This is a genomic window from uncultured Corynebacterium sp., from assembly GCF_902489365.1.
Taxonomy (GTDB): Bacteria; Actinomycetota; Actinomycetes; order Mycobacteriales; family Mycobacteriaceae; genus Corynebacterium.
Map to the genome: position 1 here is coordinate 1 of NZ_CABTZR010000014.1, position 43,325 is coordinate 43,325.

Sequence of the window (43,325 nt, forward strand, 5' to 3'; positions counted from 1 at the left end):
CCCGGAGACTGCTCCTGCGGTGGCTGGCTCCGAGCCGGAATTGGTGCGCAATTCCACAAGCACAATACGGCATACGAACATAGATTTGCTTCGGGCGGTCTCCGATGTCGAGGACCTTTACTATCATCTGACGCACTAGACATTGCCACCTTTTAGGGGTGGGGCTCACACGTCCCGCCCCGGACCACGTTGTAGGGAGTTTGCATGGCCGCGGTCACGTTCATTCACACCTCCGATTTCCAGCTGGGCATGACCCGCTGGTTTTTAGGTCCCGCGGCGCAGTCGCGTTTTGATGATGACCGCGAGGCAGCGGTGCTGCGGCTGGGGGAGTTGGCCACCGAGACAGGTGCCGAGTTCATCGTCGTGGCCGGTGACGTGTTTGAACACAACTCCTTGAGCAGGTCCACGCTGCTGCGCGCAAAGGACATGTTCAAGCGCCTGCCGGTTCCGGTCTACTTGTTGCCCGGCAACCATGATCCGTTGGTGGCGGATTCCATCTTCTTCAACTCCTTTGCGGATAACGTGCACGTGATCGCTGATTCGGAGCCGATTAAGGTGCGCCCAGGCGTGGAAATCGTTGGTGCCCCTTACCTGTCCAAGCGGGCTAATTATGACCTCGTGCGCCGTGCGCTGGAGCCTTTAGAGCCTGCCGAGGAGGGCGCGGTTCGCATCGCGGTGGGCCACGGTCAGGTGGAATCCCGCGCGGGCGAGGGCGAGGATTCGGATGCGGATATGATCGACCTTGCCTTCGTGGAAGAGTGCCTGGATAAGGGCGTTATCGATTACTTGGCGCTGGGGGATACGCACTCCACCGAATCTTTGGGCCGCTCCGGCAAGGTGTGGTTCTCGGGCAGCCCGGAGACCACGGCCTTCGACGATAGGGAGCGCGATTCGGGCAATGCTTTGGTGGTGACCGTTGAGGGGGAGCGGGTGGACGTCGTCAAGCATCGCGTTGGCCGCTGGGACTTCCGGGCGATTGATGCTGACGTTAACTCACTGGAGGAGGTCGAAGCGTTTCTGGCGGAGCTCGAAGCCGTTCCGGAGAAGATTCGTACCGCGGTCAAGTACAGCTTGTGCGGCACCGTGGGCTTGAGCGCGCAGGCCCGTCTGGAGCAGGGCCTGGAGGAGATGGAGGAGGTCTTTGCCTCCCTCAAGCCGCGCGAGAGGACCATGGACCTGCATCTGGCGCCCTCAGAAGAAGAGCTCAGCAAACTGAGCTTGAGTGGCTATGCCGCCGATGCGCTAGCGGAGCTGCTCGAGGATCTAGATAATCCCACCGCCCGCGACGCCGCCAACCTGCTATTCCGCCTCAGCGCGAAGGGAGCCTAAACCATGATGCAGCTGCATTCTGTTGAACTGAACAACGTCCGGGGCGTGGATCACCTCGAGGTCAAGGACCTTCCAGAAACGGGTGTGGTGGTTATCGGCGGGCCGAACGAGGCTGGCAAATCCACATTGGTGGAGTCTATTGATTTTGTGCTGACGCAAAAACACACGGCCAACTCTAAGGCGGTGAGGGCGCTGCAGCCTGCCGGCCGCGATGTGGGGCCCGAGGTCACGCTGGAGGCCACCGTGGGGCCCCACCGCTTCCGCATTCGCAAGCGGTGGGTGAAGAAGCGCACCTCGGAGCTGCATGTGTTCTCCCCGCGCGCCGGCCAGTGGACTGGTGCGGAAGCGGATGGGGAGCTGGAGCGCATCCTCAGTGAGCATATGGACCGCGCGCTTGTCGACGCCCTCTTTATCCGCCAAGACGATAGCCACGAGGGCATTGCCGCAGTGGGCATTCCTTCCCTTACTGCGGCACTAGAGGAGCAGACCGGGGCGAACGCCGTGGCGGAAGAGTCTGAACTGCTCACACGCATCGAGGCGGAGTACAAGGAGTATTTCACCGCGAAGACAGATAAGCCGGCAGGAGACTATAAGTTCGCCATCGCCGCGCTAGCGGATGCTGAGGAGAAGCACGCTGCCGCCGAGGCCTCGCTGCGGGAGCTCGACGGCGTGGTGGAGCGCTATGAAGCCGCCGAGCTGAAGAAGAAGGAGGCTGAAGCCGCTCTGCCGGCGGCCGCGGAAGAATGCGAGCGCCGTGATGGTGAGCTGCTCGCTGCTCGGGCCGCCCAGGAGAAGGTCACCGCGCAGGAGGCGGCGGTGACTCGGGCAGCGGAGGCCGTGACGCGCGCGGAGGAGGAAGCGCAGCGCCGTAAAGCTGTGGTTGCTGAGCATGCCGCAGCTGTTGACGCCGCTCAACGTGCCGCCGCTGCGGTTATTCAAGCCCGCGAGCGCGCCGAGGAAGAAGCCGCCGCCCGCACGAAACTAGAGGAAGAGCGTGCCGAGGTCCACAAGCGCTATGAGGCCGTGCGCGAGGAGCGCCAGCGCGCCCGCCGCGCGCAGCAGCGCGCTGAACGTGAGGCCCTGGGCACCCGACTCGACACACTGAACAAGCTGGAAGAGACTCTGGCGGCCCGCCGCCGTGAGCTGGCGGCGACTCCCGACGTACCGAACCTTCAGGCCTTAGAGGACGCGGTCCGCGAGGTCACCATCCAAGAGCGCCTACGGGCGGCCGCGGCGGCCAAGCTTTATTTTTCCGGCGAGGGTTCTTTTAGCGTCGATGGCGAACAGCGTGCGCTGGAGAGCGGTCAAGAACTGGTAGTTGAACTGCACGAGGGCACCGCGCTGAAGATCGGTGACATCACCGCCCGCTATGCAGCCGGCGCGGGCGATAGTGGTGAGGAAGGCGTGGAGAAGGCTCGCGCTGAGCTCGCACGTCTGCTGGAGGACGCCGGGTGCGAGGACCTTGAGTCCGCCCGTGCCACCCACGAAAAACACGTAGAGCTAGCATCCGCTGTCGATACCGCGGCCCGCGAACTCGCCGCGGCCCTGGGCGGGGAGGACCTCGGTGATTTGCGTGCTCGCTTTGAGGCGGGCGCGGCCGATGCTGAGGACGCCGAGGGGGCCGGCGGGACTACTGAGGACGACGCGACGCCGCGGGAGCTCGACGTCGTGGAGCAGGAAGAAGAGGAGCTGCGCAGGAAGCTGGATGAGCTTGATCGCGCCTTGGGTCCTTACCGCGAAAACAAGGCGGGCGCCGCACTGGAGGTGGCGGTGGTCCGTGCGGAGGACGCCACCGCGCAGCGCTATGCCAAGGCCACGGCAGTGGAGTCGGCGCGTGCCCAGCTCAGTGATGCCGAGGTGACCGCCGCGATTGAGACAGCAGGGACTGAGCTGGCGAAAGAGAAGAAAGCGCTGGAGGAGATGTCTGCCGTCGATGTCGACACCGCGGAGCAGTTGGCGCGGGGAGCCCACACGCACGTTGATTCCCTGAAGGCAGCGGTCAATGAGGCGGTGGGGGATATGCGTGAGTTCCGCGGGCTTATCGATATGTACTCGGGCGCAGCCGAAAACGAGGAGAAGGCCGCTGCCGAACTGGACGTTGCTCGTGAGCGCCACGCTGCCATCCAGCGCCGCGCGGAGGCCGCGCGCTACCTGCGCACGCTCATGCTGCGCCACCGCGATGCCGCCCGTCAGCGTTATGCCGCACCGTTCGTCACCGCGCTCAACGGCCTAGCCCGCACCGTGTTCGGCGGTGACGTGGACTTTGAGCTCTCCGAGGAGCTCAAGGTGCAGGCTCGCAGCCGCAATGGCGAAACCGTGGCCTTCGATGCGCTTTCCGGCGGCGCCAAGGAGCAGCTGAGCATCCTGACGCGCTTCGCCATCGCTCAGCTGGTGTCGAGTGAACCGGTTCCTGTCGTTATCGATGACGCGCTGGGCTCCACCGACTCGCAGCGCCTCCAGCTCATGGCTGCGCTGTTTACAAAGGCAGGGAAGACAACACAGGTCATCGTGCTCACCTGTATGCCGCAGCGCTATTCCTGGGTACCCGGGCGCATAGACCTGGACATGGAGAGACTTAGGAGCGCTTAACAGCCAGAGTGTAGGGTAAGTTCCATGACAGCGGATATTCGATGGCTCACCGGCAGCGAGCAGGAGCTGTGGCGCCAGCTTTTGGCGAGCATTCGCAAGATTAATCGCGGCATGGAGGAAACCCTCTTATCCTGCAGCGATATCTCGGCGGCCGAGTTTTCGGTGCTCGTTTCGCTTTCGGAGGCGCCCGAGCACACCCTGCGCCTGCGCGAGTTGTGCTCGGAATTGGAGTGGGATCGCTCCCGCGCTTCCCACCAGATCACTCGCATGGAAAAGCGTGGACTCGTACGCAAAGAAAAGTGCGCAGGCGATGCCCGCGGCGTGGAGGTCGTCATGACTAGGGCCGGCCGGGAACGCCTGGAGGCGGCAGTTCCTGAGCACGTCGAGTCCGTGCGCCGCATGGTCTTTGACCATCTGGATCCCGCCGATGTTCCGGCGCTTCTGCGCTTTTGTGAAGGCGTGCTCTCGGAGAAAAACCTTCCGGGCTATGACGGCTTCGTGCCGGACGAGCGCCTAGGCACTCGTGACCACTAGCTGCGCCCACCGGGGTACAGTGGGTCCCGTCCGTTTATGCACTAGGAGGTGACCTGTCCACATCATGATGGGACAAGAACTGTTCGAGCACCCAAAGCGCCAGTACACCACATACGGCATCACTCCGCTGAAGGAACTCAGCGCTCACGTAGGCCCCGTCGAGGACTTGGAAGAGCTCAGCGAGGAGCAAGCCGCCGCGCTTGAGACAGTCCTCGAGCAGCACCCGGAGGGGGCTCTGACCTTCGATGATGCCTCCCAGTTGTGGATTATCGGCGCGGAGAAGGACATCGAGCGCATGCTCCAGGACCGTGAGGACTTTGTCGAAGCGCTCAACAACAATGAAGACCCTGGGGTCTAGCCCACAGTCGGCGTCAAACTAAAGGCGGATGCGCTCTGAAATATCTGCGTTTAACTACGGTCAGCTCTGCATAAACTGCTAAGATACTCTGTGTTAATGGGCGAGCATCCCCCGTGCAGTGAAGAGAAGGCATTCAATGAGAATGCAGTCTGGCTAGGGGAGCTAAGTGAAAGGACTAAACATGATCGTCGAGCGCGATTTGGCTCAGGAGCAGCGCGAAGCAGCTGCCCGTGACAAGGCTGATGGCTGGGTTTCCGTCTTCGTTGAGTGGATTCCCTCCATGCTTCTCTCCGTGGTGATGCTTGGTGCTTTGATGTTCGGCATGTACTACGTCGAGCACGGCACTCTGGATATCACGCAGCCCATCGTCAACCAGCACATCACCCAGTAGCCTGGTTCGCCCCACGCTGCCGGCCAGCGGGGAGTAGCTTGACTTTGAGCCCCAGCAGAATTGCCTGCTGGGGCTTTGCCTTTCTCACCCGTCCAGGTTTTTACTGCCGCCCTTCGCGCTCACTCATTCCTCGCCTTCGCTCTTCGCGCTCACCGTGGGCCTTAACCGGCTGCCGCGCGCTCTCCCGGTGAGCGCGAAGGGAGTATTCGTCCGATAGTGTGAACGGCATGGACTCTCGCATCTACGTTCGCTATCTCAATGGCCCGCTCCTGTGGTCCGGAATCATCGTTGGCCTTGCCGTCGTGGCAGCGGTAGTGCCCACAATGATCGATTCCACGTGGGCGGCCATCCTGTTTGGCGCCCTAGTTATCGTTGCAACCGTGGCTTGCATCATGATGCGGGTGAAAATCGGCGTGAGTGACGATGCCGTTGTGGTTTCCGTCCTGGGTATCTTCAGGAAGAGAATTCCACTCAGCGATATCACCGGTGCCAGCGTCGGGCCTGAGACTGGGCTCAAGGAAGGCGCGGGCCCGCGTGTTGTCGACGGCGCACCGGCCTACATCGTTTCTGGGCCGACCGTGCGTATCGAGCTGGGCAGAAGTTCTTTTATCGCTTCGGCGAAAGATCCGGAAGAAGTGGTTGCGGATATTAAGGCGCGCTTGCGCTAGTTCCATATCCCCAGACCTCGATCCCGAAACCTCCAAGTGAGTGGCTGGGTGCCGCAGAGCGCTTGACGACGCCCACCTGCAGGTTGCGGGTTTCAGGTCTGGGGGAATGCAGAGAGCGAAAGGCTTTCCCGCACTCGTGGCATCGTTGAAAATGAGGGCCGGGGTGCGGCCGGATGGGAGAGAGTTGTGGGCATGAAAAAGTGCCCCTGACAAAGTGCCCCTGACAGTGCCCCTGACAGGGATCGAACCTGCGACCTTCGGTACCGGAAACCGATGCTCTAATCCGCTGAGCTACAAGGGCATTGCTGGCGAAATGCCAACGATGCGATTCTAGCCTATAAAGACTGAAGCGCAGTAATTGGCCTCACGCCGATGGGGGTGTGATGGGAGGAGGCAGCGGCTAGGGGAGCCGCTGCCTCGTTGTTTCCCGGAGCCTGTGTTACTGGGCAGGCTGCTCCTGTGCCTGGGGCTGGTCAAAGAAGCCCGGCGCATCCGCGGTGTGGACCTCACCGGTGCGCAGGTAATCAACCACGATCTGGTCGACGGCCTTGTTGCCCATCGCGAAGTGGCCGTGGCCCGGGCCGTGGACGGTCACCACGCGGGATTGCATTGGATCCGAGAGGCCGCGGTAGAAGGCATACGGGGTCTGCGGATCACCAGTGGACTGAAGCTGCAGCGGCTTGGTCTGCAGGTTCTGGCCGGAGACGGCAATTGGAGTATTGACCGGTGCGCGGCCACCGCACCCTGCACCGGAGGCGTACATCGAGTTGAACAGCGTGAAGGGGTCAATCGTGACGTAGTTCGACCAGAGGAACGCCGGAATGAGGGTAGGATCCGTCGGCGCGGTGTTCTCATTGCACATGATGATGTTTTGCATGCTCACCGCATTGAGAACGTCCTGCTGAGCCTGCTGCGGATCCTGCTGGGCCTGCTGCTGTGCAGCTTGCTCCTCAAAGTTGATTGGCTCGATGCCGCCGATGTGCTTAGCCAGCGTGTCCCAGGACTCTGGGCGGGGGAGAAGCTCACGGGTCGCGGACAGCGTCGGCGAGGCAACTTGGACAGCCTGTGGGTTGCGTACCTTGCCGGCGAGGTGCTCCGCCTGCACACGCAGCTCACCGGTAGCAGTCATAATGTTGGCGCCTGGCTGGCCGGCGAACTCCAGTCCTGGGGGCAGGTCACCAATCTGGGCGTTCGGTGGAAGCACGGTGGGGCGCACGCCTGCCTCGGCGGCAACAATCTGGGACCAGCGCTCGTAGGCCTTCAGCGGGGTCTTTCCGGCGTGGTAGGTGTCGTCATTCTTAGCCACGTACGCAAAGAAGTCATGCAGCGCATTCTCGTAGCCTGCCTGCTGGGAGGCGAAGATCTGGTTCCACGCCATCTTCGGATTCATACCGGAATCCAGCACGACCTTGTCGGTGTGCTGTGGGTAGAGCGTGGCGTAGGTGGAGCCCAGGAAGGTGCCGTAGGAGAGACCGGCGATGTTGATTTTCTCCTCGCCGAGTGCCTGGCGGACAACCTCCCAGTCCTTTGCGGTGTTTTCCGTCGTCAGGGAGTCGGTGTAGCCAGGGGTGTTCTTCTCGCAGTCATTGCGGGTAATCGCGCCGATCTGCGTGATCTCCGCAAGGGGATTGGCGCCCAGCTGACTGGCCGTGCAGTTTACCTCTCCCGACTCGCGCAGGCCACGAGGCTGCACACCGATGATGTCGTAGCTCTGTTTGACTTCCTCCGGCCACGCGGCGAAGCTCACCCAGCTATACGCGTCACCGCCCGGGCCACCCGGGTTGGTAAACAGGGTGCCCTGTCGGTTTCCGGTGGCTTTGAGGCGGATGAGGCCGACGTCGACGGTGCCTTTCTCCGGGGCATCGTGATAGGTCGGAACGGTCACGTGCCCGCACTCAGCGCGCTCTTCGGTGACCCCTTCCGGGCACGCGCCCCAGTTGATGGTGGGTTGATCGGCGTGAGCAACAGCGGGCGCGGCAACCAGGCCGGCAGCAACAGCTACGGGCCCCAGCACCGAGCCTAAAACGCGAGAAAGACGCATAGAATAAGGCTCCTAAAATCGTTAATAAGTACGTGCCTTATCCTATGCGCCGGGGGTGATGTGAGCAGAGTGCTCACAAGGGGCGGGTGCCCCCGAACGTCACATTACTTAACAATCACCACAATGAGATCGCGTGGGCCGTGGACACCCTCCACACGGGAGAGCTCAATATCCGAGGTTGCGGAAGGGCCAGAGATCCACGTTGCCGGGCGCTCAGGGTTGATGCGGGAGACCATTTCTGGGACGCCGTAGACAATCTGGTCCTTGCGCACGATGCACACGTGACGGTCCGGCACCAAGGTCAGTGCGCGGCGGCCGCAGGTTTCATTGGACTCGAGCACGATGGTGCCGGTCTGGGCGGAGGTGACGTGGGATTCGGTCACCACGGCGTCGACGGCGTCGAGCTCGCGCGGATCCTTGGCATTGTCATCCGGGGTAATGGTGCCCTCGAACCCGTCGAGCAGCCCTGCGTCCATGCCGGGTGCGTAGACGACGTTCGAGCAGCCGCGCTCCTTGAGGATGTCCACGAGCGTGGAGTTCAGCCCGGACTCATCAGTGATGTGCACGTCAGCCTTGTAGTCCTCAAGGCGGCCTACCAGCATCTCACGCAGCTCATCTTCGTTGAGCGTGCCTTCTTTCTGGTACTCGCGCGGAATGTCTACGTGGTCCGGCAAACCGGCCTGCTTTTGGGCGGCGGCAATGCGGTTGAGGATTTCCTCTTTGGCGGTGGTCACTTGATGCCCTCCTTCTTGGCTTGGGCGAGGAGTTCTTGAGCTTCGTCAGAGTTGAACCATTGGCGGAAGGACTTCTTCGGCGGAACGGCGGTATCGCGTACTTCGGACCAACCGGACATAAACAGTGGCAGCTTGTCGATGACCCCGTTGAAACCACCGAGGACGCGGCCGAGCGCCACCATGTGGGTGATCTGGTTCCAGATCTTCGGGTTCTTCCACACCAACTCAACTACCTGGAAGAGCTTTTCCTCCACCGGCGGGGTGGCGTTGGTGACCTTCTGGTAGCGGTTCTCCAGAATGACTTGGGAGAGCGGGATGCGCACCGGGCACACCTCGTCGCAACGGCCACACAGGGAGCAGGCATAGGGCAAGCTTGCCGACGGATCGTTGTGGTCCTTCATACCAGTCAACTGCGGCGTCAGGGAGATGCCAATCGGGCCGGGGTAGACCGAGCCATAGGCGTGTCCGCCGGCGCGCTCGTAAACCGGGCAGACGTTCAGGCAAGCAGAACAGCGAATGCACTTGAGTGCTTCGTGGCCCTTGGGGGAGGACAGGGCTGCGGTGCGGCCATTGTCCAAAAGCACGATGTGGAAGTTCTGCGGGCCGTCGCCCTCGGTCACACCAGACCACATGGAGGTGTACGGGTTCATGCGCTCGGCGGTGGAGGAGCGCGGCAGCAGCTGCAGGAAGACTTCGAGGTCCTGGAAGGTCGGGACCAGCTTCTCAATGCCCATCACGGTAATGAGTGTCTCCGGCAGGGTCAGGCACATGCGGCCGTTGCCCTCGGATTCCACGATGTTGATGGTGCCGGTTTCAGCCACACCAAAGTTAGCGCCAGAGATAGCGACCTTAGCCTTCATGAACTGCTCGCGCAGGAAGCTGCGGGAGGCCTCAGCCAACTCCGCCGGCTCGGCCTTGAGGGAGTCATCGGTGTTCGGCATCTTGTTGACAAAGATGTCCCGAATCTCCGCGCGGTTGCGGTGGATGGCCGGGACCAGGATATGGGAAGGCTTATCCTCGCCCAACTGGACGATGAGCTCCGCCAGGTCGGTTTCCTGGGCGTGGATGCCGACTTCTTCCAGGTGCTCGTTGAGCGCGATCTCCTGGGTGGCCATGGACTTGATCTTGACCACGTCGGTCTCACCGGTTTCGCGGATAAGGCCCTCGATGATCTTGTTGGCCTCTTTGGCATCGCGTGCCCAGTGGACAATGCCGCCGCGCTTGGTTACCTGCTCTTCGAACTGGACTAGCAGTTCGCCCATGCGAACAGCAACGTCATCCTTGAGAGCGGAACCGGCGTCACGCAGCTGCTCCCAGTCCGGGGTTTCCTCCACGGCGTGCTGGCGCTTGTTGCGAATGGTGGTGGTGGCGTGGTGCAGGTTGCGGCGCTGGGTGGCGTTGTTAAGGCCAACGTGTGCCAGCGGCACGAACGCCTTAGAACCGCGCAGGTTGCCGTAGCCTTCGGGGGCGCGGGGAGGGGTGGTGTCGAGGAAGGAAGTCATTAGAGCATCTTCTCCTTGGAGTAGGCCGCGGAGGTGGGAGTCCACGGGTGTTCCTTGGTGGAGGCGAGAATTTCCGCCAAGTGGATAGCGCGAACGCCGGAGCGCTGGCGAGCCAGAGCGCCACCAATGTTCATGAGACAGGAAGAGTCACCGCCGGTGACGTATTCGGCATCGGTTTCACGCACGTGGCGGGTCTTGTCACCGACCATCGCTGCAGAAACCTCAGCGTTCTTGAGGGCGAAGGTACCGCCGAAACCACAGCATTCCTCAGCATTAGGCAGTTGGACGAGGTCGATTCCTTCGACCTCCTTAAGAAGCTGGTACGGGCGGTCACCCAACTTGAGGAAGCGCAGGCCGTGGCAGGAGGGGTGGTAGGTCACGCGGTGGGGGAAGAAGGCTCCGACGTTGGTGACACCGGCGACGTCGACAAGAAACTCCGGCAAGTCCAAAGTTTTGCCGGCAGCCTTCTTGGCGCCGTCCACATCGGCGGAGGTGCCGAAGCGGTCGGCGATCATCTCGTGCTGCTCACGCACGGCGCCCACACAGGAGCCGGAGGCGGAGACGACGTAATCAATGGACGGATCTGCAAAGGCATCCGCGTAAGTGCGGATCATGCCCAAGGTCTGCTCCTGGTAGCCGGTGTTGATGTGCATCTGGCCGCAGCAGGTCTGCTGCTCCGGGAAGACCACCTCATGTCCTAAGCGGGAGAGAATGAGGGCCGTGGCCTTGTGCGCATCGGGGAAGAGGGAATCACCGATGCAGGTGGAAAACAATGCTATTCGCATTAGCGTGTGCTCCTTTTCTGCCCTGCGCGCCCGACTGTATCCCTCGAAGCCGAGGGGCGGACACGGTAGACATGTGCCTTATAGGTTTGTCTTCAAGTTTAGCGTGCAAAATCAAGAATATCGAGGCAGAATAGCCGCCCTACCTGGGCCTTTAACGCAACACTAATGTTGTGAAATTCTCACGTGCAGTGATGTAAAACAACAGCCGCCGTGCTGCGATTAATGCACACACGGCGGCTAGGGTCTAGAGGCAGGGACCGTTTGGACTGAGCAAACGGGAAGGGGAATTAAGGAACGAGGAATCCCAGCACGTTGCTCATAAGGAAGACGATGATGCACACGACAGCAAGGAAGGCCACGGAGTAGCCGACGACTGCCTTGAAGATGCGTGATTCCTCGCCCTCCATCTGAACCGCGGTGGCGGCGATGGCCAGCGACTGCGGGGAAATCATCTTGCCCACAACGCCACCAGAGGTATTGGCAGCCAACATGAGGTCCGGGTTGACGCCGATACGCTCGGCGGCGGTGACTTGCAGGTTGGCAAAGAGCGCGTTGGCGGAGGTATCGGATCCGGTGACGGCGGTGCCAATCCAGCCCAAGACAGGGGAGAAGAGCGCGAAGATGCCGCCGACGGACGCCACGAACTGGCCGATAGAGATGGTTTGTCCGGAGTAGTTCATGGTGTAGGCCAGTGCTAGGACCAAGATGATGGTCAGCGCGGAGAACTTCATGCGTGAGATAACCTCGCCGAACTTGGCCAGCGGCGCGGAGGCAGCCAGCTCGTAGCGGCCGTTCTCGTTGAAGGACATGTAGATAAGGGCCACGATGATGCCGGAAATCAGCAGCAGGGATCCTGGGTTGCCCAATACGTTGAACTTGAACGCGGTGTCCATGGCTTGGCCTTCGGCGTCGAAGACGGTGCCGTCGAGAAGCGGCCAAGCAGCGTCGATCTTGAGGAATCCGAAGATGGCCGGCCATGCGGTGGCGATGGCGAAGACCGCGGTGACCACGGCATAGGGGAGAAGTGCCATCCAGATGCGGCTGCCGTTGAGATCCGTGACCTCATCCTGGGCGGGCAGCTCCATGCGCTCGCGCAGGCTGTCGACACCCTTGGGCTTCCACATGCGCAGGAAGATAAAGCCCGCGCCGAGGGACACGATGCAGGCCACGACGTTGGTGAGCTGGTAAGCAAAGAAGTTAGCCGCGGCCCACTGCGCAATGGCGAAAGAGACGCCGATAACGGCCGCGGCGGGGCCAGCCTCCTTGACGCCGCGCATGCCGTCCAGGATGAAGAGGATGAAGAAGGGCACGACGGCCGCGATGAGCAGCACCTGGAGGGAAATCAGCCCGGCGATGTCAGCGGTCTGCTCGGCGGTGCGCCCGCCCACGGAGCCGGCGGTGGTCACCGGAATGCCCACTGCGCCGAAGGCGACGGGTGCGGTGTTGGCAATGAGCACGGTGGTGGCCGCCTTGAGGGGCTTGACACCCAGCGCCAGGATCATGGTGGCCGTAATCGCGACCGGAGCGCCGAAGCCGGCCAGGGCTTCTAGTAGGCCGCCGAAGCAGAAGGCGATGAGGATGGCCTGGATGCGGATATCGCCATCACCCAAGAGGTCGAAGGTCTTGCGCAGGTCATTAAAGCGGCCAGAGGCCACGGTGACTTCGTAGAACCAGATGGCGGTGATGATCACCCAGACGATGGGGAAGAGGCCAAAGAGCCCGCCGCGCACCGCGGAGGACAGCGCCATTCCCGTCGGCATGCCCATGCCAAAGACGGCGATGAGAAGCGCGACCACGAGCGCGACCGCGCCCGAGGTGTGCGCCCGGGCCTTGAGGCCCAAGAGCATGATGAAGAACGCGATGAGCGGCAGTGTGGACACCAGTGCGGTGAGCCCGACGTTGCCGGCGATGGCGTCGGTAGTGATTGTGAATGTAGACATAACGCTCACTTTTCAGGTCGACTCTCGTCGACGCCCAAAGGCACGGCACCTGTAATGCGGCACCACCTGTTTCGGCCGCGCGAGAGTGGCGAAAGGTAAATCGATTTAGATATCGAGTTTTAGGGTAGAACCTCATGCTCATATGTGCCGCATCGTTTACCTGATGGGGGTGGGTGACCTTGCTAACGTCTGCGACCTGATAGTGCCTCCCAGCGGCGGGGACGATAGACTTTGGCCCTATGAATCCTGAAGATCTTTCCGTCCTGATCAAGAACACCGCTGCCGCCGTGCTCACCGAGCACGAGCTGGACGCCTCAGTCCTGCCGGAGACCGTGACCGTGGAGCGCCCGCGCAACCCGGAGCACGGTGATTACGCCACCAACCTTGCCCTCCAGGTGGCTAAGAAGGCTGGTGCCAAGCCGCGCGAGCTGGCGCAGTGGTTGGCGGATGCGCTTGCTGGCAATGACGCCATCGATGAAGCGTCCATCGCGGGGCCGGGATTCCTCAACATTCGCCTCGCTGCCGCAGCGCAGGGCGCTATCGTCGCCCAGGTTCTTAACGCCGGTGCGGCATTCGGCAGCAACTCCACTTACCAAGGCAAGAAGATCAACCTGGAGTTCGTCTCCGCGAACCCGACGGGCCCGATCCACCTGGGCGGCACCCGGTGGGCCGCCGTGGGCGATTCGCTGGGCCGCGTGCTCGAGGCCTCCGGCGCGGACGTGACCCGCGAGTACTACTTCAACGATCACGGCGGACAGATCGACCGTTTTGCTCGCTCCCTCGTGGCCGCGGCCAAGGGCGAGCCCACCCCGGAGGATGGCTACGGCGGCGACTACATCAAGGACATTGCGCACGCGGTGGTGGAGAAGAACCCGCAGGCTCTCGAAGGCAGCGATGCCGAGGTCCAGGAGAACTTCCGCGCTGACGGCGTGGAGATGATGTTTGCTCAGATCAAGGAGTCTCTCCACGAGTTCGGCGTGGACTTCGACGTGTACTTCCACGAGAATTCCCTCTTCGAATCCGGTGCCGTGGAGAAGGCCATCCAGACCCTCAAGGACAACGGCAAGCTCTACGAAGCCGAGGGCGCGTGGTGGCTGAAGTCCACCGAATACGGGGACGATAAGGACCGCGTGGTCATCAAGTCCGATGGCAATGCTGCCTATATCGCCGGTGATATCGCTTATGTGGCCGATAAATTCGACCGCGGCCACGACCTGGCCATTTACATGCTGGGCGCGGACCACCACGGTTACATCGCCCGCCTGCGCGCCTCGGCCCAGGCTTTGGGCTATGACCCGGAGGCCGTTGAGGTGCTCATCGGTCAGATGGTCAACCTGGTCCGCGACGGTAAAGCGGTTAAGATGTCCAAGCGCGCAGGTACCGTCATTACCTTGGATGACCTCGTCGAGGCCATCGGTGTGGACGGCGCGCGCTACTCGCTGGTGCGCTCCTCCGTGGACTCCAGCCTGGACATCGACCTGGGCCTGTGGGCCTCCCAGTCGTCCGATAACCCGGTCTACTACGTGCAGTATGGCCACGCCCGCATCTGCTCCATCCTGCGCAAGGCCACGGACCTGGGCTTCGACACCGCGGCGCTTGCCGACGCCCCCCTCGACCTCCTCACCCACGACAAGGAAGGCGACCTCATCCGCACCCTGGGCGAGTTCCCCGAGGTCGTGGCCACCGCCGCGACGCTGCGCGAGCCGCACCGCATCGCGCGCTACGCCGAGGAGCTTGCCGCTGTGTTCCACCGCTTCTACGACCAGTGCCAGGTGCTGCCGAAGGCTGGCGAAGAAACCGAGCCGATCCACTCCGCGCGCCTCGCTCTGGCTGCAGCCACCCGTCAGGTCATGGCCAATGCCTTGACCATGGTGGGTGTGAGCGCGCCAGAGAAGATGTAGGAGCAGGCGCCGATGTCAGACTTCAATTCCCTCCCGGCCCACGTGTGGCCGCGCAACGCCGCTCGAGACTCGAATGGTGTGGTATCGATTGGCGGTGTCTCCCTGACCGAGCTGGCTGCAGAATACGGCACCCCGCTCTACGTCTTCGACGAGCAGGACTTCCGCTCGCGTTGCCGGGATATGGCCCAAGCCTTTGGCGGGCCTGAGCACGTGCACTATGCCTCTAAGGCCTTCATCACCAAGCGCATCGTGCGCTGGGTAGATGAGGAGGGCCTGTGCCTCGACGTGGCCTCTCTCAACGAGGCCAAGCTAGCGCTGGCCGCGGGCTTCCCGGCGGAGCGCATGACCGCCCACGGCAACAACAAGGAAGACGAGTACCTGCAGCTATGCGTGGACAACGGTATCGGGCACGTCGTCCTCGACAACGAGGAGGAGCTCTCGCGCCTCAACAGCATCGCGGCGTCCGCCGGCCGAGTCCAGCCGGTAATGATCCGCGTCAAGCCTGGCGTGGATGCCCACACGCACGAGTTCATCGCCACGGCCCACGAGGACCAGAAGTTCGGCATTTCCTTGTCCACCGGCGCCGCCTTCGAAGTCGCTCGCACCGTGTTGGAATCCGCGAACCTTAAGCTCGTGGGCCTGCACTGCCACGTGGGTTCTTCGGTGTTCAACGCTGATGGCTTCAAGCTGGCCGCCGAGCGCGTGCTCAGCCTGTACAAGCGCATCCACTCCGAGCTCGGCGTTGCCCTCGAGGAGCTAGACTTGGGCGGCGGCTTCGGCATTCCCTACATGGAATACGAGGAAGCGCTCGACGTCGCCACGCTGGCCAAGGATCTGCTCGACGCCGTGGAGCGCACCGCCACTGAGCTCGGCATCACGCCGCCCTTCGTGCTGGTGGAGCCTGGCCGCTCGCTGGTGGGTGCCTCCGCGGTCACCGTGTACCGTGTGGGCACGGTCAAGGACGTGGAGACCGGCAAGGCGGATCTGCCGATGCGCCGCTACCTCTCCGTGGACGGTGGCATGTCCGATAACATCCGGCCGGCGCTCTATGGCTCTGAGTATGACGTGCGCGTGGTCAATCGCCGCACCCAGGGCGAGCCGGTGGACTCGCGCATCGTCGGCTTCCACTGCGAATCCGGTGACATCCTGGTCAACGAGCGCCGTTTCCCCTCGGATATCACTACCGGTGATCTCCTCGCTTTCGCCACCACGGGTGCTTATCAGTACATGATGGCCTCGCGCTATAACGGCGCTTTGCGCCCGGCGGTCGTTTCCGTGCGCGATGGCAAGGCCCAGCTCATGCTGCGACGGGAGACGGTGGAGGACTTGCTGGCGTTGGACGTCGATTAGCGCGGCGTTGTCACAGCTCACCGTATTTTATTCACTATGACATGGCCGGTCGCGCCCAGTGCCGGCCATTTTGTATAGAAATAGACAGCTCGTTCTGTATAGTGATGGGCTAGCACGTAACAATCAAACGCAACATCAACAAAGGGACACTATGACGACGAACCGTAGCAAGAAGCCCGAAGGCGAACCAGTAGGTATTGCGCTGCTTGGGTTTGGCACCGTAGGCGCCGAGGTTTTCCGCCTCGTGCAGGAGAATGCGGATGCTTTTGCGCACCGCATCGGCGGCTCGGTGGAGATCCGCGGCGTAGCCGTACACAACAAGAACAAGCTTCGTCCGGGTGTGCCGAAGGAGCTGCTCACGGACGACGCCAAGGCGCTCGTCCTGCGCGATGATATCGATCTCGTCGTTGAGGTCATCGGCGGCATTGATTTCCCGCGCGAGCTCGTCCTCGCCGCCCTGAATGCCGGTAAATCCGTGGTCACCGCCAATAAGGCCCTCGTGGCCGCGCACGCGGATGAGCTGGCGGAGGCCGCTGAGCGCGCTGACGTCGACCTATATTTTGAGGCCGCCGTGGCCGCCGCCATCCCGGTCGTCGGCATGCTGCGCCGTTCCCTGGCCGGTGACAAGATCCAACGCATCTCCGGAATCGTTAACGGAACCACCAACTTCATCCTGGACGCTATGGAGACCACCGGCGCCTCCTATGAGGACGCGTTGGCTGAGGCCACCCGCCTGGGCTACGCCGAAGCCGATCCCACCGCGGACGTGGAGGGCCACGACGCCGCCTCCAAGGCCGCTATCCTGGCCTCCCTGGGTTTCTACACCCGCCTGACTTTCAACGATGTCTATTGCGAGGGCATTTCCAAGATCACCGCGGACGATATCGCTGCCGCCAACCAAGCCGGTTATTCCATCAAGCTGCTCGCTATTTGTGAGCGCTTGGTTGATGAGGAGACCGGCGCGGAATCCGTCAATGCCCGCGTGCACCCGACGCTGGTCCCGAAGGATCACCCGTTGGCGTCGGTTAGCCAGTCCTACAACGCTATCTTCGTGGAGGCGGAAGCGGCCGGTTCCCTGATGTTCTACGGCAACGGTGCCGGTGGTAACCCCACGGCTTCGGCTGTGCTGGGTGACGTCATCGGCGCCGCCCGCAATATCGTCCACGGCGGCCAAGCGCCGGGGGAGAACACCTACGCCAACCTACCTATTGCGGAGTTCGGAGAAGTGGAAACTCGTTATCACGTCGACATGGAAGTTGAAGATCGCACCGGCGTGCTCTCCGCCATCTCCGGTGTCTTTGCCCGCCACGGTGTCTCCCTGCGCACCGTGCGCCAGGAAGACGGCGATGCCACCGCTCGCCTCATCGTGGTGACCCACGCGGCCAAGGAAGCGGTGCTCGAAGATATCGTCGCAGCCCTCGGCGAGCTCGATGAGGTCAAGGCCGTCCACTCCGTCATTCGCCTGGGCGTATAGGGACTCAGATAGAACAATGAGTATCGATATCGAAGTAGGCACCAAGGTCACCGTCCATGTCCCGGCATCCTCTGCCAACCTGGGCCCGGGCTACGACACCCTGGGTATTGCGCTGAGCCTCTACGACACCGTGGAGGTAGAAATTACCCGCTCCGGCCTGGAGGTGGAGATCTTCGGCGAGGGCGCAGATGAGCTGCCGCGCGATGGCTCCCACCTGGTTGTCAAGGCCATCCGCTCAGCGCTCAAAGCTGCCGACGTAGAAGTCTCTGGCCTGCGCGTGGTGTGCACGAACAACATCCCGCAGTCCCGCGGCCTGGGCTCCTCCGCCTCTGCCGCGGTGGCTGGCGTGGCCGCAGGCAACGGCCTGGCCGGTTTCCCGCTCTCGGAACAGCAGGTTGTGCAGCTCTCCTCGGCTTTCGAAGGCCACCCGGATAACGCCGCGGCCTCCGTGTTGGGCAACGCCGTGGTCTCCTGGACCACCGTGCCTGTCGACGGCCGCTCGCTGCCGGAGTACCGCGCCGCCACCTTGGACGTGCACCCGAGCATTAAGGCCACGGCCTTGGTCCCGGACTTTCATGCGTCGACGCAAGCCGTGCGCCGTGTTCTGCCCTCGCACGTCACGCATGCCGACGCCGCCTTCAACGTCTCCCGCACCGCAGTAAACGTGGCGGCGTTGACCACCTACCCGGACCTGCTGTGGGAGGGCACCCGTGATCGCCTGCACCAGCCTTATCGCGCTGATGTCCTGCCGGTCACCGCAGAGTGGGTCAACCGCCTGCGCAACCGCGGCTACGCCGCCTATCTGTCGGGCGCTGGCCCCACCGTCATGGTCCTGCACACCGAGCCCATCGAGGAAGCAATCCTCGATGATGCCCGCGGCCAGAACCTGCGTGTGCTGGAACTGGAGGTCGCCGGGCCAGTCTCCGTTGAGCGCGGTTAGCCTAGCTAACTGCTCTCTTCCACGTCGATTCGGCACACGCCGTTTCCGGCCTTAGGGACGAGCTTCAGACTCAGCCGCCCGCCCGAAGCGGCGGCTGTTTGCTCTAAGTAGCCATCGTGGATGGCGCAGACGAAGGGGGAGGGCTCCACACCGGCGCTGACAAATGGGCAGGCGTGTAGCTCCACATCGGTGCGGCCTTCCTCGGTGAATTGCTCCACCGAGGTTACCGGGTCAAAGCCCATATCGCGCATCGTCCGGTAGAGCGGGGCCAGCGCCTCAGCACCGTGGTTGGTGGCCGTGGCCTTCGCCCAAGCGCGGCCGATCTCTCGCGCTTGCTCGGAAGAAAAGTCATTGAGCTGATCTTTATCCGCCAGTGCTTTGACTAAGACGCTAATCAGCGTGACGTATTCCTCCGCCACTGAACGGTTGTCGGGCACCCGTACTTGGAAGATCAGTGAGGGGCGTCCGCGCCCCTTCGCCGGAGCAGTAACTACCCGCACCGCGCCGGCGCGAACCAGCTCATCCAGGTGGCCGCGCGCGGTGTTGACATGCATGCCCATCTTCTTAGCAATCTCTGCAGCCCGTGCTCCTTGCGGGAATTTCTGTAAGACCGAGAGGACGTCGCGCTGCTTGGGGGAGAGCTTCATCGTGTCAGGAAATAGCTCGCTGGATGAGCGGGGGCTAGGTGTAGAAAAAGCAGACATGGATTGTGACTCCTTGAAAACGCTATGAGGATCCTACATCCGGCGCACTGATTTTCTCCCATTGCGGTGCTCAGAGGCTTCAGTATCTATGTCATGACGTGGGTAAAACCACAAGATTAAATACGGGTATAGACCGTTAGGGCGTCTGCATTGAGGGCCACGGACACCTTATTCCCGGGGGCGTTGTGGGGTGCTGGCTGGCCCACTGTGACTCGTTGGCCGTCAATCTCGATGAGGGTGGTTTTGCCCAGATCGGCCACAATGGTGGCGCTCAGTGCGCCAGCGGGGTCGAAGTGCAGCGCAGTCTGGGGGAAAGCCGCCCAGTGTTCGCCGTTGCGGGATGGCACGAATGCGTCATTCTGCAGTGAGCCGCGAAGCACATTAACGTCCGCCAGTTCGGCCATAAAGGGGGTCGGGGGCCGCTCCAGAAGACGGTCCGCGGGGCCTTGAGCGATTATGTCGCCGGCTTCCATCACCAGGATGTCGTCCGCCAGCGTGTCGAGGTCCACACGGCTGTGGGTGACGATGACGGTGGTACGGTCAGCGGCTGAAAGGCGCAGTAAGTGGCGCCAACGCGCGGCGGATTCTACGTCCAAGGCTGCAAAGGGCTCATCCGCGACCAAGACCTCTGGTCGCGCCGCCAGCGCGCGTAAGAGAGCAACCTGCGCGGCCTGGCCACCGGACAGCTCCGATACATGGACCAGATCCTGCAGCCCGGCGGCGTTGAGCAGTTCCTCTGTCCTTTGCGGGTCTTTGGTCACCATCGTCAACGCTTGCGCCACGGTGGCAGTGGGGGGAAGCCCGGGGGTCTGGGAGAGCATGATCACGCGTTCGGCGTTGGTTTGTGCTCCTTGGAGTCGCCCGCTAATGAAACGCAGAAGCGTGGTCTTGCCCGCGCCGTTGGGGCCGACCACCGTGGTCACGCGCCCGCCCCGGAACGTCGTGGTGGTGTTGTCGACCGTGACTAAGAGATCTCGGGGAGAGTCCTGCGGGGAGGTCATCGTGCGGAGCGCATCCGGGTCCATCGGCTGCATAGCGCGCACAGCTTGTTCGCGGCGGCGGCCCAGCAGCAGGGGCATTCCGGCGGCGGTGAGCGTGAGGATGGCTATTCCAATTAGTACGGCGGAAAGAGCATACGCATTGTCCGCGCTGACCTCACGTTCAAGGTAGATGCCGCTGGGCATGGTCCGGGTAGAACCGGGCAGGGAACCGGCGAAGGTGATCGTCGTTCCGAATTCACCTAGCGAGCGAGCGAACGCCAGCGCGCCGCCAGTGAGCACCGCGGGGGAAATCGCGGGGAGGGTGATGCGCCGAAGGATGGTGCCTGGGCTCAGGCCAATGCCCCGCGCGCTGGCCACGACCTCGGGGTCGAGCTGCCGCAGCGCAGAATCCACCGCAACAACCACGAAGGGGAGGGTGACAAAGAGATGCGCTGCCACAACACCGGGGAAAGCGAACGACACCTGCAGCCCAGCTTGCTCCAGAACCGGGCCAAGCAGTCCGCGGCGCCCGAGCAGCGCGGTAAGAGCCAAGCCGCCCACCACGGGAGGCATGGCCAAAGGGAGATAAACCACCAGCCGCACGAGGTGAGATACACGGCGTAGCTGCTGTAGCCACAGAGCCAGACAAGTGCCCAGGAGCGTAGACAGCACGGTAGACAATGCTGCCGCGGAAAGGCTGACGCGGAGAAGGTCGTGGGTCGTCGGAGAGTTCAGCGTGTCAGAGAGTTGCTCCCAGGGCACCCGTATTCCCAGGGCGAGGACAGGAGCAAGGATGTAGATAGCGGCGAGCACGCCGGCGGCAATGACCAGCCAAGGGGTCCGTGGGCGCTGCTCGCGCAGAATCATACGCGACACCTAGTTCACCGGCGTGAAACCGAACTTTTCCCAGGTGCTGCCAAAATCCGACTGGAGAAGCGAGAGGATCTCTTGGGCTTCGTCGTGTCGGGGTGAATCAGTGACCACCGCACCCATGATCTCATTACGGAAGTCCTCGGCGTGGGCGAGAGGGATGGCCTCGACGTCCTTATTGGCGGCGGCGTCGGTGGAATAGACCCAACCGGCGTCCGCTTCACCGGAGGCAACCTTTCCCAGCACGTCAGCTACCTGGCCCTCTAAAGAGGAGGCCTGCAGATCCCAGTCATTGGTCTCCATAATGCGCGTTGAAATGGCTCCGCAAGGCACGCTCGGGTCACAGAGAACCAGGCGTGCCGAGGGCTCCAGGTCTGCTGCGGAGCGCAGACCTTGGGGATTACCTTTCGGCACGACCATAACCATGACGTTGCTGGCTAGGGCTACGGGGGCGTTTACGCTTCCCTGCGCAACCGCATTTTTCATGGTTTCTCGGGATGCCGTGATCAGCAGATCTGCGGGCGCTCCCTCATCGACTTGCTGCACCAAAGCAGAAGAGCCGCCGTTGTTGAAAGCCAGGGGAGTCCCGGAGGCGCTAGCAAGCTCGTCATTCAACACTCTTGTCGAGGATGCAGCAAACACCTGCAAGGGCTCTGTGGAATCAGAGGCGCAACCGGCAACAGTCAGCGCGGCGGCGATGACGGGGATTGCAATCTTTGCGAGGTGCATGGTCAGTCAGCTTACGGAAGCTTTAGGCCGTTCGCGTGAATTTGATGTTTACTGCGTGGGGGATTTCGGAGGCGTTGAGGGTGGGGATGTCGTGGCCCTTGGAAGCGTCGATAAGCGGCAAGTTCATTGATCTTTTCCTTTTCGATTCTCTAGGGGGAGCGGGCGTTGCTACCCCTACAAGCAATTTACTACGATTATATCCGTGCAAATAAAAATGTCAGACGTGCCTCTGCGTGACGTCTCCTTGACTGCTCGCCGGCGTTGGCACACCATCGCCTTTAGCCTCGTGGCCTTGTGGATCACGGTGGGCGTGGGAATCAGCGTGGCGAATTATCTGGGAGCACCCGTCGTGTGGTGGGATCTCATCCATCCGTTTAGCCTCGGAGCGCTTACCACCGCGATCCTCGTATTCAGTACCCACTTCACCGAGGCGCTGACCCGCACCCCGGCTACCGGCTTCCGCGGGGTAGGCGCGCGGGTGGGCTTAGTTCAGGTGGGTCTGGTCCTGCTACTCGTTGATCGCGCTGGCTACGACTGGGGTGTGCTCGCGGATACTGGATCCGCATTTGTGATCGTCGCAGTGGGGTGGCACCTGTGGGCGTTGTGGACCAGGCTTCGAGGCTCTCTTTCTGGCTCTTTCGCAGTCACCGTGCCCTTTTATCTGGCCGCGGCCTGCTTCATGGTGGTCTCTGCGCTGATGGTTATTCTGGCCGCGCACGGGGTGGGGAATTACTCGCTGTTGGTGGCGGCGCATTCACGCGGCATGGTGTGGGGGTTTGCACTGCTTACCATTGTGGGCACCGTAGTCACGCTGCTGCCCACGTTGAGCCGAACTCCAATTTCATCGGTCGCCCGGGCCCGGTGTGGTCGAGCATTGACCGTGCATTGCGTGGGGCTGGGGGTGGCCATGCTTGCCGACGCCTCCGGGCTCACCCGCGCCGCCGGCATGGCGCAGCTGCTCACCGTCCTTGCCGCTGTGTTCATCATTCAGCCCGTGCTCGCCGGCGCGCTTGGTGGCGTGAAGACCACGGCAAGCGTGTCCGCGATGGCGGGGCTGGTGTGGATGGTGGCGCTTTGCGCCGGTGACGCGGCGGCCACTCTCGCCGGGGCCTACCCGCGCGCGGTGACGTTACTCCTGATGCCCGCGTTTCTTGGCGCCGGCCTCTTGCAGCTCGTGACCGGGGTACTCCACCACATGCTGCCCATCCTGGCCGGGGCTGCTCATCCCGCGCGGGGCCACCTTCCAGGGCTTGTGCGCGTAGCGCTCATCAACCTTGGCGGCGTGCTGAGCCTCACTGGCATTACTGGCGTGTCCTTCGCCGGGCTTATCATGATGGGGCTAGGCCTCATCGCCAATTGTGCGGCCCTAGTGTGGGCCGTCTCGTCATCTCAAGGAGAAGTTCATGTCAAGCGTGCCCGTTAAAAAGGAGCATTCTGAGAAGCAGTGGGCCTCCTGGCTCATTATCATTGTTGCGCTCCTTGCCGTCATTGGGCTGGCAGTGTTTAACTCCACCACAGGTAAGCAGGGCCCAGCTACGGTAGCTTCCACCGACGCCGTAACCGTTGATGTGTCCGTTGAAGGCATGGCTTTTGTTCCGTCCTCCATTGATGTTGCAGCGGGCAGCCATCTCGTAGTGAACTTCCACAACACCGGTGACCAGGTCCATGACCTGAAAATCGGACGCGAGGAGACGGGCCGGGTAGAACCGGGCGAGACAGTGCAGCTCGACGCCGGAGTCATTGAGGAGTCCATGGAAGGCTATTGCACCATCGCAGGACACAAGATGCAGGGCATGACGTTTATGGTCAACGTCAACGGGTCATCCTCCGGGGAACATGACCACGCGGGGGCGTCGGCAAGCACGGGCTCTGCTGGTGCCCCGGCGACGGTGCCTTCAGCAGCCGAGCGCATGGAAGCCCGTGAGGGATTTGACGCCGTCGATGCCTCCCTTGCCCCTGCGGAAGGTGACCTTCACGAGGAAACGTGGGTGATGACTGAGGAAGAAGTCGAGGTTGCCCCAGGAGTGCGCCAAACGCGGTGGCTCTTCAACGGGCAGGCGCCCGGCCCAACCCTGCGCGGCAAAGTAGGGGATAGATTCCGCATCACCATCAGGAATGAGGGATCGATGGGACACTCGGTGGATTTTCATGCCGGTGAAGTCAACCCGGATAAGAACATGAAGACGATCCAGCCGGGCGAGTCGCTGACCTATGAATTCGTGGCCCACAGGGCGGGCATCTGGATGTATCACTGCTCGACCATGCCGATGAGCTTGCACATTGCCAACGGCATGGCAGGAGCAGTCATTATCGATCCGCGTGGTGAGGATGCACTGGGGGACGTTGACGCGGAGTACGTCATGACGGCAAGCGAGGTCTTCCTAGCCTCTGCGGGTAAGGAAGCTGAGGGCGCTAACGCGCAGCGCGTCAGCGACGGCGACTATGACCTCACCGCCTTCAACTACTATCCCAACCAATATGACGAGGGCCTAGCCCCGCTGCGCGCCAAGGTGGGCGATACCGTGCGTATCTGGCTGGTTAACCTCGGCCCAGATCTGCCGTTGAGCTTCCACGTCGTGGGCGAACAATTCGACACCGTGTACAAGGAAGGCACCTACCTGATTAAGGGCGCGAAGGATTCCGGCTCCCAAGCACTCGACCTCTTGCCCGCCCAGGGCGGATTCGTGGAGATGACCTTCAACGAGCCGGGGACCTACTCCTTTGTCAACCACCTCATGACGAATGCGGAGAAGGGCCAGCACGGTCAGATCATCGTTGAGTAGCTCGCCGCTCGCGTAGCTCGTCCAGGGTATCGATATCGCGCACTGCGGCGGAGCCTTCGACCTCGGTGATCTTCTTCGCGAGTCCCAATAAGCGCATGACTGACTGATTGCGGGGATTGCCGAGCTCATTCAGAGCGCGGGCGAGGGACTCGGTGCGCCACAGCGCGCACAGCGGTTGGAGGTGCCCATCGAGTGTGGCCACCGCGACATCAGCGCCGGTGCTTGCCAAAGCCACCTCGAGAGCGGGGAGCATCTGTGGGGAATCCGGGGCGTCGACGGCAAAGATGGCGGTCGTGGACTCTGCGGCACCAACCAGCGCGGCGTGGCCCGCGGCGATTCCCGCGGCTGGCCCGCCGAAGAGGGGCTTTTCACATACTTGGGGCATGCCTAAGTGGTAGGGCGAGACAACCGTCACCGGCGCATCATAGGGCAGTTGGCGCAGGAGACGGTCGATGAGGCGCTCACCGGCGAGAGTGATACTTGCCTTGTCCACGCCTCTCATGCGTGTGCCGCGTCCGCCCGCCACAACAATGACACCTGGCATTGTTTTCTATCCTTCCGCGCCGGGCAGCTCGCGGGACCAATCACCAGAGCGGCCGCCGGACTTCGCGGTGATGCCGCAGTGCCGGATATAAGCGGAGCGGTCCACACCTTTGACCATATCGATGAGCGCTAGGGCCGCGACGTTTACCGCGGTCAGCGCCTCCATTTCCACGCCGGTGCGGTCGGCGGTGCGCACGGTGGCCTCGATAAAAACGTGATCTTCGCGCAGCTCGATGTCGACCGCGCACCCGTGCACACCAATGGTGTGGGCCAGAGGCAAGAGATCCGGGACCTTCTTCGCCGCCGCAATACCGGCCACTCGGGCAACCGCAAGCACGTCGCCCTTCGGCACGGCTCCCTCCCGCAGTGCGGTGAGGACCTCCGGCGAGCATGCCACCTCGCCTTGGGCGGTGGCGGTGCGCACGGTGGGCTGTTTTTCGGTGACGTCCACCATGTAGGCGGAGCCGGCCTCATTAAGATGAGTGAACTTCATTGTTGCAGCGGGTCCTTTCCTCCGGTGGACCTAGCCTAGCTGACGAAGAGTGGGCCGATCCGCGTTTCTGAGGCGCGATCTTTGGCAGCAACGGAGGGGGGCTGTAGAGGGGAGACCGTGAAGCTAGTAGGGGTAGACGGTAAGTTGCTCCCCTGCGGTGACGGGGCGCGTCAGCAGCGCGAAACCTTGCGTGCCCGGCAGTGCTGCAACGTGGTGGCTGCGCATGCGTGGACCAGGCGGCGGAGAGGCAGTAATGCTTCCCTCCAGAGCAATTGAGCACGGCTGAATCAGCGGGCGGTGCGGATGCGGGAAGTCGGCCCGGGCGACAGCCGTCAGATGCGGCCGGTCTAAAACTCCGGTGGGGCGGGGAAGGCCGCGCAAGGAACGCAGAAGCGGGGTGAGGTAGAGATGCGCGGAGACGAACGCCGCCACCGGGTTGCCCGGCAAACACACCACGGGAACGCCGTTCCACAGCGCGTGGCCCTGCGGCGCGCCGGGGCGTTGGTTGACGTGCCCGAACCAATAAGAGCCGCGCTCCACGGCATCCTCAATGACAGCGCGAACCACGTCAAAGGCTCCTGCAGATACCCCGCCGGTGGTGACGATGAGATCGGAGTCAGCGGCAGCCGCGTCGAAGCGGCGGCGCAGCTCAGCGGGAGAATCTCCGCATACCGCGCGAGTGATGTCAACAGGCCCGGTTGCACTCATGAGTGCGTCGAGCATCGGACCATTGGAATCCGGGAGTTGGCCGTTGAGCAGCTCCTCGCCCGTGGCGATAATGCTCACTCGCGGGATGCGGTGGACCACGGCGGTGCTGACCCCGGCAGAGATGGCGGCGGCGATGAGGGAGGCGTCGACCAGCGTGGCGGCACCGGCTAGTTGGTGGCCAGCTTCGATGTGGGAACCGCGCCGCCGGATGTGGTTGCGCTCTGGCAAACGGCGCACCGTGACGGTCTCGGGCAGTGGCCCCGGGCCTGGTGGAATATCGGTGTCCTCCACGGGGATGACCAGACCATCAAAGCCCGCGGGTACTGCACCACCGGTCATGATGCGCAGCGCAGTGCCGGGCTGCGGGGCCTGGGCAGGCGCGCCGGCAGGCACATCACCCACGACGGGCAGAGTGAAAGGAACGGTGAGGCTGTCGGGAGAGCCGGGCTCCGAAATGAGGAAACCATCCATCGCGGAATTATCTTGCGCTGGCAGGGGCAGGCGGGCGACGAGGGGCTCAGCCAATACGTGACCCTGCGAGAGTGGGACATGCTCCGCAGGCAGGGCGCGGACGAGCGCGTGGAGGCGGTCGAAATACTCCTCGATACTTAAGTCAGTCCCAGTGCTTGTCATTGCACCCAATCTAGCCGCCGATGGCGGACATCGGGCGATCTGGTTGAAGGAAGCCTTCATCATCCACCCCATGGCCCGGTAATTTCCTCCACATTTCACCCGCCCACGCGGTGGCGAGCTCCGCATCGCTGGCACCGGCCCGCATGAGGTCGCGCAAGGAGGTTTCCGAATTGCCGAAGAGGCAATTGCGCACCGCGCCGTCTGCGGTCAGGCGCGTGCGGTCGCAATCCCCGCAGAAGGGCCGCGTCACGGAGGCGATCACCCCGATGTGTCCTGTGGGGAGGGAGCCATCGCGCGAGACCGCGGACCACAGTGCAGCCGGCGCGGAGCCGCGGGGTTTCTTAGCCGGGGTGAGCTCGAAGTCTTCGGCCAAGCGCGTCACAATATCCTCGGCGGTCACCATGCGAGAGCGCTCCCACTCCTCCCGTGGGCCTAGAGGCATCTGCTCAATGAAGCGCAGCTGCGCGCCGCGTTCGAGGCAAAAGCGCGACAAAGGAAGGATCGCAGATTCGTTGACGCCTGGCATGATGACGGCGTTAATCTTGACCGGATCCATGTCGGCGGCCAGCGCGGCGTCGATGGATGTGAGCACATCCGCTAGGCGGTCGCGCCGGGTGAGCCGGGCATAGAGTTCTGGATCGAGGGTGTCCAGGGAGATATTGACGCGGTCCAGCCCGGCGCGCTTTAGCCCCGGCAGGCGTTTATCCAAGCCCAGCCCGTTGGTGGTGAGAGCAACAGTAGGAGAGCGGCCCTCATCGGTAGTGAGCGCTTTTGTGGCGGCGATGATTTTCTCTAAGGAACCGCGAAGAAGAGGTTCCCCACCGGTGAAGCGCACCTGCTGGATGCCGAGCTTTTCTACCGCGAGGCGGATCAGCCGGATGGTTTCCTCATCGCTGAGCGTGTGTTCGGTGGTCAGCCACTCATAACCTTCGGCGGGCATGCAGTAGGTGCAGCGCAGGTTGCAGCGATCCGTCAGGGAGACGCGTAGGTCGCGGGCCTGGCGGCCGTAGCGATCCACGAGTGCGCGGCGGCCGTCTGGCCCTGCCCCTGGCAGGTCCGTGGGCGGCATCCCCGCGTCCCGTACTCGCGGCAATGGCAGTGCCAACGGGGCGGGGGCGGGTGGCGAAGGTTGGGATCGTTGGGCGGACATTGCTGGCAAGTCTAGATCGAAGCTAGCCGAATGAATAGGCGGGGTGAGGCTAGTCCTCCCCGTCAACCTCTTCAGCGTCGAGGCGCTGCGCCTCACCCGGGCCCTTGAGGCGGATGATGTTGTACTCGCCCTCCGCAAGGTGGGCGCGCAGGTCCTTCTTATCGAATTTGCCCACCGAGGTCTTATCGATGGACTTCACGAAGGTCCAGTACTCCGGCAGCATCCAAGAGGGCAGCTCGGAGCGCATCCCGTCACGCAGGCGCTCGGCGGTCTCAATCGTGGGGCTGATATCCGCGGCAAGGACGGTCACAGCTAGTGGGCGCTCCACCCACTGCTTGTCGGGGTAGCCAATGACGGCGCATTCGAGCACCACCGGGTTGGCCATGATGAGGTTCTCCAACTGCACGGAGTAAATCCACTCACCACCGGAGCGAATAACATCGCGCGCACGATCCTCCACGGTAAGGAAGCCATCCTCGGTGACGAAGCCGACGTCGCCGGTGCGCAGCCAGCCGTCCGCCGTGAACTTCGAGGCCGCGTCCTCGACGTCTTTTCCACGGAATTCGTGGGCAGCACCGCCGTCCTCCGAGGTGGGTGAGTGGTAGTAGGAGCCGGTGACCAAGTTGCCGCGGACCTGAATCTCGCCCGCATTGCGGTCGGTGGTGTTGACCACGTGGCCGTCATTGACCACGCGGTATTCCAGGGCGGCAGGGAAGCGCCCTTGGGAGATGCGGTAGGCCCAGCGAGCTTCACCCGAGGCGCCTGAGGGCGGGCGCGCCACGGTGCCCACCGTGGTGGTTTCCGCCATGCCCCACACGTGGACCACGTCCACGCCGTAGCGCTCTTCCCAGCTCTTGATGAGCTGCGGTGGCACAGGGGAGCCGCCAGCGAAGATCTCCGTCAGTGTCATGCGCTCCGGCGGGTTCTTGAGGTAGTGCACGAAGAGCTGAATCCAAATGGTGGGCACACCGTGCGCCACGCGCGGGGAGGTGGCGGCGATGATGTTGGCCAGGGTGGCGGGGGAGACGTCGGCGTCGGGAAGCACCAGCGGCGTGCCCGTCATCCAGGCCGCAAAAGGAACTCCCCAGCTCAGCACGTGATAGATGGGGATGCAGCACAAGAAGGTCTCGCCATGGGTCACGCACAGGGAGTCGGAGGAGCGCAATTGCATCCCCTCCAAAAACAGGGCGCGGTGCGAGTAGAGCACACCTTTCGGCGCGCCGGTGGTGCCAGTGGAGTAGCACAAGGCGGCAGCGGTGTGCTCATCCAACACCGGCCAGTTGTACACGGTGGAGCGCCCATCAAGAAGCTGTTCGTAGCTATAAACCTCAACGTTGCCCGGCAGTGCAATGCTGGGCTTGTCGACGCCCGTGAAGACCACCGCGCGCACGCACTCCACGCCGTCCAGTACGCGGGCGAGCTGCTCCGCTAACCGGGCATCTGCGACGATGACGCGAACCTCGGCGTGGTTGATGATGTGCCGGATCTGATCATTCATGAGCTGCTTGTTGAGCGGCGTGAACACCGCCCCCTTACAGGCGGTGCCAAAAAGTACTTCGAGGTGTTCGGCGCAATTCCACATCAGTGAGCCCACGCGCTCGTCACCGGTGATGCCGAGCGTGTCATGCAGGGCGTGGGCGAAGGCGGCGGCGCGGGCGCCGACATCAGCAAAGGTGGTTTCCTCGCGTTCGTTGCCGGGGTTGGCGCTGTGCCAGGTGATGACCTGGGTTTGGCCGTGGACGGAGGAACCGTACTCCAGGATGCGGGTGAGGGACAGCGGGATATCCTGCATTGTGGAGAGCATGCGCACTACTTTAGCCGTGTCAGTGTGAGCGCGGGGGAAGGATGCGGTATAGTTATCCGCGACTGGCGGGGAAGGCTTTCCCCGCACCTCCGAGCTCCCTCCACGGCGCACACACCTGCGGTGAAAACTCATGGCAGTCCAACGGTGCGCGCGGCGGTGAGAGGGGAGAGATACGCTCGCAGTCGCCTTCTTAAAATATCTCCCCGCGCTTGACCCGCGGCCGATTCCTTGAGGGCTTTCAAGAGTTCAACAAGGAGTCCTTCACGTTCCGTACCGCAGGGCCGGAGAGGGGGGAGAGCCAAGACAACCACCGCCCACGGGGATCGCGGTTGCGTGAACTCGCTGGTGGCGGAGGACCATCTCAATTACACACTGGCTTCCAACGCCCGCTTGGAACAGCACCACGCACAGTGCGGGTGCGGCAGATAAGACGGCGCGCGTTGGTGAAGCGACGAAAGGATATCCGTGAGCGATACGGACAAGACCGCAGCACAGGATCTCGCCTCCCTGAAGCTGCCGGAATTGCGCAAGCTAGCTGCGGAGCGCGGACTTCGCGGCGTCTCCGGACTGCGCAAGGGGGATCTCATCACTGCCCTGACCACCGGCCAGGTGCCTGCGCGCGGCGCGAAGGCCGCTGCCCAAGGCGAGGCTAAGGACGCGCCCGCCGCAGAGGACTCCGCACAGAAGGAGTCGAAGAAGGACGCGCAGCCGCGCCGCGCGACCCGCAAGGCTTCCCGCCCTGCCGGCGCTGCTGACCAGGCCTCCGAGAAACCGGAGCCTGAGAACACCCATAAGGGCGAGGACGGTGCTCAGGAGTCCGAGCAGAAAGACGGCCACGACGAGCAGCGTTACGAGTCCCGCTCCCAGGCCCGCCGCGCCCGCCGCAACCGTGCGCGCCGCCAGGAGCGCGAGGCCCGCGAAGAGGCTAAGGCCAACGGCAACGGAAATAACAACGGCGCCGAGGACAAGCAATCCAAGTCCGAGGACAACCAGTCCCGCGGTGGACACAACTCCGATAACGGTGATCGCGGCAACGGTGGCAATAACGGTGGCGGCCACAACAATAACCGCCGCGATAACCACCGCAACGATGATGACAACAACGGCGGCGGGGGCCGCCGCAACCGCCGTAATCGTCGCAACCGCCGCGGGCGTGACCGCGATGGCGGTGGCAACGGTGGCAATGACCTGCAGATCCGCGAGGGCGATGAAGTACAGCTAGTGGGCGGCATCCTCGAGGTCGTCGACAACAACGTGGCCTTCCTGCGCACCACCGGCTACCGCGCGGCCAGCTCCGATGTCTTTGTCAACAACAACCTCGTGCGCCGCTTGGGCCTGCGCTCCGGCGATGCCCTGACCGGCAAGGTCAAGGTCTCGGGCCCGACCCACACTCATGGCAACGGCCGCAACCGCCGCAAATACAACCAGCTGGTGGAGGTCGACACCGTCAACGGCCTGGATCCGTCCACCGCGAAGGAGCGCCCGGACTTCGCCAAGCTCACTCCGCTGTACCCGAACCAGCGTCTGCGCCTGGAGACGGACCCGAAGATCCTCACCACCCGCGTCATCGACCTGATCATGCCGATTGGCAAGGGCCAGCGCGCGCTCATCGTCTCCCCGCCGAAGGCCGGTAAGACGACGATCCTGCAAAACATCGCCAACGCCATCGCCACGAACAACCCGGAGTGCTACCTCATGGTGGTCCTCGTGGACGAGCGGCCCGAAGAGGTCACCGACATGCAGCGTAGCGTCAACGGTGAGGTCATCGCCTCCACCTTCGACCGCCCGCCGTCAGAGCACACCTCGGTGGCGGAGCTGGCCATCGAGCGCGCCAAGCGCCTGGTGGAGCAGGGCAAGGACGTCGTCGTCCTGCTCGACTCCATCACCCGCCTAGGCCGCGCCTACAACAACTCCTCCCCGGCGTCGGGCCGCATCCTGTCCGGTGGTGTGGACTCCAACGCCCTGTACCCGCCGAAGCGCTTCTTGGGTGCTGCCCGCAACATCGAAAACGGCGGCTCGCTGACCATCATCGCTACCGCGATGGTGGAGACCGGCTCCACCGGTGACACCGTCATCTTCGAGGAGTTCAAGGGCACCGGCAACGCCGAGCTCAAGCTCGATCGCGCCATCTCCGAGCGCCGCATCTTCCCGGCCGTGGACGTCAACCCGTCCGGCACCCGCAAGGACGAGCTCCTGCTGGTTCCGGAGGAAGCACGCATCATGACCAAGCTGCGCCGCATCCTCTCCGGCTTGGACTCCTTCGCCGCTATTGACCTGCTGATCAAGCAGCTCAAGAAGACCCGCTCCAACGGCGAGTTCCTCATGCAGGTGGCCTCGTCCGCGCCCATGGCGGCTGACACGGATGAGGAGGACTACAAGTAATGTCTAACCAGGTTTCCCTCGTTGATGACATTGTCTCCGAGTTCCAAGGCATCGAAATGCAGATGGCTGACCCGGAGGTAGCCGGTGATCAGTCTCAGTTCCGCAAGCTGTCCAAGCGGTACGCCGAACTTCGGCCCATCGTCGCCGTGAACGACGAGCTGGTCCAGGCTCGCCAAGACCTGGCCGATGCCAAAGAAATGGCCTACGAGGACCACGAGTTCCAGCCTGAGGTCGACCGCCTCGAGCCGCTCGTCGTGCAACTGGAGGAAAAGCTCGCGGACCTGCTGGCCCCGCGCGATGAGCATGACTCCGAGGACATCATCATGGAAATCAAGGCCGGCGCCGGCGGCGAAGAGGCAGCACTTTTCGCTGGCGACCTAGCCCGCATGTACGAGCGCTTCGCCGATAAGGTCGGCTTCCAGTGGGAGGTTTTGGGCCTCAACGAGTCCGACCTCGGTGGTGTCAAAGACATGTCCATCTCCTTCAAGTCCAAGACCCCGTCCCGTGATGGCGCGTGGAGCGTGTTCAAGTTTGAGGGCGGTGTGCACCGCGTACAGCGCGTCCCGGTGACCGAGTCCCAGGGCCGCATCCAGACCTCCGCAGCCGGTGTGCTGGTCTACCCGGAACCGGAGGAAATCGACTCCGTCAACATCGATGACAAGGACATCCGTGTCGATGTCTACCGTTCCTCCGGTAAGGGTGGTCAGGGCGTGAACACCACTGACTCCGCGGTGCGTATTACCCACCTGCCGACCGGCCTGGTGGTGACCTGTCAGAAGGAGCGCTCCCAGATTCAGAACAAGGCGCGTGCCCTGCAGGTGCTGCAAGCCCGCCTGGACCAGATGGAGCGCGAGGCCCGCGAGGCCGAGGCCGGCGAGCAGCGCGCCTCCCAGGTGCGCACCATGGACCGCTCCGAGCGCATCCGCACCTATAACTGGCCGGAGAACCGCATCACCGACCACCGCATCGGCTACAAGGCCAATAACCTGGACTCCGTGCTCAACGGTGACATGCAGGACCTCATCTATGCCCTACAAGCCCAAGAGCGCGCGGAGCGCCTTGAGGCTGAGGACTAGAAGACTAAGGCACGGTTTAATTCGGTGACTTTTCACACCTATAAGGAGGCGCTTCGTGATGCCACGGAGCGCCTTCGCGCTGCCGGGGTACCTTCACCCGAGTGGGATGCGCGCCTGCTGGCTGCCCACCTCATCCACTGCGGCCACATGGACATCCCGCTTAACGAGGCTCCGATGCCCGGCTTTGACGTGGCCTATGGGGCGTTGGTGGGGCGTCGTGAAGCACGCGAGCCCCTGCAGCACATCCTGGGTGTGGCGTGGTTCGGCCCCCTCGAACTCGAGGTGGGCCCCGGCGTGTTCATCCCGCGACCGGAGACGGAGGTGCTCGCCGACTGGGGCGTTAAATTTCTAAAGAAATTTAACGCGGAGGTGACGAAGAAATTTAACGCAGAGGAGACGACGAAACTTAACTCGCAATCTCCCCGCGTCGTGGATTTGTGTGCTGGGTCCGGGGCACTCGCGCTGTACGTCGCCCACTATGTGCCGCAGGCCCAGGTGTGGGCAGTGGAGCTAGCCGACGCCGCCCTGGCCTACACCCGGCGCAATGCCGCAACCGCTGCGCGCGGCGGGGCGGGTTCTGTGAACGTGGTGCAGTGCGACGTCACCGACGCCCAGCTTTTGTCGGAGCTGCATGGCACCGTTGACCTCGTGCTCACCAACCCGCCTTACGTTCCGGAGACCCCGGATCTGGACCCGGAGGTCTACCAGGATCCGCACGATGCGGTGTTTGGCGGAGTAGACGGCATGGAGACCATCACCGCGATGATTCCGACCATCGCCGCGCTGCTGCGTCCCGGCGGGCATGTGGGCATTGAGCACGACGACGAGACCTCCCAACAGGTGCAGGAAGCCCTACGCGCACACGGCGGCTTCAGCGATATCGAGGTGCTCAAGGACCTCACTGGCACGGCACGATTTGTCACAGCGAAGCGAGGAGTACAGTAGATTGGTCGAAGATTGGTCGACAAGCCGATAGGAACGGGATTAAAGGAGAGACCAATGCAGGGACAGATTTATAACTGTGCGGACGCTAGTGAGCGCGAAGAAGGCATGGCACTTGCCGTCAAAGCGGCCAAGTCAGGCCGACTCGTCGTGATGCCCACCGACACGCTCTACGGGCTGGGCTGCGATGCCTTCGATAACGATGCCGTGGCTAGCCTTTTGTCCACCAAGCACCGCGGCCCGGACATGCCGGTACCGGTGCTCGTCGGCTCCTGGGACACCGTCAAGGGCCTGGTGGCTTCGCTGGATGACACCGCACAGACACTCATCGAGGCCTTCTGGCCGGGTGGGCTGTCCATCGTCGTTCCGCAAGCACCCTCGCTGCCCTGGAACCTGGGCGATACCCGCGGCACGGTGATGCTGCGCATGCCCCTGCACCCGATTGCTATTGAGCTCCTCCGCGAGGTTGGCCCCATGGCTGTCTCCTCCGCGAATATCTCCGGCCAAACCCCGCCGACCACCGCGATTGCCGCCAAGCAGCAGCTGGGCAAGGCCGTCACGGTCTATCTGGATGGGGGAGAGGCCGAGGTCGGCAAGCCCTCCACCATTATCGACCTGTCCGGTCCGCGCCCCTACCTCTTGCGCGAGGGCGCGCTGAGCGCCGAGCAGATCGGCGAGGTCATCGGAGTGTCTGCAGAGTCCTTGCGCACCCGACCGGGTAGCCAATCCTCTTAAGGAGACATCAGTGGCTGGAACCGGAGTGCCGCTGCGCGAACTGGCGTTGATCATCTTCGTCGCAGCGGCGTTTACCTACCTCACCACCGGACTGGTGCGCAGCGTCTTGGTGCGCAGCGGCCAGGTGGCGGAGATTCGTCTGCGTGATAGTCACTCGCAACCGACCCCGCAGTTGGGTGGCGTTGCCATGTTCACGGGGTTTGCGGCCGCCGTGTACCTGGCAGGCCAGCTTCCAGCCTTGACTCGCGGGTTTATGCCGGTCACACCGGAGATGAATGCTGTGCTGTGGTCAGCCGCGGCGATTGTCATCGTCGGCGTGGTGGATGATCTGGTGGAGCTGAGTGCTCTGGTCAAGCTCATCGGGCAATTGGTGGCCGCGGCCATCATGAGCGGTCTAGGTCTGACGTGGACTCTTCTCTTCTTGCCCTTTGGTGATGGAACCACGGTTATCCTCGACCAGGTCCAGGGAACACTCTTGACTACCTTCTTTACGGTCCTGCTCATCAACGCAATCAACTTCGTGGACGGGCTCGATGGGCTGGCCGCCGGGCTGGGCATGATTGCTGGTGGCGCCATCTTGGTCTTCTCGCTGACCGTGCTGCATGACCAGGGTGGCGCGGTCTCGGCCTATCCGCCGGCGATCATCGCGGCGGCGCTCGTGGGCGTGTGCGCCGGGTTCCTCCCGCATAACTTCGAGCCCTCCCGCATTTTCATGGGGGATAGCGGGGCGATGCTGATCGGTTTGTTGCTTGCCGCGGCGTCGACCTCAGCGTCGGGCAAGATCAACATGTCGCTGTATGGAACCGTGGACATCGTGGCGCTGATGTCACCTGTCATCGTCGTTGTTGCTGCGGTCTTTATTCCAGTCCTCGACCTTGTCTGGGCCGTGATCCGGCGCGTATCCCAGGGGCGCTCGCCCTTTGCCGCGGACAAGGCCCACATCCACCACCGGCTGCTCTCACTGGGGCATACTCACCGCCGCACCGTGTTGGTGCTGTACCTGTGGGTCTCTGCGGTGGCCTTTGGGGCCGTCTCCTTTTCCATCGTTCCCGCGCCCGTGGCCGTCGTACTAGCGGCTGTCGCGCTCGTTGTGGCCTTCGGTGTGACCCTGATTCCGCTGCGCCAGGGGAAGCTTGGGCGCCAGCCGCGTCCCACCAGCGTGGTGGTGGAAACGGATCCCTCCTGAGGTAGGGTATGGGGCTGTGACTGATTCAACGACCTCCGAAGAGCTTTCGCCGTACGACGATCATCGGCGTCCCCTCAAGCGTGCGCTCCGCCTCGGGGCCATCGGCCTTGTCGTCGTGACCATCGCGTCCCTGGCTATCTGGGGTGGTGTCCGCGGGTTGCCTGGGATCTGGGGCGTTCTCGTCGGCGCGGCCATCGGCGGCGGCTTCGTGCTCTTTACCGCGGCCTCAGTTCTTCTTACTGCGCGTACCACGCCATCGACCACGATGGCGGTGGTGCTCGGCGGCTGGCTGCTCAAAGTGGTCATCCTGATTATGGTGCTGTTGCTGATTAAGGACCTTGAGTTCTACGACACGATGGCGCTTTTCGTCACCGTGCTGCTGGCGCTAGCGGTAACACTCGGCACCGAGGTCTGGGGCGTGATTACATCCAACGTGACCTACGTGTCCTAGCCCGCGTGTCCTAACCCGCCTCGACCTTTTAGACTGAGCCACTGCTTCCGGTGACCCCGGGAGGGTGGCTTTTTGTGTAGTAAAGCGGTGGCGGCAACAGTGCCCGTTACCCCCGTCAAGGTGGGAAAACGCGGGTATGTGACCAAATACACTTAGCTGGGTTTCGGCAGAATGTGGGCGTTTTATAGGGCCCGTTGGCACTAGGCTGTGCCTTTAGGGCCGCAACGGGGCCCCCACGTGCGAAAACTTGAGGGCGAACTGATAGCATTCTCTTCGGGTTACCGCGGGTTAGCGTCATGCTATCCCGAAAAAGTACGGTTTATCCTTGCCCTGTTTACGCTGATGTGCGACGGAGTCCGTGGACAGGGCAAAGAGCTTGAGACGTCCATCGCACCACATAGCCTTCGACAAGCTGTGTGGCCCGAACACGGGAGAGAACGCTGAGCGTTACGACATTGGCCATGAAGGGTGAGTTTCACGCACCCGAACTGGATCCAGAATTTTTCCCGGGGCACGTAACCGATGATGGTGAAGTCGTCGATCTTCTTTTCGCCGATTTCGCCAACGGTTGGTTCGCTTTGGATCGCATCATGCTGGTTCGCCTGTTCATGGCGGCCATCTTGGTGCTCCTTTTTGTTGTCGCCTTCAGGAACCCGAAGCTGGTTCCTAAAGGATTGCAAAACGTAGCGGAGCATGCGATTGACTTCGTACGAATTCACATCGCAGAAGACATCTTGGGCCGCAAGGAAGGGCGTCGATTCCTTCCGATCCTGGCCACGATCTTCTTCGGTGTTTTGTTCTGGAACGTAGCAACTATTGTTCCAGCTCTAAACATCTCTCCGAACGCTCGTATTGGTATGCCAATCGTGCTGGCTGTCGTCGCGTACATCGCCATGATTTACGCCGGCGCCAAGCGCTTTGGCTTCGGCAAGTTCATCAAGTCCTCGGTGGTTATTCCTAACCTGCCGCCGTTGCTGCACGTACTTGTCGTGCCGATTGAGGCTTTCTCTACGTTTGTCATGCGCCCAGTCACGCTGGCTCTTCGTCTGATGGCGAACTTCCTGGCTGGCCACCTCATTTTGGTCCTGTTGTACTCGGCAACGAACTTCTTCTTCTTCCAGTTCAACGGTTGGACTGCACTGAGTGGCCTAACGCTGGTCGCGGCGGTTCTGTTCACGATTTACGAAATTATCGTCATCTTCCTGCAGGCATACATCTTCGCCCTGCTGACGGCGGTATACATCGAACTATCGCTGCATGCAGATTCGCACTAACAACAACGCGAACCTCGCGGTTAACTAAATACCCCAAAACCACCACATCCCCCGCGGACAAATCCGTGGGAAAACATTGAAAGGGAACGACTTTCATCATGAACGAAATCATTCTTGCTCAGGCCGCTGACGAGTCCACCCTCAAGGGTCTCGGTGCTATCGGCTACGGCATCGCAACCATCGGCCCGGGTCTGGGCATCGGTATCCTCGTCGGCAAGACCGTCGAGGGCATGGCACGTCAGCCGGAGATGGCTGGCCAGCTGCGTACCACCATGTTCCTGGGTATCGCCTTCGTTGAGGCCCTCGCCCTGATCGGCCTCGTTGCAGGCTTCCTGTTCTAAAGAGCGCTTTACACAAAGTAAATCGAACTTTAAGAACGGAGCCCCATGAACAACGTCATTTACTACCTTGCAGCGGAAGGAAGTGAGCTCCTGCCGCTGGAGAGCGGCAACTCCATCCTTCTGCCCAAGATGTACGACTTGGTCTGGTCTCTCATTCCGTTCGCCATCATCCTGATTGTGTTCTGGAAGTTCGTTCTTCCGGCATACAACAAGATGTTGCAGGAGCGTGAAGACCGGATCGAAGGTGGCCTTAAGCGTGCGGAGGCTCAGCAGGCCGAAGCAAAGGCCGCTCTGGAAAAGTACAATGCTCAGCTCGCTGACGCGCGAGCAGAGGCTGCGGAGATTCGTGAGCAAGCGCGTGAGCGCGGCAAGCTGATCGAGGCAGAGGCTAAGGAAGCTGCAGAAGAAGAATCTCGTCGCATTCTGACCGCTGGCGAGAAGCAGCTTCAGGCTTCCCGCGCACAGGTCGTGTCTGAGCTGCGTTCCGACATCGGACAGAACTCCATCAACCTGGCAGAGAAGCTGCTCGGCGGCGAACTTTCGGACGCCACCAAGCAGTCCTCCACCATTGATAACTTCCTGTCCGAGCTCGACACTGTGGCACCGGCCGGAAAGTAGGCAACGATGAAGGCAGCTAGCCGCGAAGCACTCGCTACCGTTGAGTCCAAGCTGGATGAGTTCCTCTCCGGTGACCGCTCGGTAGCGACTGCTACCCAGGCAGGCCAGGACCTCTTCGAGGTGGTCCGCGTCCTCGACGGCGACCGCGAGCTGCGCGTCGCGCTGACCGACGACGCCTCCACCTCCGAGGAGCGCAAGTCCCTGGTCCAGACCCTTTTCGGCGGCAAGGTTTCCCCGGTAGCACTGCAGGTGCTCCAGGAGGCAGCCGCCGCACAGTGGTCGACGCCGCGTGATATCGCCCGTGGCCTTATCATCCTTGGCCGCCGCGCACTGCTGCGTGGCGCTGAGTTTGAGGGCAAGCTGGGCCAGGTGGAAGACGAACTCTTCTCCCTGTCACGCGTGCTTGACCGCGAAGGCGAACTGACCCAGCTGCTTTCAGACCGTACTGCGACGTCCGACCGCAAGGTTGGACTGCTGGCAAGCGTGCTCTACGGCAAGGTCACGATGGTTACTGAAGCCCTCGCGCTGCAGGCCATTGGCCGCCCGGAGCAGAACCCGATTGATGATCTCGCCGGATTGGCGGACACTGCAGCCAAGCTGCAGGGCCGTACCATCGCGCGCGTGACTTCGGCGGGTGAGCTGAACGATAGCCAGCGGGCAGCACTCGCTGAAAAGCTGGGCAAAATTTATGGTCGTGCGATGTCCATCCACTCTGAGGTTGACACCAGCCTCCTCGGTGGTATGACCATCCGCGTCGGCGACGAAGTCATCGATGGTTCGACGGCAGGCAAGATTGCTCGCCTTCGCGCGCAGATGGTATAAGCCGAAACGACAGAAACGATTAAGTAATTGCTGGAAGATACTACCGAGAGCAGGAAGAACATGGCGGAGCTGACGATCTCCTCCGACGAGATCCGTAGCGCGATTGCGAACTACACCTCGAGCTACTCCGCGGAGGCCTCCCGTGAGGAGGTCGGCGTGGTCATTTCGGCAGCTGACGGTATTGCGCAGGTTTCGGGCCTGCCGTCCGTCATGGCGAATGAGCTGCTCGAGTTCCCCGGCGGCGTGATTGGCGTCGCACAGAACCTTGACACCAATTCCATCGGTGTCGTGGTCTTGGGCAACTTCGAGTCGCTTAAAGAAGGCGACGAGGTCAAGAGGACCGGCGAGGTTCTCTCCATCCCTGTGGGCGAGGAATTCCTCGGCCGCGTTATCAACCCCCTGGGCCAGCCGATCGACGGCATGGGCCCGATCACCGCTGAAGAGGACCGCGTCCTCGAGCTGCAGGCACCGTCCGTGCTGCAGCGTCAGCCGGTGGAAGAACCGATGCAGACCGGCATCAAGGCTATTGACGCAATGACCCCGATTGGTCGCGGTCAGCGTCAGCTGATCATTGGTGACCGTAAGACGGGTAAGACCGCCGTCTGTATCGACACCATCCTGAACCAGAAGGCTAACTGGGAGTCTGGCGACAAGAACAAGCAGGTCCGCTGCATCTACGTCGCCATCGGCCAGAAGGGCTCCACCATCGCTGGTGTGCGCCACACCCTGGAGCAGCACGGCGCACTGGAGTACACCACCATCGTGGCGGCTCCGGCATCCGACGCCGCCGGCTTCAAGTGGCTGGCACCGTTCTCCGGTGCAGCTCTGGGTCAGCACTGGATGTACCAGGGCAACCACGTCCTGATCATTTACGATGATCTGACCAAGCAGGCTGAGGCCTACCGTGCGATTTCCCTTCTGCTGCGCCGCCCGCCGGGCCGCGAGGCTTACCCGGGCGACGTCTTCTACCTCCACTCCCGTCTGCTGGAGCGCGCTGCAAAGCTCTCCGATGACATGGGTGCAGGTTCCATGACCGCACTGCCGATCATTGAGACCAAGGCGAACGACGTCTCCGCCTTCATTCCGACCAACGTTATTTCTATTACCGACGGCCAGGTCTTCCTGGAGTCCGACCTGTTCAACCAGGGCGTCCGTCCGGCAATTAACGTCGGTGTGTCGGTCTCCCGTGTTGGTGGTGCCGCACAGACCAAGGGTATGAAGAAGGTCGCCGGTAATCTGCGTCTTGAGCTGGCTGCCTACCGCGATCTGCAGGCCTTTGCGGCCTTCGCATCCGACCTGGATCCGGCCTCCAAGGCTCAGCTGGAGCGCGGTGAGCGTCTCGTCGAGCTGCTCAAGCAGTCCGAGTCCTCCCCGCAGCCTGTCGAGTACCAGATGGTGTCCATCTTCCTCGCAGACCAGGGCATCTTCGACGTCGTTCCCGTCGAGGACGTACGCCGCTTCGAGAAGGAGCTGCACGATCACCTCAACTCTGCAACCCCGCAGGTGTTCGAGCAGATCCAGGGCGGCACCGCTCTGACCGACGAGTCCAAGGATGCACTTGTTGCAGCAGCTAAGGACTTCACTCCGTCATTCCGCACGACCGAGGGCAACAACCTTGGTACCGAGGCTCCGGTTGACCCGCTCGCCGCAGATGACGTGAACATGACCGAGCTCAACGTCTCCCGCAAGACGGCCAAATAGAGTTTCGCACGCTCTAAGAATTAACCGTCTAGAAAAAGAAGGGAGGAGCGAACACCATGGCTAATCTTCGTGAACTGCGTGACCGTATCCGGTCCGTCAATTCCACTAAGAAGATCACCAAGGCACAGGAGCTCATTGCTACCTCGCGCATTACCAAGGCTCAGGCCAGGGTAGAGGCGTCGCAGCCTTATGCACGTGAACTGTCCAACGTGCTCAACAAGCTGGCGGCGCACACGTCCCTGGATCACCCGATGCTCCGGGAACGCGAAGATGCAAAGGTGGCCGCCATTCTCGTGGTCTCTTCGGACCGCGGTATGTGCGGTGGCTACAACAACAACATCTTCAAGAAGGCGGCCGAGCTGGAAGCCCTGCTCAAGAGTGAGGGTTTCGAGACCGTCCGCTACGTGACCGGCAACAAGGGCGTTGGCTTCTACAAGTTCCGTGAGGCCGAGGTCGCAGGCAGCTGGACTGGATTCTCGCAGGATCCAACCTGGGAGAAGACGCACGACGTGCGCCGCCACATCATCGACGGCTTCGTTGCCGGTTCGAATGGCCAGGCCAAGACCCGCGAGGGTATTCACCTGGAGGGCGAGACCGTTCGCGGTTTCGACCAGGTACACGTTGTGTACACCGAGTTCGAGTCCATGCTGACCCAGACCGCGCGTGTGCAGCAGCTGCTGCCGGTGGTACCGGTTATCGAGGAAGAGGACTACCACATGGGTGAGTCCGCGCTTTCCGACGCCGAGCCGAACAATCAGATCACTCCTGATTACGACTTCGAGCCGGATGCGGACACCCTCATGGACGCACTGCTTCCGCAGTACGTGTCCCGCCTCCTGTTTGCGATGTTCTTGGAGTCCTCGGCCTCCGAGTCAGCCGCACGCCGTACCGCAATGAAGTCTGCAACTGATAACGCAACCGAGCTGGTCAAGGACCTCTCCCGCGTGGCCAACCAGGCTCGTCAGGCGCAGATTACCCAAGAAATCACAGAGATCGTCGGTGGCGCTGGGGCGCTCGCCGAAAGCGCAGAAAGTGACTAGATTATGACTACAGCTCTGCAAGAGCAGAACACACAGTCGTCGGCTACCGCCGGCCGTGTGGTGCGTGTCATCGGTCCGGTCGTCGACGTGGAGTTTCCGCGTGGCGGGCTGCCGGCACTGTACAACGCACTGACCGTCGAGGTGACCCTCGAGGCTGTTGCAAAGACCGTCACCCTTGAGGTCGCTCAGCACCTCGGTGACAACCTCGTCCGTGCCGTGTCCATGGCTCCGACCGACGGCCTCGTCCGCGGTGCAGCCGTGACCGACACCGGCAAGCCGATTTCCGTCCCGGTGGGCGATGTGGTCAAGGGCCACGTCTTCAACGCCCTCGGTGACTGCCTTGACCAGCCGGGTCTGGGCCGCGATGGCGAGCAGTGGGGCATCCACCGCGAGCCGCCGGCATTCGACCAGCTGGAGGGTAAGACGGAGATCTTGGAGACCGGTATTAAGGTCATCGACCTGCTGACCCCGTACGTGAAGGGCGGCAAGATCGGCCTGTTCGGTGGTGCAGGTGTGGGTAAGACCGTTCTTATCCAGGAGATGATTACTCGTATCGCACGCGAGTTCTCCGGTACCTCCGTCTTCGCCGGCGTCGGCGAGCGTACCCGTGAGGGCACCGACCTCTTCCTCGAGATGGAGGAGATGGGTGTTCTTCAAGACACCGCACTTGTCTTCGGCCAGATGGATGAACCGCCAGGAGTCCGTATGCGCGTGGCTCTGTCCGGTCTGACCATGGCGGAGTACTTCCGCGATGTGCAGAACCAGGACGTGCTGCTGTTCATCGACAACATCTTCCGTTTCACCCAGGCCGGTTCTGAGGTGTC

37 protein-coding genes, 1 tRNA gene and 1 pseudogene are annotated in these 43,325 nt (G+C 62.4%); 25 read left to right on the forward strand and 14 right to left on the reverse strand.

Annotation, left to right across the window (positions count from 1 at the left end; all coding sequences use genetic code 11):
- Positions 1 to 204 precede the first annotated feature (204 nt).
- The 6 genes from RDN59_RS03550 to RDN59_RS03575 all read left to right on the forward strand — a co-directional run bounded on the left by RDN59_RS03550 (position 205) and on the right by RDN59_RS03575 (position 5,869).
- On the forward strand, positions 205 to 1,329 hold the full coding sequence (locus RDN59_RS03550; protein ID WP_308606639.1) for a DNA repair exonuclease: 1,125 nt from the start codon (positions 205 to 207) through the stop codon (positions 1,327 to 1,329).
- A gap of 3 nt (positions 1,330 to 1,332) precedes the next feature.
- Positions 1,333 to 3,918 carry an AAA family ATPase gene (locus tag RDN59_RS03555; protein WP_308606640.1) on the forward strand — a complete coding sequence of 862 codons (2,586 nt, stop codon included), beginning with the start codon at positions 1,333 to 1,335 and terminating at the stop codon, positions 3,916 to 3,918.
- A gap of 24 nt (positions 3,919 to 3,942) precedes the next feature.
- The gene (locus tag RDN59_RS03560) at positions 3,943 to 4,452 is read left to right on the forward strand and encodes a MarR family transcriptional regulator (protein WP_308606641.1); all 510 of its coding nucleotides are present in this window, start codon (positions 3,943 to 3,945) and stop codon (positions 4,450 to 4,452) included.
- A gap of 64 nt (positions 4,453 to 4,516) precedes the next feature.
- Positions 4,517 to 4,810 (forward strand): molecular chaperone GrpE, encoded by a 294-nt coding sequence (locus RDN59_RS03565; RefSeq protein ID WP_308606642.1) that lies wholly within the window; start codon positions 4,517 to 4,519, stop codon positions 4,808 to 4,810.
- 166 nt (positions 4,811 to 4,976) lie between these two features.
- Complete coding sequence (locus RDN59_RS03570; protein ID WP_232745215.1) at positions 4,977 to 5,201, forward strand: hypothetical protein; 225 nt, start codon at positions 4,977 to 4,979, stop codon at positions 5,199 to 5,201.
- A 227-nt stretch (positions 5,202 to 5,428) separates the two neighbouring features.
- Positions 5,429 to 5,869, forward strand: a complete 441-nt coding sequence (locus RDN59_RS03575; protein WP_308606644.1) for a hypothetical protein — start codon at positions 5,429 to 5,431, stop codon at positions 5,867 to 5,869.
- A gap of 227 nt (positions 5,870 to 6,096) precedes the next feature.
- On the opposite strand, the gene RDN59_RS03580 is transcribed toward RDN59_RS03575, so the two are convergent.
- The 6 genes from RDN59_RS03580 to RDN59_RS03605 form a co-directional block, all read right to left on the reverse strand.
- Positions 6,097 to 6,170, reverse strand: a tRNA-Arg gene (locus RDN59_RS03580).
- A gap of 138 nt (positions 6,171 to 6,308) precedes the next feature.
- Entirely contained in the window at positions 6,309 to 7,910 is a 1,602-nt protein-coding gene (locus RDN59_RS03585; RefSeq protein ID WP_308606645.1) for an alpha/beta fold hydrolase, read from the reverse strand.
- A 104-nt stretch (positions 7,911 to 8,014) separates the two neighbouring features.
- Positions 8,015 to 8,644: an LUD domain-containing protein gene (locus RDN59_RS03590; RefSeq protein ID WP_308606646.1), complete on the reverse strand. Its 630-nt coding sequence runs from the start codon at positions 8,642 to 8,644 to the stop codon at positions 8,015 to 8,017.
- A complete protein-coding gene (locus tag RDN59_RS03595; RefSeq protein WP_070684325.1) occupies positions 8,641 to 10,146 on the reverse strand; it encodes a LutB/LldF family L-lactate oxidation iron-sulfur protein in 1,506 nt (501 codons plus the stop codon). Before RDN59_RS03595 ends, RDN59_RS03590 begins: the two co-directional genes overlap by 4 nt.
- Positions 10,146 to 10,931, reverse strand: coding sequence for a (Fe-S)-binding protein (locus RDN59_RS03600; RefSeq protein ID WP_308606647.1), 786 nt, complete (start codon positions 10,929 to 10,931; stop codon positions 10,146 to 10,148). The genes RDN59_RS03595 and RDN59_RS03600 overlap by 1 nt, the downstream gene beginning before the upstream one ends.
- A 287-nt stretch (positions 10,932 to 11,218) precedes the next feature.
- Entirely contained in the window at positions 11,219 to 12,871 is a 1,653-nt protein-coding gene (locus RDN59_RS03605; RefSeq protein ID WP_308606648.1) for an L-lactate permease, read from the reverse strand.
- Between the two features lie 239 nt (positions 12,872 to 13,110).
- On the opposite strand from RDN59_RS03605, the gene argS reads away from it, so the two are divergent.
- From argS to thrB, 4 genes are all read left to right on the forward strand, one after another.
- Positions 13,111 to 14,772: an arginine--tRNA ligase gene (argS, locus tag RDN59_RS03610; RefSeq protein ID WP_308606649.1), complete on the forward strand. Its 1,662-nt coding sequence runs from the start codon at positions 13,111 to 13,113 to the stop codon at positions 14,770 to 14,772.
- A 12-nt stretch (positions 14,773 to 14,784) separates the two neighbouring features.
- The gene (gene lysA, locus RDN59_RS03615) at positions 14,785 to 16,122 is read left to right on the forward strand and encodes a diaminopimelate decarboxylase (RefSeq protein ID WP_308606650.1); all 1,338 of its coding nucleotides are present in this window, start codon (positions 14,785 to 14,787) and stop codon (positions 16,120 to 16,122) included.
- Between the two features lie 151 nt (positions 16,123 to 16,273).
- The gene (locus tag RDN59_RS03620) at positions 16,274 to 17,596 is read left to right on the forward strand and encodes a homoserine dehydrogenase (RefSeq protein ID WP_308606651.1); all 1,323 of its coding nucleotides are present in this window, start codon (positions 16,274 to 16,276) and stop codon (positions 17,594 to 17,596) included.
- Positions 17,597 to 17,612: 16 nt separating this feature from the next.
- The gene (thrB, locus tag RDN59_RS03625) at positions 17,613 to 18,536 is read left to right on the forward strand and encodes a homoserine kinase (protein ID WP_308606652.1); all 924 of its coding nucleotides are present in this window, start codon (positions 17,613 to 17,615) and stop codon (positions 18,534 to 18,536) included.
- 5 nt (positions 18,537 to 18,541) lie between these two features.
- Here the strand turns inward: thrB and RDN59_RS03630 are convergent, their stop codons facing one another.
- The 3 genes from RDN59_RS03630 to modA form a co-directional block, all read right to left on the reverse strand.
- Complete coding sequence (locus RDN59_RS03630; protein WP_308606653.1) at positions 18,542 to 19,240, reverse strand: helix-turn-helix domain-containing protein; 699 nt, start codon at positions 19,238 to 19,240, stop codon at positions 18,542 to 18,544.
- Between the two features lie 116 nt (positions 19,241 to 19,356).
- Complete coding sequence (locus RDN59_RS03635; RefSeq protein WP_308606654.1) at positions 19,357 to 21,087, reverse strand: ATP-binding cassette domain-containing protein; 1,731 nt, start codon at positions 21,085 to 21,087, stop codon at positions 19,357 to 19,359.
- 9 nt (positions 21,088 to 21,096) lie between these two features.
- Positions 21,097 to 21,819: a molybdate ABC transporter substrate-binding protein gene (gene modA, locus RDN59_RS03640; RefSeq protein ID WP_308606655.1), complete on the reverse strand. Its 723-nt coding sequence runs from the start codon at positions 21,817 to 21,819 to the stop codon at positions 21,097 to 21,099.
- Positions 21,820 to 22,033: 214 nt separating this feature from the next.
- Here modA and RDN59_RS03645 point away from each other — a divergent pair, with 214 nt between their 5' ends.
- Together RDN59_RS03645 and RDN59_RS03650 are read left to right on the forward strand one after the other, a co-directional pair.
- Complete coding sequence (locus RDN59_RS03645) at positions 22,034 to 23,242, forward strand: beta-carotene 15,15'-monooxygenase (protein WP_374044581.1); 1,209 nt, start codon at positions 22,034 to 22,036, stop codon at positions 23,240 to 23,242.
- Positions 23,223 to 24,602, forward strand: a complete 1,380-nt coding sequence (locus tag RDN59_RS03650; protein WP_308606657.1) for a multicopper oxidase domain-containing protein — start codon at positions 23,223 to 23,225, stop codon at positions 24,600 to 24,602. Before RDN59_RS03645 ends, RDN59_RS03650 begins: the two co-directional genes overlap by 20 nt.
- On the opposite strand, the gene RDN59_RS03655 is transcribed toward RDN59_RS03650, so the two are convergent.
- The 5 genes from RDN59_RS03655 to RDN59_RS03675 all read right to left on the reverse strand — a co-directional run bounded on the left by RDN59_RS03655 (position 24,589) and on the right by RDN59_RS03675 (position 29,933).
- Positions 24,589 to 25,146 (reverse strand): NTP transferase domain-containing protein, encoded by a 558-nt coding sequence (locus RDN59_RS03655; protein ID WP_308606658.1) that lies wholly within the window; start codon positions 25,144 to 25,146, stop codon positions 24,589 to 24,591. The genes RDN59_RS03650 and RDN59_RS03655 overlap by 14 nt on opposite strands.
- Before the next feature lie 6 nt (positions 25,147 to 25,152).
- Positions 25,153 to 25,638, reverse strand: coding sequence for a cyclic pyranopterin monophosphate synthase MoaC (moaC, locus tag RDN59_RS03660; RefSeq protein ID WP_308606659.1), 486 nt, complete (start codon positions 25,636 to 25,638; stop codon positions 25,153 to 25,155).
- Between the two features lie 123 nt (positions 25,639 to 25,761).
- Complete coding sequence (locus tag RDN59_RS03665; protein WP_308606660.1) at positions 25,762 to 26,979, reverse strand: molybdopterin molybdotransferase MoeA; 1,218 nt, start codon at positions 26,977 to 26,979, stop codon at positions 25,762 to 25,764.
- Positions 26,980 to 26,989: 10 nt separating this feature from the next.
- Positions 26,990 to 28,048, reverse strand: coding sequence for a GTP 3',8-cyclase MoaA (gene moaA / locus RDN59_RS03670; RefSeq protein ID WP_308606670.1), 1,059 nt, complete (start codon positions 28,046 to 28,048; stop codon positions 26,990 to 26,992).
- 130 nt (positions 28,049 to 28,178) lie between these two features.
- Positions 28,179 to 29,933, reverse strand: coding sequence for a long-chain fatty-acid--CoA ligase (locus tag RDN59_RS03675; protein ID WP_308606661.1), 1,755 nt, complete (start codon positions 29,931 to 29,933; stop codon positions 28,179 to 28,181).
- A gap of 465 nt (positions 29,934 to 30,398) precedes the next feature.
- Between RDN59_RS03675 and rho the strand changes: the two genes are divergently transcribed.
- The 13 genes and pseudogenes from rho to RDN59_RS03740 form a co-directional block, all read left to right on the forward strand.
- Positions 30,399 to 32,315 carry a transcription termination factor Rho gene (gene rho / locus RDN59_RS03680; protein WP_308606662.1) on the forward strand — a complete coding sequence of 639 codons (1,917 nt, stop codon included), beginning with the start codon at positions 30,399 to 30,401 and terminating at the stop codon, positions 32,313 to 32,315.
- Positions 32,315 to 33,391, forward strand: a complete 1,077-nt coding sequence (gene prfA / locus RDN59_RS03685; protein WP_308606663.1) for a peptide chain release factor 1 — start codon at positions 32,315 to 32,317, stop codon at positions 33,389 to 33,391. The genes rho and prfA overlap by 1 nt, the downstream gene beginning before the upstream one ends.
- Before the next feature lie 24 nt (positions 33,392 to 33,415).
- On the forward strand, positions 33,416 to 34,336 hold the full coding sequence (gene prmC, locus RDN59_RS03690; protein ID WP_308606664.1) for a peptide chain release factor N(5)-glutamine methyltransferase: 921 nt from the start codon (positions 33,416 to 33,418) through the stop codon (positions 34,334 to 34,336).
- A gap of 54 nt (positions 34,337 to 34,390) precedes the next feature.
- A complete protein-coding gene (locus RDN59_RS03695; RefSeq protein ID WP_308606665.1) occupies positions 34,391 to 35,068 on the forward strand; it encodes an L-threonylcarbamoyladenylate synthase in 678 nt (225 codons plus the stop codon).
- 10 nt (positions 35,069 to 35,078) lie between these two features.
- Entirely contained in the window at positions 35,079 to 36,254 is a 1,176-nt protein-coding gene (locus RDN59_RS03700; RefSeq protein ID WP_308606666.1) for an MraY family glycosyltransferase, read from the forward strand.
- Positions 36,255 to 36,270: 16 nt separating this feature from the next.
- Positions 36,271 to 36,705: a hypothetical protein gene (locus RDN59_RS03705; protein ID WP_049155069.1), complete on the forward strand. Its 435-nt coding sequence runs from the start codon at positions 36,271 to 36,273 to the stop codon at positions 36,703 to 36,705.
- Between the two features lie 461 nt (positions 36,706 to 37,166).
- Positions 37,167 to 37,979, forward strand: a complete 813-nt coding sequence (gene atpB, locus RDN59_RS03710) for a F0F1 ATP synthase subunit A (RefSeq protein ID WP_102234376.1) — start codon at positions 37,167 to 37,169, stop codon at positions 37,977 to 37,979.
- Between the two features lie 98 nt (positions 37,980 to 38,077).
- Positions 38,078 to 38,320 carry an ATP synthase F0 subunit C gene (locus RDN59_RS03715; protein ID WP_010187073.1) on the forward strand — a complete coding sequence of 81 codons (243 nt, stop codon included), beginning with the start codon at positions 38,078 to 38,080 and terminating at the stop codon, positions 38,318 to 38,320.
- A gap of 45 nt (positions 38,321 to 38,365) precedes the next feature.
- Positions 38,366 to 38,938: a F0F1 ATP synthase subunit B gene (locus RDN59_RS03720; RefSeq protein WP_175972848.1), complete on the forward strand. Its 573-nt coding sequence runs from the start codon at positions 38,366 to 38,368 to the stop codon at positions 38,936 to 38,938.
- A gap of 6 nt (positions 38,939 to 38,944) precedes the next feature.
- Positions 38,945 to 39,760, forward strand: a complete 816-nt coding sequence (locus RDN59_RS03725; protein WP_308606668.1) for a F0F1 ATP synthase subunit delta — start codon at positions 38,945 to 38,947, stop codon at positions 39,758 to 39,760.
- 60 nt (positions 39,761 to 39,820) lie between these two features.
- Positions 39,821 to 41,461: a F0F1 ATP synthase subunit alpha gene (gene atpA, locus RDN59_RS03730; protein WP_308606671.1), complete on the forward strand. Its 1,641-nt coding sequence runs from the start codon at positions 39,821 to 39,823 to the stop codon at positions 41,459 to 41,461.
- Between the two features lie 56 nt (positions 41,462 to 41,517).
- Positions 41,518 to 42,501 carry a F0F1 ATP synthase subunit gamma gene (locus RDN59_RS03735; protein ID WP_308606669.1) on the forward strand — a complete coding sequence of 328 codons (984 nt, stop codon included), beginning with the start codon at positions 41,518 to 41,520 and terminating at the stop codon, positions 42,499 to 42,501.
- Between the two features lie 3 nt (positions 42,502 to 42,504).
- Positions 42,505 to 43,325: pseudogene (locus tag RDN59_RS03740) on the forward strand (F0F1 ATP synthase subunit beta); the annotation flags it as partial.

What these genes read in the sequence shown, in the direction of transcription:
- RDN59_RS03575 (WP_308606644.1), top strand. Translation starts at nt 5,429, where the DNA reads ATGGACTCTCGCATCTACGTTCGCTATCTCAATGGCCCGCTCCTGTGG.
- RDN59_RS03635 (WP_308606654.1), bottom strand. Translation starts at nt 21,087, where the DNA reads ATGATTCTGCGCGAGCAGCGCCCACGGACCCCTTGGCTGGTCATTGCC.
- thrB (WP_308606652.1), top strand. Translation starts at nt 17,613, where the DNA reads ATGAGTATCGATATCGAAGTAGGCACCAAGGTCACCGTCCATGTCCCG.
- atpB (WP_102234376.1), top strand. Translation starts at nt 37,167, where the DNA reads ATGAAGGGTGAGTTTCACGCACCCGAACTGGATCCAGAATTTTTCCCG.
- prfA (WP_308606663.1), top strand. Translation starts at nt 32,315, where the DNA reads ATGTCTAACCAGGTTTCCCTCGTTGATGACATTGTCTCCGAGTTCCAA.
- RDN59_RS03595 (WP_070684325.1), bottom strand. Translation starts at nt 10,146, where the DNA reads ATGACTTCCTTCCTCGACACCACCCCTCCCCGCGCCCCCGAAGGCTAC.
- RDN59_RS03695 (WP_308606665.1), top strand. Translation starts at nt 34,391, where the DNA reads ATGCAGGGACAGATTTATAACTGTGCGGACGCTAGTGAGCGCGAAGAA.
- RDN59_RS03725 (WP_308606668.1), top strand. Translation starts at nt 38,945, where the DNA reads ATGAAGGCAGCTAGCCGCGAAGCACTCGCTACCGTTGAGTCCAAGCTG.
- RDN59_RS03715 (WP_010187073.1), top strand. Translation starts at nt 38,078, where the DNA reads ATGAACGAAATCATTCTTGCTCAGGCCGCTGACGAGTCCACCCTCAAG.
- RDN59_RS03550 (WP_308606639.1), top strand. Translation starts at nt 205, where the DNA reads ATGGCCGCGGTCACGTTCATTCACACCTCCGATTTCCAGCTGGGCATG.
- lysA (WP_308606650.1), top strand. Translation starts at nt 14,785, where the DNA reads ATGTCAGACTTCAATTCCCTCCCGGCCCACGTGTGGCCGCGCAACGCC.
- RDN59_RS03620 (WP_308606651.1), top strand. Translation starts at nt 16,274, where the DNA reads ATGACGACGAACCGTAGCAAGAAGCCCGAAGGCGAACCAGTAGGTATT.
- RDN59_RS03600 (WP_308606647.1), bottom strand. Translation starts at nt 10,931, where the DNA reads ATGCGAATAGCATTGTTTTCCACCTGCATCGGTGATTCCCTCTTCCCC.
- RDN59_RS03565 (WP_308606642.1), top strand. Translation starts at nt 4,517, where the DNA reads ATGATGGGACAAGAACTGTTCGAGCACCCAAAGCGCCAGTACACCACA.
- moaA (WP_308606670.1), bottom strand. Translation starts at nt 28,048, where the DNA reads ATGCCGCCCACGGACCTGCCAGGGGCAGGGCCAGACGGCCGCCGCGCA.
- RDN59_RS03630 (WP_308606653.1), bottom strand. Translation starts at nt 19,240, where the DNA reads ATGTCTGCTTTTTCTACACCTAGCCCCCGCTCATCCAGCGAGCTATTT.
- RDN59_RS03735 (WP_308606669.1), top strand. Translation starts at nt 41,518, where the DNA reads ATGGCTAATCTTCGTGAACTGCGTGACCGTATCCGGTCCGTCAATTCC.
- RDN59_RS03560 (WP_308606641.1), top strand. Translation starts at nt 3,943, where the DNA reads ATGACAGCGGATATTCGATGGCTCACCGGCAGCGAGCAGGAGCTGTGG.
- RDN59_RS03665 (WP_308606660.1), bottom strand. Translation starts at nt 26,979, where the DNA reads ATGACAAGCACTGGGACTGACTTAAGTATCGAGGAGTATTTCGACCGC.
- RDN59_RS03555 (WP_308606640.1), top strand. Translation starts at nt 1,333, where the DNA reads ATGATGCAGCTGCATTCTGTTGAACTGAACAACGTCCGGGGCGTGGAT.
- RDN59_RS03720 (WP_175972848.1), top strand. Translation starts at nt 38,366, where the DNA reads ATGAACAACGTCATTTACTACCTTGCAGCGGAAGGAAGTGAGCTCCTG.
- RDN59_RS03650 (WP_308606657.1), top strand. Translation starts at nt 23,223, where the DNA reads ATGTCAAGCGTGCCCGTTAAAAAGGAGCATTCTGAGAAGCAGTGGGCC.
- atpA (WP_308606671.1), top strand. Translation starts at nt 39,821, where the DNA reads ATGGCGGAGCTGACGATCTCCTCCGACGAGATCCGTAGCGCGATTGCG.
- modA (WP_308606655.1), bottom strand. Translation starts at nt 21,819, where the DNA reads ATGCACCTCGCAAAGATTGCAATCCCCGTCATCGCCGCCGCGCTGACT.
- RDN59_RS03585 (WP_308606645.1), bottom strand. Translation starts at nt 7,910, where the DNA reads ATGCGTCTTTCTCGCGTTTTAGGCTCGGTGCTGGGGCCCGTAGCTGTT.
- RDN59_RS03645 (WP_374044581.1), top strand. Translation starts at nt 22,034, where the DNA reads ATGTCAGACGTGCCTCTGCGTGACGTCTCCTTGACTGCTCGCCGGCGT.
- moaC (WP_308606659.1), bottom strand. Translation starts at nt 25,638, where the DNA reads ATGAAGTTCACTCATCTTAATGAGGCCGGCTCCGCCTACATGGTGGAC.
- RDN59_RS03605 (WP_308606648.1), bottom strand. Translation starts at nt 12,871, where the DNA reads ATGTCTACATTCACAATCACTACCGACGCCATCGCCGGCAACGTCGGG.
- RDN59_RS03675 (WP_308606661.1), bottom strand. Translation starts at nt 29,933, where the DNA reads ATGCTCTCCACAATGCAGGATATCCCGCTGTCCCTCACCCGCATCCTG.
- RDN59_RS03655 (WP_308606658.1), bottom strand. Translation starts at nt 25,146, where the DNA reads ATGCCAGGTGTCATTGTTGTGGCGGGCGGACGCGGCACACGCATGAGA.
- argS (WP_308606649.1), top strand. Translation starts at nt 13,111, where the DNA reads ATGAATCCTGAAGATCTTTCCGTCCTGATCAAGAACACCGCTGCCGCC.